This is a genomic window from Aeromonas sp. 604176, assembly GCF_049170755.1.
In the GTDB taxonomy this organism is placed as follows: Bacteria; Pseudomonadota; Gammaproteobacteria; order Enterobacterales; family Aeromonadaceae; genus Aeromonas; species Aeromonas veronii_A.
This window is the reverse complement of the sequence record NZ_JAAKNE010000017.1, coordinates 1-52,728: the sequence shown is the minus strand read 5'-3', so window position 1 is coordinate 52,728 and position 52,728 is coordinate 1. Positions and strand designations below refer to the sequence as shown.

Genomic DNA, 52,728 nt, shown 5'->3' with positions numbered 1-52,728 from the left:
TTCTCCGACGTTTTTTCTGCCTTGACGGCAAAACCTACAGTGATTTCAAAAACTTGTTCCGCGCAGACATCGATGCAGCGGCCACAGTTGGTACACTCCTGAGCCGCAATTAAGGGCCCGTGACCGCGCTTGGCACCGTGAACAGGCCCGCGCAGGATGGGACGCTCCGGGCAAACCGCATAACAATCCATGCAGTTGTTGCACCGCTCGCGCCCCTTGGCAGAAATCTTGATAAATCCGACCCGGTTGACCAGGGCATAGAAGGCCCCCACCGGACAGAGATGACCGCACCAACCCCGCTCAACCACGAAGAGATCGAACAGGAATAGCGCTGCAAGCAGGGCCCAGCCAGCCCCCATGCCAAACAGCAGGCCGCGCATGGCGAGTGACACCGGATTGACCAGCTCCCACACCATCACGCCGACCACAGCAGGCACCACCAGCACCATGGCCAACAGCCAGTAGCGGGTCGCACGGCTGAACTGGCCATTGCCCTTGAGGCCAAGGCGCACCCTGAGCCAGGCTGCAGCATCCGTGATGAGGTTGACCGGACAGACCCAGGAGCAGAACACCCTCCCCCCGACCAGCCAGTAACCGGCCAGCACAATGGCAGCCCCCAGCCAGAGAGTGGTGATGGGCCAGTGACCCGCCGCCAGCGACTGCAACAGCGTGAGGGGATCGGTCAGCGGCACCGTCTCCAGCAACAGCGAGCTGGAGAGGTTGCCCTTGAGGATCCAGATGCCCGCCAGCGGCCCCAGCAAAAACAGCCCGAGCACGCTGAACTGACTCAGCCGACGCAGCAGCAGGAAGCGGTGGGAACGCCACCACCCCAGCTTGATGCTAGCCTCTTCCCCCGGATAACGACTCATAACCCCTCCGGTTTGCGGGTGGGCAGGGTGAGTCTGTCGCCGATGAGCGACTTGTTCCCCGCCTTGGCCTTCTCTTCCCAGCCGAGCCGGTAGTGATGACCCAGCTCACCTTTGGCGAGCTGGCGTGGCACCACCTTGATGGCCGCTTCCTCCAGCACGCAGGCATGCTCGCACTTGCCACAGCCGGTACAGACATCGCTGTGTACCGTGGGCAGGAACATGGCGTGTTTGCCGGTACGCTGGTTATGCTGCAGCTCAAGAGTGATCGCCTTGTCAATCAGCGGGCAGACCCGATAACAGACATCGCAGCGCAGCCCCAGATAGTTGAGGCAGGTCTCGTGATCGATGAGCACTGCCACCCCCATCCGGGCCTGATCGATGTCGGTCATCTGCTGATCCAGCGCCCCGCTCGGACAGGCCACCACACAAGGGATGTCATCACACATCTCGCAGGGCACGGCACGCGCCTTGAAATAGGGGGTGCCGGTGGTCACAGGGTCAAACAGCCGGGCGAGCTTGAGGGTGTCGTAGGGGCAGGCCTCGACGCAGAGCCCGCAACGCACGCAGGCGCCGAGAAACTCTGTTTCATCGAGGGCGGCGGGCGGGCGCAGCGCCTGGGCAGGCACAGCTTGCGCCTGCTGGCGGGCCACGCCACCGAGCCCCACGCCAAGCAGGCCCACACCGCAGGCCCCCTTGGCCATGTCGGCCAGAAACTGGCGACGACTACGACTCATCTCGCACTCCCCCGCCTTAAGCCTTCATCACCTTGACGGCGCACTTCTTGTAATCGGTCTCTTTCGAGAGCGGATCGGTGGCATCCAGGGTCAGCTTGTTGACCAGCTGGCTCGCATCAAAGAAGGGCATGAAGACCAGTCCTTTCGGCGGACGGTTGCGACCACGGGTCTCGACACGGGTCTTCACCTCGCCACGGCGGGAAGAGACGATCACCTCTTCACCACGACGCACGCCACGGGCTTTGGCATCGTCCGGGTGCATGAAGAGCACAGCATCCGGGAAGGCGCGATAAAGCTCGGGCACCCGACGGGTCATGGTGCCGGTGTGCCAGTGTTCCAGCACGCGGCCGGTGGAGAGCCACAGGTCGTACTCTTTATCCGGCGACTCGGCGGCGGGCTCGAACGGCAGGGCGAAGATGACCGCCTTGCCATCGGGTTTGCCATAGAAGCGCACCCCCTCGCCCGTTTTCACGTACGGGTCAAACCCTTCGCGATAGCGCCACAGAGTCTCTTTGCCATCCACTACCGGCCAGCGCAGACCGCGCGCTTCGTGGTACTGATCGAACGGTGCCAGATCGTGACCGTGGCCACGACCGAAGGTGGCATACTCCTCGAACAAGCCCTTCTGGACGTAGAAACCGAAGTGCTCGGCTTCGTCGTTCAGCAGCCCCTTGCTCTGCTCTTTCGGGAACTGGTTGACCTGACCGTTGGCATAGAGCACGTCGAACAGGGTTTTGCCCTTCACTTCCGGCATCTTGGCAATCAGCTCAGCCGGCCACACTTCCTCGACTTTGAAGCGCTTGGAGAACTCCATCAGCTGCCACAAGTCGGACTTGGCCCCTTCCGGCGCTTTCACCTGCTGGTGCCAGAACTGGGTGCGGCGCTCGGCGTTGCCGTAGGCCCCCTCTTTCTCCACCCACATGGCGGTGGGGAGGATGAGATCAGCGGCCTGGGCAGTGACGGTCGGGTACGGGTCGGAGACCACGATGAAGTTGCGCGGATCGCGATAGCCAGGCAGGCGATCGGTATTCATGTTGGGGCCGGCCTGCATGTTGTTGTTACACATCACCCAGTAGGCGTTGAGCTTGCCATCTTTGAGCATGCGATCCTGCAGCACGGCGTGGAAACCCACCTTGTCGGGAATGGTCCCTTCTGGCAGTTTCCAGATCTTCTCGGCAATGGCACGGTGTTTGGGCTCGGTCACCACCATGTCGGCGGGCAGACGGTGGGCAAAGGTACCCACTTCACGCGCGGTGCCACAGGCAGAGGGCTGGCCGGTCAGTGAGAAAGGACCATTACCCGGCTCGGAGATCTTGCCGGTCAGCAGGTGGATGTTGTAGCAGAGGTTGTTGGCCCAGACGCCACGGGTATGTTGGTTGAAGCCCATGGTCCAGTAAGAGACCACCTTCTTGCCCGGATCGGCATAGAGCTTGGCCAGCTTTTCCAGCTTCTCTTTGGAGACGCCGGAGAGCTTGGAGACCGACTCCACATCGTAATCCGCCACGAACTTGGCAAACTCCTCGAAGGTCATCGGAGTGGCATCGCCGCTGTCCGGGTTCTTCGCTTTCTGCTGCAGCGGATCGGTCGGGCGCAGGCCGTAACCGATGTCGGTGGCCCCCTTCTTGAACACGGTGTGCTTGTTGACGAAGTCCCAGTTCACCTTGTCGTTCTGGATGATGTAGTTGGCGACATAGTTGAGGATCGCCAGGTCGGTCTGCGGGGTAAACACCATGCCGTTGTCCGCCAGCTCGAAGCTGCGGTGCTCGAAGGTCGAGAGCACGTGCACCTGCACATCCGGGTTGGAGAGACGGCGATCGGACATCCGCGACCAGAGGATGGGGTGCATCTCGGCCATGTTGGAGCCCCACAGCACGAACGCATCGGCCTGCTCGATATCGTCGTAGCAGCCCATCGGTTCGTCCATGCCGAAGGTACGCATGAAGCCGACGACCGCAGAGGCCATGCAGTGACGAGCATTGGGGTCAATGTTGTTGGAGCGGAAACCGGCCTTCATCAGCTTGGCGGCAGCGTAGCCTTCCCAGACGGTCCACTGGCCGGAGCCGAACATGCCGACGGCGGTCGGCCCCTTCTCTTTCAGGGTCGCCTTGAACTTCTCGGCCATGATGTCGAACGCCTGATCCCAGCTGATGGGGGCGAAGTCGCCATCCTTGTCGAACTGGCCGTTCTTCATCCGCAGCATCGGCTGGGTGAGGCGATCCTGGCCGTACATGATCTTGGAGAGGAAGTAGCCCTTGATGCAGTTGAGGCCACGGTTGACCGGCGCATCGGGGTCGCCCTGAGTCGCCACGACCCGACCATCCTGAGAGCCCACCAGCACGGAGCAGCCGGTACCGCAGAAGCGGCAGGGAGCCTTATCCCAATGGATGGCCGTCTTGTCGGTACTGGTGATGAGATTGGCTGCCAGCGTGGGGGCACTGACACCGGCCACGGCAGCGGCAGCTGCCACCGCGTTGGCCTTCATAAAGTCGCGTCGACTCAGCTTCATGGCATATCCTCACATTGCTTATCGCGTAATAGTTGTCGAATCTGTCGAACGGGAGCCAGCCATCAGCGGCAGAGGGCACGCCCGGCATCCCATCACTCTTTTCAGTGACCGCCCAGTTCATCGAACTGGTGGTAAATCAGGGCGGCAGATAGCACACCCGGCATCGCCTGTATCGCATCAATGGCCGCCATGATCGGCCGCTGGCTCGGACCTTCCAGGGTCACGACCAGCTTGCCCTCGTCACTGACGGCGTGGATCTCGGCCCCTTCAAGGGCGCCAATCTGCTCGGCGAGCTGATGGCGCAAGGGGGGCTGGGTCAGCACCACCAGACTCGATACATGGAACTCCTGATCCATTGTGGCTTCTGTGTCACACGGCTTCTGACTCATTCTGACTCCTGCTTGAGGGTGGACTGGCTCGTAACACCGGATGGGGCGGCTCGCCCATCGACCTTGATGCTGCCAACCGGACAATCCTGCACGCAGGCGCCGCAGCCATTACAGCGATCCGGCTCGACCGTCGGGGTGGGCACACGCCCCAGCACCGGAATAAAGCGAATGGCATTGGGCTCGCAGCTGTCCTGACAGCGCTGGCAAAACACCTGACCATTGGCCAGACAGTTGGCCTCGATATGGGCCTTGTAGTGCCAGGGGGACTCGCTGGTCGGGCGAAACAGCGGCACCTTGCAGACCGTGACGCACTCGGTGCAGAAGGTGCATTCGCCACGCTGGAAATCGACCACCGGAAAACCGCCCTCGCCATTCACCAGGATCTGCTCCGGACAGGCGGCCAGACAGTCCCCGCAGCGGGTACAGTCGGCGACAAATGCCGACCAGTTGACTGACCAGGGCAACTGCACCGGCGGTTCGGCGGTTCTCAGCCGCCCCCGGAACAGGCCGCGGCGGGCAAGATCGATCTCATCCGGCATGTTGACTCCTGTTCTGGTGAAAAAGGGGACAGTGCGAGTCCATGATTGGCATTCTTGATACCAATTATAAGAGTGGGTGTATATTGCGGCCCTGACAAGGTAAGGGATATACCACCAGGGAGATAAACAGGGGGGATTCTTGCGCCAGATCAAAGCCTTGCAGCGCAATAAAAAAGGAGGTGTCGGTTAAAATACCTCCATGTGAGGATTGCTATTTAATCGTTGGCGATTTTTGCGGTTATCCGCCGATCGAGGCGAGATGAGGGGTGATACCAGCATTGCCCTCATGGAGACGATGGGTGGCACTCTTGCCCGCCAGTGCCGCGCGAATACGCTGTTGCAGCTCATCAGATTGCCCATCTGCGCCGAGCAGATCCCGCAAGTCGATGCCGTTGTCGCCAAACAGGCACAGATGCAGCTTACCCAGCGAGGAGACCCGCAGCCGGTTGCAACCGGCACAGAAATCCTTGCTGTAGGGCATGATAAGCCCCACCCCGCCCTGCGAATCGGGGTGCATAAAGACCTGCGCCGGACCGTCATCCGTGCCCCGCAACTGCTGCACCCAGCCACTCTCCAGCAAGCGCTGTTTGATCTGCTCCCCGCTGACATGGTGGTCACGAAACAGGGTATCCATCTCGCCGGTCTGCATCAGCTCGATAAAGCGCAGCTCGATGGGCTTGTGCCTGATCCAGCCCAGAAAGGCATCGAGCTGGTAGTCGTTGAGCCCCTTGAGCAGCACAGCATTGATCTTCACCGATTTGAAACCGGCGGCCAGTGCTGCTTCGATCCCCTCCATCACCTCGGCCAGCTTGTTCTCACCGGTGATCTGGTGAAACTGGCGCGGGTCGAGACTGTCGACACTGACATTCAGCGCGTTGAGTCCGGCATCAAACCACTCCTGAGCCCGCTCCTTGAGGCGATAGCCGTTGGTAGTCATGGCGACCTTCTCGATACCCGGGGTGGTGGCAATCACCTTGACGATCTCGGTGAAATCGCGGCGCAGGGAGGGCTCGCCCCCCGTGATGCGCACCTTGCGAGTACCCATGGCGGCAAAACCGCTGACCACGCGGCGGATCTCGTCAATCGAGAGAAAGGGTTGACGCCCCGCTTTGTGACCTTCCGGGGGACGATAACCGTCAGGCAGGCAATAGGTGCAACGGAAATTGCACACATCGGTCACTGACAGACGCAAATAGTAAAAACGACGGGAAAAACCATCTTCAAGTGGCAACATAAACACCTTTCCAAATACGGGAGGCCAGGGCATTTCTTTCCTGACCCTTACAGCTCGAACGTCGGCTGACGGCTGGTTTTCCCCTATCGCTAGGACTTAGGCAAAACCGCTCGGAGTTCATCTAGTTTTTCGATGCTAACACAAGTTGGAGTACACTCCCACGCATCTTGCGGGGTCCTTATCACTATTCAGAGGTGCGCATCAGTATGGGAAAACGGTTCAGGGTCCATTCGGTCAGCAGTGCCATTGGCCGCGCCATGGTGTTGATCCTCTTCATGGCCAGCCTGATCGCGCTGGTCGCCATGGTCACCCTCTTCTACTCGGTACCCGATGCCAAGGCGATCAACCTCTCCGGTTCGCTGCGGATGCAGGCCTACCGGATGGCCTACGAAATCGAGCGGGGCGACAGCGTGCTGGGGCGCCTCTCCCAGTTTGAAGAGACCCTGCACGCCGAAGAGCTGCAGGAGACCCAGCGCTGGATCACTCCTGCCTCCCTGCGTCGCACCTATGGCGAGGTGCTCGGCCAGTGGCAGGTGATGCGCCAGCACATCGAGGATCGTACCCCCAGACGGTACACCGATAACACCGAGCAGTTTGTGGCGGCCATCGACAATTTCGTCAATCAGATGCAGTACCACGTGGAATTCAAGGTGCGGATGCTGGCGCTTGCGGAGGGGCTCGGCCTGCTGGCCATCATCACCATCGCCTGGTTCACGGTGCGCTTCACCCGTCAGCAGGTGGTCGCCCCCCTCAACCAGCTGGTCTACTGTGCCCGCCAGATCCAGCGGCAGGATTTCGATCTTAAGCTGCCCGCCCACGGCGAAAACGAACTGGGGGAGCTATCGCGCGCCTTCGTCACCATGGCCGATGAGCTGGGCAAACTCTATCGGGAGCTGGAAAACAAGGTGGAAGAGAAAACCGCCAAGCTGCAACAGGCCAACGACACCCTCTCGTTTCTCTACTCGACCGCCCAGAAGCTGCACGCCGCCCCGCTCAGTACCCGTACCCTCATCAAACTGCTGGACCGCGCCGCCGCCCACCAGCATATCGACCATATCCGGCTGACCCGCTTCGAACACAACGCCATGCCGGTCTACATCTCGGGACGCACCGGCTGGCCCGGCGATCTCGATGCGGTCGCCAGCTTTTATCTGCAGATGGATGAGCAGGAGTTCGGCCGCCTCGACATCATCAGCCAGCACCCCATCGATGAGCGGTTGATTAAAAACTTCACCATGCTGCTGGCTCAGGTGCTGCACAAAGACCAGACCCTGCTGCAACAGCAGCGACTGCTGCTGATGGAGGAGCGGGCGGTGATCGCCCGCGAGCTGCACGACTCGCTGGCGCAAGCCCTCTCCTATCTCAAGATCCAGTCCACCCTGCTCAAGCGCTCTTACGCCAAGGGGCAGCATGACAAGGCGCAGGAGGCGATGCAGCAGATCGACGAGGGGCTTAGCAATGCCTATACCCAGTTGCGCGAACTGCTCGGTACCTTCCGTCTCACCATTGGCGATGCCAATCTGGGGGAAGCGATCCGCGTCATGCTTGATCAACTGCAGCCTCAGACCCAGGCCGAAATCCGGTTCCATTACGGACTGGCCGACAACGACTTGGAGGCGGGCCAGCATATCCACATTTTGCAGTTGATCCGTGAGGCAGTGCTCAATGCCATCAAACATGCCAACGCGCAAGTGATTGATGTTAGCTGTGAGACCCTCGCCAGTGGTAACATTGAGGTTCAGATTTCAGATGACGGTGTCGGGATCGGACTCGCCAGCTCGGCGATCAACCATTACGGGTTGAGCATCATGAACGAGCGCGCCAGCAAACTGCACGGTCTGCTGACCATCAACGAGCAGCAACCACAAGGCACCTGCGTGCATCTGACCTTTCCCACCAGTCTAACGAGAGACGCCTGATGGACGAGATGAAATACACAGTTCTGGTCGTAGATGACCATCCCCTCATGCGCAAAGGGATTGTGCAGCTGCTGGCTCTGGAAGAGAACATGGAGGTGACCGGTGAAGCCTCCAACGGCACAGATGCCGTGGCGCTGGCCAAAGAGTCCGAGCCGGATCTGATCCTGCTCGATCTCAACATGAAGGGGCTCTCCGGCCTCGATACCCTCAAGGCGCTGCGCGCCGAGGAGATCACCTCCCGGGTAGTGATCCTCACCGTCTCCGATGCCCGTCAGGATGTGGTGGCTTTGCTCAAGGCCGGTGCCGACGGCTACCTGCTCAAGGATACCGAGCCTGATCTGCTGCTGGCCCAGCTGGCCGACGTGATGACCGGCAAGCAGATCCTGAGCGAACCGCTGCGCCCCTATCTCGAAAACATCTACGAGCTGGATCACCTGCAGCAGAAGCTGGAAAGCTTAACGCGTCGCGAAATGCAAATCCTGCGCGAAATTGCAAAAGGCCTCTCCAACAAACAGGTCGCCTCGGTACTCCATATCTCCGAGGGAACGGTCAAGGTTCACGTGAAGAGCCTGCTGAAGAAACTCGAGGCGCAAAGCCGCGTGGAAGCGGCTGTCATGTATCTGGAGCAGCGCAACTAAGCGCTCTCAACCGCCCGAAAAGCCACCCTCCGGTGGCTTTTTTCATTCTCTGGCACAGTCGCTGCATTGTCATATTCAGCAACTACTCAATGGAGGATGGAACATGAAACTACAACCTTTGGCACTGTTCCCCTTGCCTTCCCACATACTGCCGGGCGGCAAGCTTCCTCTGCGTCTGTTCGAGCCACGCCACCTGCAGATGCTCAAGGAGTCATTCATCAACGATCAGGGCTTTGGCATCGTGATGGAAGAGTCGACCACCTCGGGACAATCCGGCCGCATTCTGCCGGTGGGCACCCGGGTCAAGGTGACCGACTTCTATACCCTCAATGATGGCCTGCTGGGTGTGACGGTGTTGGGACTGGAGCGCTTCTGTATCCACGAGATGGAAACAGACGAGATGGGCCTGCGCCGGGCCAAGGTGGAGATGCTGCCCAACTGGCCGAGCACCCACTCCGATTTCAACGACAAGCTGCTGGTCAATCGCCTGCGGGAAGTATTCGAGCAGTATCCGGAGCTTGATGAGCTCTATCCGGACAAGCGCTTTGAAGATGCCGCCTGGCTCTGCCAACGCTGGCTCGAGATATTGCCGATGCCGATTTATGAAAAGCAGATGCTGATTGCCAAACAAAACAGCGAAGCGGCCCGTAAATTTCTGCATCGCCTGATTTCACAATGACAAAAACAGCATTGCAAAATGCAATTATTCCAACAATGAAAATGTGAAATTCGCATTTTGCGAGTGAGTAGGAACGCAAAACGCCATAACAAGAGAGAGCCGCTGCGCTAAACGGCCAAGATTGAACACAAAAGAGTCCCAAAAAAGTTGGCACAGATTTTTCATATAGATTGATACAACCCGATTTATCCCGTGCTCTCTTCAGTATTTGCTGAAGAACTGGTCAACCCACAAAGTTGACCATTTTTTTTATCCGCGCGTCGGCAACCGCTGACCAAAGTGACGCTGCAAACACTCTCTCAACCGTGACAAGGTGATGGGCTTGGCGAGAAAGTCATCCATCCCCTGCGCCAGACAGCAGGCCTTGTCCTCCGCCATCGCATTGGCCGTCAGGGCAACGATTGGCATAGTGCATCCCAACTCACGCAAGCGCCGGGTGGCTTCCAGTCCGTCCATCAGGGGCATCCGCATATCCATCAGGATCAGATCCGGGAGCTGCTCATCCACCTGCGCCAGAGCCTCCAGACCATTGGCTGCCAGCCGTACCTTGCCCACCAGTTTTTGCAGCATCAGCGACACCACCAACTGGTTCACCGGGCTGTCCTCCACCACCAGCACATCCAGTGGCAGCAGTGCCGAAGCCCCCTCCTCCCGCTGCGGCTGGCTATGGCAGGGTAGCGCCATGCCGGGCAGTTCGAACCAGAAACAGCTTCCCTTGCCCGGCTCGCTCTTCAGGTGGATCTCTCCCCCCATAAGCGTCACCAGACGCTTGCTGATGGCAAGACCGAGGCCGGTACCGGAAAAACGCCGGGTGGCCGAGTTGTCGACCTGGGAGAAGGGTTCAAACAGCAGCGCCTGATCAGCATCGGCGATCCCGATCCCGGTGTCGGAGACCGAGATCAGCAGCTTCTCATCCTGCCAACCCAGGTGCAGTGTCACCTGCCCCTGCTCGGTAAATTTGAGGGCGTTGTCCAGCAAATTGCCCATCACCTGTGACAAACGCATCGGATCCCCCTGCAACTCCCGGGGCACAGACTCATCGACCCGATAAACCAGCGCGATCCCCTTGGCGGTGGCACGGGTTTGCAGCGGCTCGACCAGGGATTGGCAAAGCTGGACGGGTTGCAGGGTCTCGCAGTGAAACACCAGGGTTTGCGACTCGATTTTCGAAAAATCGAGCACGTCGTCGATGATGGTTTGCAGCAACCTGGCCGAATGGGTGGCATGGTGCAGCAGGCTCTGTTGCTCCGGCGCCAGCTCGGCATGCTGCACCAGATCGAGCATCCCCAACACCGCATTCATGGGCGAGCGGATCTCGTGGGTCATCATGGCGAGAAACTGGGACTTGGCACGGTTGGCCGCTTCGGCCTCATCCCGTGCCCTCGCCAGCTCCTCTTCCCGGCGGATCTGGTTGCTGATATCCCGGGCAGTGCCGCGATAACCGATAAACAGGCCATCATGGTCAAAGCAGGGCTCAGCGCTCACCTCCATCCAGCAGGGGCCGTGTTGCAGCGCAACCTGCATCCGCACCCCTCGCACCGGCTGGCGCAGCGCCAAAAGCTGCAGGTATTTCTGGGCATCGCAGCTCTGCTTGTTGCAGACGTAGTCATAGAGGGTCGGCCGGGTCGCCTGCGGGGTCATCTCATCCAGATAACCCGGCTCTGAGGCGTAACTAAGGCGATGCTCGGCATCTGTCTCCCAGAACCAGTCTGAAGCCATGGCGGCGAAGCTGCGAAAACGGCGTTCACTGGCCTGCAGGGCCTGAGTTTTTAAATCGACCTGCTCCTGCAAGCGGGCCCGATAGGCAATGTTGACCAGCGCTTGTGAAATCAACGGACGGCAGCGCTGCATGGCCGCCTTGCTGGTCAGATCGAAGGAGCCGGCCAGCGAGTGCCGACAGAGGATAACGGCGGTAAAGCCGGGGGCCTGCAGCCCGGTCAGCATCAGGCTGGCCCAGCCCGGCTCGCTCGCCAGCGGTGCCAGCTCAGGCAACTGGAACGGGTCATAGATCACCAACGTCTCTCCGGCAATGGCACGAGCAAAGGCCGGGGTCATCAACCAGCTGCGACCGCACTGTTCCGGCTCGGTACTGAGGTGGGTGATGCCCTGTTCCCCACTCCAGGCCACCACATCCGCATGTTCAAATCCAATAAAGGGCTTGAGCACTTGAATGAGGCTCTCCAGCACCTGCTCCAGCGTTTTGGCATCAGCCAGTGTAGCCACCCCTTTCAGCAGGGTATGGGATTCATGACGATACTTGGCCTCGCGCTCACGACAGCGCATAAGATCGACCAGGGTCGCCTGCAGTTTGTCGCCAAGGGCTTCCAATTCACTGTTGCCAATCATCTTGTATCCTGCTCTGCTCAAGCGGTCAGAAAGATCACACTCGATACCATCAGGTTGCCGTGGGCCAGCTCGCCATTGGGCAGCCGCCCCTGCTCGCCGAAGGTAAAGGGGGTGATAAAAGGGATCTTGCCGAGGCGAGCCTGGCTCTGCTCGACAAATTGGCACAACATATCACCTAGCGCCAAACGACAACCAGCACAAAAGATGATGAGCGCGCCGATAGGCTGCAATTCCACGTCGACCCCATACCCTGGCTCGATACGCATGGCATTGAGGCTGCGCTGCAACAACCCTTCCTGACTGCTGTACATCAACAGCAGACGCTCCCCTTGCACCACATCGGTAAAGAGCCGCAGCCCGCCCTGTTCGGTCACAGCCTCGGGGTGGGAGAGTTTGTAGTAAGGAATGCCATCCAGCGCTCCCACCTGACGGGCCAGCGGGGTGAGCGTGGTCTCCCGCAAAATCGCCCCCACCGGCCAGGGCTGCTCGCGACCGCACCAGCGGGCATAGACCTCGGCAGCAGGCTGGTGATCGATGGTGAGTACCTCCCGCCCGTTGCAGCTGGTGATCTCACCACTGAATTCGGCAGGCACATAACCGGAGTGAAACTGAAAAGCCAGCTGGCAATCGGGATAGAGCACCGCTAGACCGATGCCATCCTGAGCCACCGCCTCATCCCAGCAGAGCTGCCAGTCACCGCTGACGCTGCTATCAGCCGCGGATCCACCGACCACCGGCACCGAGGCACCGAGTTCTGCCTCGATTCCGGCCAGCAGCCCCTCCTCCTTGCCGGGACTGGCATGAAACAGGATCAACTGGGGCAGCTCGCCCGGTCGACCACAGTCGCTCATGGCTCGGCGCAGCAACTGCCGCACATCCACCCCGTCACCGCTGGCACCGGCTACCCCGAATGCCCCTTTCTCATCGTACAGAGCAGCAACCGCCAGCCCATATCCGTCTCGGGCGTGGTGTCCCATCTCGGTCATGACACCACCGCAAGAGCTGCACCCAAGCAGGCGGGTCGTCGGGAACTGGCATTTGAGCGCGTCGCGCAGTATCGCCCCCTCATGGGCTTGGGTAAAATAGAGCAACAGCAGGGAGGGGGCCTGATCGGCATGGTGGCGCAGCTGCGCGCAGATATCTTGGGCCGCCAGCGATGAATTCTGGGCGAGGGAGTGAACGGTCAGAAATTTCAACACCATCTCCTTGTTTTATCGAATGGCAGCCTCAAGCAAAAATCATACCTTTATCAAACAATTATCTCGCTTCGCTTGCTAACATAGCGGTCAACTGAGACCAATGACAGGACGCCCATATGTGGCAAAAAAACATCAATGACTTCGATCGGGTCGTTGCCATCGGTGGTGGCCATGGCATGGGACGAGTGCTTTCGTCCCTCTCGTTTCTCGGTCAACGGCTCACCGGCATCGTCACCACCACAGATGATGGCGGCTCGACCGGACGCCTGCGCAAGAGTCAGGAGTGCATCGCCTGGGGCGATCTGCGCAACTGCCTGAACCAGCTGGTCACCGATCCCAGCATCGGCAGCCTGTTGTTCGAATACCGCTTTGCCGGCAAAGGCGAGCTGGCGGGCCACAACCTTGGCAACCTGATGCTGCTGGCGCTCGATAATCTCTGTGTCCGTCCTCTTGATGCTATCAAGCTGATCAGTGACATGCTCAAAATAGAGTCACAATTGCTACCCATGTCTGAATTTCCCACCGATCTCTGCGCCCATATGGAGTGTGGCACCCAGATCCTGGGAGAGGTATCCATCGATCAACTGGCAACACCACCCCTCTCCCTCGGCCTGATGCCGGAGGTGCAAGCGACCCGCGAAGCGGTGCTGGCATTGCAGCAGGCGGACATGATCATTCTGGGGCCGGGCAGTTTCCTCACCTCCATCATGCCGCCATTGCTGCTGGCCGAGATCGCCCAGGCCATCAACGAGAGCAGCGCCATGCTGGTTTTCGTCTGTAATCTGGTGGCGGAAAACGGCCCTGCCAGCCAGCTGGATCTGATGAGTCAGTGTCGCTGGCTGGAATCCCGGGTCGGTCAGGGTCGGCTGGATGCCATCCTGGCCCCACAGGGCTCGAGTGATGCGGGGGACTGGCAAGGGCGTGTGATCGAAGCCGAGCTGGGCGAGCTTGAGCTGCCCCATCGGCACGATCGATTGAAGCTTAAACTGGCGCTGGACCGGATCATCCAGCAACTGCTCAACCAGCGTTAGGCAACGGTCACTGCGCCCCGGCACCCCTGCATGGCGCCGTTACTGATAATCGGCAAGAAACGCGAGCACCTGGGGCAAGGAGGCCTCCAGCAGTTGCAACTGGCGCTCTGCCTCTGCCACATCGGCCTGCTTGCTGGCCATCTCAAGTGCCATCACCTGCTGATAACTCGGCATGGCGCCATAGCTGCCACAGGATGATTTCATGCTGTGCGCCACCCGAGCCAGCGCCTCCCACTCTCCCTGTTCATAGAGGGGTCTGAGCTGACTCAGCTGCTCGCCCACCTCTTCAATAAAGACTGCGATGACCACGGGCAGCATATCCGGACCGATATCCTCTGCCAGCTGCTGCAACACCTTGCGATCCACCCACTCCATGCGAGGCTCCTCCAGAACGGTATTCAAACAGACCATACTATAGATAGTTTTCGATGTCGTGGCTCACGACCAGGCAGTGATGAAGCACCCGATTGGATGGCTCAGGGAATAAAGTGGCAAAAAATGTGATCAGTATCGAAATAGCGATGCTCAAACGCCCGTCAAGACAACAACTTGATTGCCACAAATTAACAATTGATCAACACTCAATGCCGTCAGAGTGATGATGCTCAGCAACACCTCTCATCCCTTTTGCCTTTTATGGCTGCTGCGAAGAACCAGGGTAGGTATCTACCCTGGTATTTTTTTATCTTGCCCAAGCGCAACCCGATTGGTCGCCACCCGCTCCCCAAGCCGGAACAGATTGAATTCGCCGGGGGCCATCTTGATCCAGTTCTCATTGCCGGTCAGCGGCCGCGTCGTGACCAGCGTCACCACATCGTTGGGTGTGGTCTCGCTCTGGAAATCGATCACCACCTCTTCATCCAGCAAACTCGCCTCGCCAAAAGGCGCGCAGCGAGTCAGCCAGTGCAGGTTGTTGCTGCAGTAGCTCATCACATACTCCCCGTCCGAGAGCAGCATGTTGAACACCCCGAATGCTCTGAGCTCATCACACAAGGTGGCCATATAGCGAAACATGGCGGGAAAGTTTGCAGGACGCTTGGGGTACTTCTGCTCCAACCGGTCGAGCAGCCAGCAGAAGGCGTGTTCGCTGTCGGTATCCCCTACCGGACGGTGGCGACCGGTTGGCAGCTTCTTGTAACCGGTCAGCTGACCGTTGTGAGCGAAGGTCCAGTAACGGCCCCACAGCTCACGGGTAAAGGGGTGGGTATTTTCCAGCGACACGCAGCCACGGTTGGCCTGCCGAATGTGGCTGACCACGGCGCAGCTCTTGATGGGCAGCGCCTGTACCAGTCTGGCGATGGGAGATTGGGCGCTGGGCTCGGGATCCTTGAAGGTACGAAAGCCCTTCCCCTCGTAGAAGGTGATCCCCCAGCCATCCTTGTGGGGCCCGGTCTTGCCGCCGCGCAGCATCAACCCGGTAAAGCTGAAGCAGATATCGGTCGGCACATTGGCACTCATGCCGAGCAGTTCGCACATATCCGGCAGACTCCTTTCATGATTTGGCTTGTGTCATGTTCGACCAGCACGCTGGTTCGACAGACAACAGGAGAAGGCGCAATCCCTTCCCCTGTGACTGGCAACAACCGGCAGATGGCGAACCATGCTACCGGCGTTGCCCTTGTCTGGTGACGATGGCCTGATTACTTGGCCATCTCTTTTTCGACCAGCTGGATCAGGATGTGGATCACCTTGATGTGCACTTCCTGAATACGGTCGGCATAGCCAAAGTGCGGCACGCGGATCTCGACATCCGCCAGGCCTGCCATCTTGCCGCCATCCTTGCCGGTCAGGGCGATCACTTTCATCCCCTTGGCGCGGGCCGCCTCGATGGCTTTCAGGATATTGCCGGAGTTACCGCTGGTGGAGATGCCAAGCAGCACGTCGCCACGGCGGCCGACCGCTTCTACGTAGCGGGAGAAGACATAGTCATAGCCAAAGTCGTTGGAGACGCAGGAGAGGTGGCTCGGATCGGAGATGGCGATACCGGCATAACCCGGGCGGTTCTCGCGGTAACGACCGGTCAGCTCTTCGGCGAAGTGCATGGCGTCACAGTGGGAGCCACCGTTGCCACAAGAGAGCACCTTGCCCTCTTCTTTGAAAGAGTCAGCCAGCAGTTTGGCGGCCGCTTCGATGTTTTTCAGGTTCTGCTCATCAGCCAGGAAGGCCTGCAGCACGCTGGCAGCTTCGGTCAGTTCATTGCGGATCAATTCTTGGTACATGATGTCTCTTCCACTGTTTTTAGTGTGCGTGTAGATCGCGGCTATTCTCGCACAAGCGAATCGCACAGTCGCCCCCCTGCGAGCCACAGCGCTGCGGCGCGTGAGCGTTATAGGGATCACAGAGAGAAGGTAATGAAGATGTAAACAGCTTGATAACTTTGTGCGTATGAATTACAACAGGGGCCATATCCAACAGGTCAGACCTCTGGATGAGTTACACCACGTTGGCACATTTATACACGCAAGGAGCAAGCAATGACGACGACCCTCACTCTGCTCGGGGTGATCCTGGTTATCGGAGCCCTGGCCTATCGCCGGGCATCCCTGTTCATCTCCACCCTGGTCACCGGCGCCGCCCTGGTGCTTGGCACCATCTATGGTCATGTGCCCTTGCTGGTATGGGCGCTGTTCGCGGTGATCGCCATCCCGCTCAATCTGGTGGAATTTCGCCGCAATCAAATAACCAAGCCGCTGTTCAAGATCTACAAATCGATCATGCCGGAGATGTCCCGCACCGAGAAAGAGGCTATCGAAGCGGGCACCACCTGGTGGGAAGCCGATCTGTTCGCGGGCAACCCGGACTGGAAAAAGCTGCACGCCATTCCGGTCAGCACCCTCTCTGCCGAAGAGCAGGCCTTTATGGATGGCCCGGTCGAGGAAGTATGCCGCATGGTGAGCGACTGGGAAGTGACCCACGAGCGCGCGGACCTCTCCCCCGAGGTGTGGCAATACCTGAAGGACAACAAGTTCTTCGCCATGATCATCAAGAAGAAATACGGTGGTCTGGAGTTCTCGGCCTACGCCCAGTCCTGCGTCCTGCAAAAACTGTGCGGTGCCAGCGCCGTGCTCGCCTCCACCGTCGGCGTGCCCAACTCACTGGGCCCGGGCGAACTGCTGCAACACTATGGCACTGACGAGCAGAAGGATTACTACCTGCCCCGCCTGGCGGTAGGTAAAGAGATCCCCTGCTTCGCCCTGACCAGCCCGGAAGCGGGTTCTGATGCCGGCTCCATCCCCGACTTCGGTATCGTCTGCAAGGGCGAGTGGGAAGGCAAAGAGGTGCTCGGTATGCGCCTCACCTGGAACAAGCGCTATATCACGCTCGCCCCTATTGCTACCGTGCTGGGTCTCGCCTTCAAACTGCGTGACCCCGAGCACCTGCTGGGTGAAGAGGAAGAGCTCGGCATCACCTGCGCGCTGATCCCCACTCACATCAAGGGGGTCGGCATCGGCCGTCGCCACTTCCCGCTCAACGTGCCGTTCCAGAACGGTCCGACCCAGGGCAAGGATGTGTTCGTCCCGCTCGATTTCATCATTGGTGGCCCGGCCATGGCCGGTCAGGGCTGGCGCATGCTGGTCGAGTGTCTGTCGGTCGGTCGCGGCATCACCTTGCCCTCCAACAGCACAGGTGGCGTCAAGATGCTGGCCCTGGCGAGCGGCGCATATAGCCGCATCCGTCGCCAGTTCAAGCTGCCCATCGGCAAGATGGAAGGGATTGAAGAGCCGCTGGCCCGCATCGGTGGCAATGCCTACATCATGGGCGCTGCAGCCAACCTGACCGTGACCGGTATCGACCTTGGCGAGAAGCCCTCGGTCATCTCCGCCATCGTCAAATACCACCTCACCGACCGTGCCCAGAAGTGCATCATCGATGCCATGGACATCCACGGCGGCAAGGCCATCTGCATGGGCCCCAACAACTATCTGGCCCGTGGCTATCAGGGTGCCCCCATCGCCGTTACGGTGGAAGGAGCCAACATCCTGACCCGCAGCATGATCATCTACGGTCAGGGCGCTATCCGCTGCCACCCGTATGTACTGCCGGAGATGCTGGCCGCCAGCCATCCCGACAAGGAGCAGGCGCTGAAAGATTTCGACAAGGCAGTATTCAGCCACGTCGGCTTTGCCATCAGCAACCTGGTGCGCAGTTTCTGGCTCGGTATCACCGGCGCACGCTTTGCCGCTTCACCGTACAAGGATCAGACCAAGGGCTACTACCAGCAGCTCTCCCGCCTCTCGGCCAACCTGGCGTTCCTGTCAGACATGGCGATGGGCACCCTGGGTGGCGAGCTCAAGCGCAAGGAGCGGGTCTCCGCCCGTCTTGGCGACGTGCTGAGCCAGCTTTATCTGGCTTCCAGCGCCCTCAAGCGCTATCAGGATGAGGGACGCCAGCAGGCCGACCTGCCGCTGCTGCACTGGGCACTGCAAGATGCCATGTTCAAGGCACAAGAGGCGATCGACGAGCTGCTGCGCAACTTCCCGAACCGCTGGATTGGCCTTGCCCTGCGCGCCGTGGTGCTGCCGCTGGGTCGTGACCTGAACCGTCCGTGCGACAAGCTGGACCAACAGGTTGCCCGTCTGCTGCAAACCCCGAGCGAGACCCGCAGCCGCCTGGCCAAGGGCCAATACCTGACGCGCGAAGAGGGCAACCCCTTCGGCCTGCTGGAGCAGGCGCTCGATGACGTGCTGGCCGCCGAGCCGCTGTTCGAGAAAGTCTGCAAGAGCGATGGCATCAAGCGTCCCTTCATGGCGCTGGACAAGGTGGCCGACATCGGCCTGGCCGCTGGTGTGCTGACCCAGAGCGAAGCCGAGCTGCTGCGCCGCGCCGAGGTAAGTCGCCTGCGCACCATCAACGTCGATGATTTTGACCCCATCGATCTGGTGGCCAACAAGAAGCTGTTTGAAGCCTCCGCTTACCATCACGCGGCCTGATAACCAGCTATCGACAACGCCTCCCTTGTGGAGGCGTTTTTTATGGGCGCTCACCACTATTCACGGCCCGAACAGTCACCACTCGCACGCACAGCTCCCCCGACCAGCTGCGGGCCCCGTGTGGTCAGCCGGGAAAAAAGGCACAATAGCTGACAAATCGAATCACCAAGGAAGCCAAGATGACCCTTGAGCACCTGATCCTGTGGCGCCGCGACCTGCACCGCCTGCCGGAAGCCGCCTGGAAAGAGTTTCGCACCACCAGCCTGATTGCCCACCACCTGAGCGAGCTCGGTTATCGCATCGTGCTCGGCGACAAACTGCTGGCCAGCAATCTGATGATGGGCCGTGATGTGGATGTGGCGGCCGAGAAGGCTCGCGCCCGCCGTCAGGGGGCCCATCCCGACTGGCTGGAACGGATCGGCGATGTCACCGGGCTGATGGGGGAGCTGGATACCGGCCGCCCAGGCCCGACCCTGGCCTTTCGCTTCGACATCGATGCGGTGGAGGTGGAAGAGTCCGACGCCGAACAGCACCAGCCGCAGCAAGAGGGTTTTGCCTCCCACAACAAGGGGTGGATGCACGCCTGCGCTCACGATGGCCACACCGCCATCGGCATGGGGCTGGCCAGCCAGTTGATGGCGATGAAAGAGCAGCTGTGTGGTCGCATCAAGCTCTTCTTCCAGCCGGCCGAAGAGGGGTGCCGCGGTGGCAAGGCGCTGGCGGCCGGTGGTGCACTCGATGACGTGGATGCCCTGCTTTCGCTCCATATCGGTATTCACGCTGGCAGCGGCGAGCTGGTGATCAATCCCACCGAATTTCTCTGCTCCACCAAGTTCGACGTCCACTTTATGGGCACCGCCGCCCATGCAGGGCTCGAGCCCAATGCCGGCAGCAATGCGCTGGCCGCCGCCTGCATGGCCACCACCGCCATGCTAGGCATCCCCCGCCACCGCGACGGCATGACCCGCATCAACGTCGGCCAGCTTCACGCTGGCAGCGGCCGCAACGTCATCCCCGATCATGCCGAGCTACGCGGTGAGACCCGCGGCGCCGACAGCGCGCTCAACGACTACATGTTCAGTCAGGTACAGCGCATCGTCGAAGGTACCGCCCTAGCCCACGGCGTCACCTACCGCATCATCAAGCAGGGTGAGGCCATTGCGCTCGACAACAGCCCAGCGCTGCAGGCCGAGCTGGCGGCGCTGGCCCGCAAGCAAGGGCTCGCCACCATCCAGACTCGCCGCTTTGGCGCCAGCGAAGATGCCGGTTTTCTGATGGAGCGGGTGCAAAAGCAGGGGGGCGAAGCGGCTTACCTCATCCTGGGGGCCGATCTGGCGGCGCCGCACCATCACAACGAATTCGATTTCGATGAGCGGGTGATGCAAAGCGGGGTCGAGCTGCTGGCCGCCTGGGCACGCGCACGGCTGGGTGTGGCAGAAGCAGCCCTCTCTTGATATCCCCTCGGCCAGCTCACCGGCTAACGGGATCAAAAAAAGGCGCCTCGGCGCCTTTTTTCTGCAAGAAAAACCTGAGCGCTACTCGCGGAGTTTGCGATGCACATCGGGGCGACCACCGGTCACGCTATCGGCTCGCCCCTCCTCTTTGGCCTTCTCGGCCCGCTTTTTGCGCATCTCGCGGGGATCGGCGATGAGTGGACGGTAGATCTCGATGCGATCGCCGTCGTGCAGCGGCTCGCTCCCTTTCACCGGGCGGCTGTAGATACCGAACTTGTTGACCGACAAGTCAATCTCGGGGTGCTTTTGCACGATGCCGGACTGCTCGATGGCCGCCAGCACGCAAGTCTCGGGCGCCACCCGCAGAGCAATCACCGTCTGCTGCTGCGGCAAGGCATAGACAACCTCGATATTGAGCTGGTCAGACACCGTAGACCTCCTTCGCCCGGTTGGAGAAGGCGGAGACCATGGAGCTCACCAGATCGCGGAATACTTGACCAAATGCCACCTCGATAAGCTTGGAGGTAAACTCGAAATCGAGATCAAACTCCACCTTGCAGGCGTCGACATCGAGCGGGGTAAAGGTCCACCAGCCCGCCAGCTTGCGGAACGGGCCATCCACCAGCTCCATCCTGATCTGGCGGTTCACATCCAGCTGATTGCGGGTAGTAAAGGTCTTGGCAATCCCCGCCTTGGCCACATCGACCGACGCCATCATGTAGTCATCGCCAGCCTCGTGGACACGGCTGCCAACACAGCCGGGCAAAAACTGCGGATAGGCATCCACATCGTTAACCAACTTGAACATCTGTTCTGCACTGAACATCACCAGGGCACTGCGCGTAATTCGGGGCATGGCTTTTCCTCATCCAATCGGCGCGATTTTATCACCATGTTTGGGGTTGTGGAGGTAAAACCTCAGCCAAACCGCTCAGAAAGCCACCACTTGACCTGCTGCGCGTTTTACAGCCGCCCCTGCCTACGTATAATACGAGCCTCCTAGTCATTGCCGGAAATCGCCCGTCATGAGCAAAAAAAACAGTAAAAACAAAGCCGGGTCCAGCACCATTGCACTCAACAGAACCGCGCGCCACGAATACTTCATCGAAGAGAAGATCGAAGCGGGTCTGTCCCTGCAAGGGTGGGAAGTCAAATCCCTGCGGGCGGGCAAGGCCAACATCAGCGAAGCCTATGTCATCTTCCGCGATGGCGAGGCCTATCTGTTCGGCTCCAGCTTCCTGCCACTGCAAGCGGCCTCCAGCCACGTGGTATGTGACCCGACCCGCACCCGCAAACTGCTGCTGAGCCGTCGTGAACTCGACAAGCTCGAAAGCCTGATTGCCCGTCAGGGCTACACCATAGTTCCCCTCGCCCTCTACTGGAAACAGTGCTGGGTCAAGGTCGAGATCGGCCTGGTGAAGGGCAAGAAAGAGCACGACAAGCGCGAAGATACCAAGGCCCGCGAGTGGGATCGGGAAAAAGCCCGCATCATGAAGAACAAGCATCGCGGCTAACCTGCTACTGGCAGGATCAGGACGTCAGTTCACCTTCCCCCAGCGCAGCTGGCTCTTCAGGTTCAGCTGCGTACAATAAATCGGCAAACAGACTGGCTGCCAGAGGGAATGGGTATCAACGCCTTGCTATGACAGCATTTTTGCGTACAATCGCAATTAACAACTTGGGGCTGATTCTGGATTCGACAAGATTCACGAAACCCAAGGTGCATGCCGAGGTGCGGTAGGCCTCGTTAATAAACCGCAAAAAAATAGTCGCAAACGACGAAAACTACGCACTAGCAGCTTAATAACCTGCATAGAGCCCTTCTACCCTAGCTTGCCTGTGTCCTAGGGAATCGGAAGGTCATCCTTCACAGGATCGTGTGGAAGTCCTGCTCGGGGCGGAAGCATTAAAACCAATCGAGCTAGTCAATTCGTGGCGTGTCTCTCCGCAGCGGGTTGGCGAATGTAAAGAGTGACTAAGCATGTAGTGCCAAGGATGTAGTAATTTTGGACGGGGGTTCAAATCCCCCCAGCTCCACCAAACGTTTGGAAAGGGCCACCTCGCAAGAGGTGGCCCTTTTTTATCGAGTTTATCTAGGGTGAAAGCCTCAACGTCTCACAGAAAGCGCAGAGGAATATTCACACTGGGGGCTGTCACGTCCACAAACAGGTCAATACCACGCCACAACCTGGCATGCTCAAGGAGTGCTTGCTGATAGGCCCAAGTGGCGATGGCAGTAGAACGCTCGGCATCGACGCTCACCAGAGGGGCCAGCTCGTCCGTGAGGTACGCCCCGTGAGTCAGGATATTCTGCTCGTACCAAGCATCCCTGTGCTCGGGAGCGGCAAGAAAATCCCGTTTGCTCCGGTTACAGTGGGCGTGTGCCAGTACGAAGTTGTGGCCCAAATCGATTGGATAACGACGCCAGGGGATGAAATGGTCTACCTCACCACTCCCGTGTATCGCCTTGTTACAGTAAAAACAGGTTCCTCCCTGCAAGTCCCTCAATACCTCTCCTACTCGCCCCAGTGCCTGACGGCTTGAACCAAATAGAAAATTCTCCAACCCCACACTTGGGCCAATCAGTGGCTGATTACCCTTGATGTCGCAGATAAGCTGTAACCAATGCTGTCGGGAGAGGGAGACCACCAGATCGTAAAAGCGGTGGAGACAGTAGAGAATGCCGGGGTTAAGGCAGATATGATCCGCGCCCCTTTGATGAGGATAGAGGTGGCACTCCTCTCGCCCACCTAGGATCTGCAGACGCCACAAGGGTCCCTCAACAAGGATGCGCCGAACTCGGGCAAGAAGAGGCCGCCAGGCGTCGTGACGACGCAGTGCAGTTACCGAGCGGACCCCCTCTGCACGCAGCCGGGACAACTCCGTCAGCATGATGGCCTGACGACCGCTGCTCTGTTTGAGCAAGGTAGCCGTTTCTCCCGTCGCCGAGTAGGGCAGACTGTGCTGCCAATAAAGCTCCACAAACTTGGTGGCCAGTTCGTCCAGCGTAATAGTGCGCGCCGCGGTCAGATCATGGGTCTCGGTACTGCGTTCAATCGCGATATCTGCAATCCCGTGAAGCAAGGCGCACTTGTAAGTGGCCACAAAATCGCCTTCGGTAAAGATGCGTTGCAGATAGGCAATAAAAGCGAGTTGTTGCTCAGGGGAGGCGTGCATGTTCGCTCCCAAGGATCAGACTCTGCCAACTCAAGCCGCTACGCGCCAAGGCATCCTCCTGTGGTTCTGACACATGGAGCAGTGTCATCCCCTCCTCCAATGCAAGCCGCTCCACCTCATCGACAGCTACCGGATACATGGCTCGCTCCCGCATATCCTGCTCCGAGATAACCAAACGAAGACTCAATACCAGATAACCATCTGGTGAGAGCAGCTCATGAAGACGTGCCAGCGCCAAGGGACGAGACTCCGGGGGGAGATGCATCCAGACAGCACTGAGCAAAATCAGATCAAAAGTACCGGTCACGCGAGAGAGAGCCGGCATAGCGTCATTGACCCACGCAACTGCAGCCTCACAGGTATAACATTGACCTTGTAGAGCGAGTGCCTGACAGGGCTCGGCAGCGACCACAGTGTTGCCCTGATGGAGCCCGGCCAAAAACGCGGCATCCCGACCACTGCCAGCCCCTACATCGAGCAACCGGCGCGGCGCCGCCACGAGCCAAGGCTCCAGCAGAGTGAGCCAGTCGCAATGAACAGTGCGCGAAGATACCTGTTGGTAACGGGCCGCCAATTCGGTGGCGTGGCGCTGCTAGTAGTCGAGGGACACAGTGCGTTCCAATCGGAAAATAAAGGGAAATAGTCTCACAAGATCAGTGGGTTGACTATGACAAGGACGACACTTTACAGACATGAACGATTAAGGGGGCAGAGGCATTTACAAAAACGGGATGCCAGCCAAAAGAAGCGCGGCCAGAGGGCTCTGAATGATGCCACCGCTCAACATTTCGGGTAATATTTGTCCAACTCACTGATCTCTTGGCACTTATTATCGCCATGAGAGGTCAACGCCAGATGGAGATGGCTATTAATGAACTCGACTGATGTCGTGGCCCTGTTTGGGGATGACTCGTGCTATCGAAAGGCTGGTTCTCATGGCTCGCCACGATCAACGTAACCCCCATATTCCACTGATCGCCTCCCACTGCTACGTGCAGAGACCTAACGCAACGCAACCCGACCGGACAGACTACGCCGCTTCGCCATGATGGGTATGTCGCAACTGGTGTTGGGCTATGCCGGACGCAGTAGCGAGACTCATCCTATCCACCGCCTGCTCAGTCAGATAAAGGTTGGCGATGCCGTGCGTATCGCTCCCGATAAAAACAACAAGCTTCATGTGTATCACCAGAATCACGAAATAGCTCGCCTCTCCCTGCTCGGCGAAGAGACCTGGAAATTCGACATGAATAGCATCCGTGAAGCCCGAGTGATTGCTCTGGTGGAACGACGTAAAGAACAGGAGAAAGAAGAGTATCAACCCCAGATATGCATCGAGCGCTGGGAGATCCCAATCATTGAGTTGGAGTTGTAACATCAGGTCTCAGTACAGCAAAACGGTGACCAGCGGCAATTTTCATCAGATGGCCCATCCAGAGCCATATCTGTATTCATTTTGCCGATCGCAAGGTGCAGCCAGTTCGGCTATTTCCAATGTCGCTTGCCCTGCGCCACAAACCGAAACAAAAGTTGCATATTTTAGGATATCCCTCATCGTGCCATCATGAGTAATCTCCATATCACATACAGCTTACGGTTGCTTTAATGGCCATAAAAGTGCAGGAAATGCGATGTTTTAACTCAACATAGGTAGTCAAAGTCCAGAGCGTCCTCCACGGATATCACCACCATTAAAATCGTTTTCTTTTTAGGCAAAGAACCTGAGTTAAATCAAATAAAGTTGAATGCCGTCTTTGGTATGGTGAGAAGATACCAAGCGCTCCTCCCTGTCGCTTCCCCTGCTGGCTCCGCCAGATGCAGCATTTTCTGCGCCTTGAAAGCGAGTTTATGACGCCATGATCACCATCACCCTCGATGGGGCTCAGTTGACGGTTGACCCGACCAGAACCCTGCTCCAGATAGCCAAACAGCACCAGACTGATATCCCCTCCCTGTGCGGTGACAACACCAGCGGCCCCAAGACCCCCTGCGATCTCTGCGTGGTAGAGATTGCCGGTCTCGGCATCCGGCGCGCCTGCGAGACGCGCCCCAAGGCCGGGATGATGGTCACGACCCAAAGCGATGCCCTGCGCGCACACCGCCAGCAGGCGCTCGGCCGCATCCTTTCGGATCACTACGCCGATTGCGAAGCCCCCTGCCAGCGCGCCTGTCCGGCCGGGGTGGACATTCAATCCTATTTGCACCACATCGCCATGGGGGAGCACGAGGCGGCCATGGCCGTCATCAAGCAGACCCTGCCGATGCCCCTTTCCATTGGCCGGGTCTGCCCCGCTTTTTGTGAAGCGGAGTGCCGCCGCGCGCTGGTGGATGAGCCGCTGGCCATTCGTCAGCTCAAGCGCCATGCCGCCGATCTCGATCTGGCCGAGGTTGCTCCCTATCAACCGGCAAAGAAGCCCGCCAAGGGCAAGCGGGTGGCCATTATCGGCAGCGGCCCGGGCGGCCTCACCTGCGGTTACTATCTGGGTTACGAGGGGTTCGAGGTCGACCTGTTCGAGGCGATGCCCGAAGCGGGTGGCTGGCTGCGCTACGGGATCCCCGAATACCGGCTGCCCAAGGCGATCCTCGATCAGGAGATCGACCTGATGTGCCAAAGCGGCATGCGGGTCCACACCAGGCAACGACTGGGCCACCAGATCACCCTCTCGGCGCTGTGCCGCGACTATGATGCGGTCTGTCTGGCGGTTGGCGCTTCCAAGGCGGTGCCGATGGATTACCCGGGCAGCCCCCTGGCCGGCTGTTATCTCGGGGTCGATTACCTCAAGGATCGGATGCTGGCCAAGCGGCTCACCACCGGCAAGAAGGTTGCGGTGATCGGCGGCGGCAACACGGCCATCGACTGCGCCCGTACGGCTGTCAGGCTGGGAGCAGAAACCACCCTTATCTATCGCCGCACCCGCGCCGAGATGCCCGCCGAAGCCTACGAGATCGACGAGGCGGAGCACGAAGGGGTGCGCTTCATGATGCTCACCAATCCGGTGGAGAATCTGGCCGATGAGGGTGGTCGCGTCTGTCAGGTGCGTCTCGAGAAGATGGCCCTCGGCGAGCCGGACGCCTCCGGTCGCCGCCGCCCCGAGCCCACCGGCGAATTCCTCATCGAAGAGTTCGATACCGTGATTGCGGCAGTGTCGCAGCAGCCGGATCTGAGCTTTATGGAAGGGGAGCCCCTCACCCTCCCCTTCACTCGCTGGCAGACGCTGGAGTCCCACCCCGAGACCATGCACAGCGGCCACGGCAACCTGTTCGCCATCGGCGATCTGCGCCGCGGGCCCGCCACCGCCATCGAGGCGGTCGCCGATGGCCGCAAGGCGGCGCTGGCCATCGATCAGTTCCTCCACGGTGACATGATCGACCCGGTGCGGCCCTTCAACGCCTGCAAGGCTCCCACACTCAAGCAGGTCGATCCCGCCCAGTTTGCTCACCTGAAAAAAGTAGCCCGCACCATCATGCCCCATCTGGCAGAGAAGGATCGCGAGGGCAGCTTTGCCGAGGTGGAGCGCGGCCTCAGTGACCAGCATGCCCGCAGCGAGGCCAGCCGCTGCCTCGAGTGTGGCTGTCAGGCCAACACCAAGTGTGCACTGCGCGACTACGCCACCGAATACAAGGTCGATCAGAGCGCTCTCGATACCAGTCAATGCCAGAAGTTTGCAGTGGATAACAGCAGCGAATTTATCGTCTTTGATGCCAACCGCTGCATCGGCTGCGGCCAGTGCGTGCAGACCTGTGGTGAGCAGGCGGTACAGGGTGTGCTGCGCTTTGCCAAGAACAGCGATGGTACCCTCTCGAACCGGCCGCAGTTCGACACGGGACTCTCGATGGGCGACTCCCACTGCGTGCAGTGCGGCGCCTGCGTACAGGTCTGCCCCACCGGCGCCCTGGTGGATGCCCGCGACAAATCACAGGGGCGCACCGAACTGCTCACGCCGGTCAATACCATCTGCACCTACTGCGGGGTCGGCTGCGGCGTCACCCTCTATGTCGATGAGGCGCGCAACCGCATCCGCTATGTGGAGGGAAATCGCAACTCGCCGGTCAACCAGGGGCTGCTCTGCGTCAAGGGACGCTTCGGCTTTGACTTTATCCAGAGCGAGGAGCGCCTCACCACACCGCTTGTCCGCAAGGATGGCAAGCTGGTGCCCGCCAGCTGGCAGGAGGCCATCGCTCTGGTGGCCGAGCGCTTCACAGCCCTGCGCAAACGCTATGGCAGCGATGCACTGGCGGGTTTTTCGTCGGCCAAAACCACCAACGAAGAGAACTACCTGTTCCAGAAGTTCATGCGCCGGGAGCTGGGCACCAACAACGTGGATCACTGCGCGCGGCTCTGCCACGCCTCCACCGTCACCGGGCTGGAGGCGTCACTCGGCAGCGGCGCCATGACCAACGACATCCCGAGCATTGATCACTCGGATCTCATCTTCATCATCGGCTCCGACACCTCGGCGGCCCACCCCATCATCGGCTCCCATATCAAGCGGGCAGTCACCACGGGCAAGGCGCGGCTAGTGGTGGCCGATCCCAAGCGGATCGAGATGGCGGACCATGCCAGCCTCTATCTGGCTCACCGACCCGGCACCGACGTGATGCTGCTCAACGGCCTGATGCAGCAGATCATCCAGCACGACTGGCACGACAAGGCCTATATCGCCGCACGAGTAGAAGGGTTCGAAGCGCTGCAAGCGGAGGTGCTCTCCCCCGCCTATGCACCGGACAAGGTCGCCCTCGTCACCGGCGTACCGGCCGAGCAGGTGATCGAGCTCGCGCGCCTTATCGGCACCGCCGAACGCACCGCCATCTACTACTCTATGGGGATCACCCAGCACACTACCGGCCACGACAACGTGCGGGCCATCGCCAACCTGCAACTGCTGTGCGGCAACATCGGCATCGAAGGGGGTGGCATCAACCCGCTGCGGGGCCAATCCAACGTGCAGGGCGCCTGTGACATGGGGGCGCTGCCCAACTGCCTGCCCGGCTATCAGAAGGTGGCCAGCCCCGAGGTGCATGCCCGCTTCGTGGCAGCCTGGCAGCAGCCAGACTTGCCGCGCACGCCCGGCCTTACCCTCACCGAGACCATCGATGCCGCCTGCGCGGGCAGCATCAAGGGGCTCTATGTGATGGGTGAAAACCCGGTGCTGAGCGATCCGGATCAGCATCACGTCATCGAGGGGCTCAAGCAGCTGGAGTTTCTGGTGGTGCAGGATATCTTCCTCTCGGAAACTGCCCAGCTAGCCGATGTGGTGCTCCCCTCCTGCTCCTTTGCCGAGAAGAGCGGCCACTTCACCAATACCGAGCGGCGGGTACAGCGCATCTCCCCCGCCCTCAAGGCGCCGGGGGAAGCACGGGAGGATTGGTGGATCATCCAGCAGATTGCCAATGCAATGGGCGGCGACTGGCGCTATCAACACCCGCAGGAGATCACCGCCGAGATCTGCCAAGTCACCCCGCAATACGCCGGCATCCAGTGGGACAAGGTGGGAGCACAAGGGCTACAGTGGCCCTGCAACGACGCGGCGCCCGAAGGCACTCGCCTGCTCCACGGCAAGCAGTTCACCCGTGGCAAGGGGGAGATGGTCGCGACCCCGTTCCGCTATGCCGCCGAACTGCCCGATGAGACCTATCCCATCGTGCTCACCACCGGCCGCCTGCTGGAGCAGTTCCACACCGGCACCATGACCCGCAAGACCAAGGGGCTCGACAAGCTGGCTGGGCCACGGGTGATGATGAGCGTGGTGGATGCGCAGCGGTTGGGGATCAGCAACAGCGAGCGGGTGAAGGTCGCCAGCCGCCGCGGCCATATCGAACTGCCCGCCTTCGTCACCAAGCGGATGCAACCGGGCGTGGTCTTTATCCCGTTCCACTTTGCCGAAGCCCCGGCCAACCGGCTCACCATCAATGCCACCGACCCCCACGCCAAAATCCCCGAGTTCAAGGTCGCAGCGGTGCGCATCGACAAGGTAAAGTGCCACCTGTCCTCAGCAGACAAACATGAGATGGAGACCATCTGACCGGAATAAACTACGCAATCAGCTGGATAAATCACAATAAAAAGAGCCACCCAAAGGGTGGCTCTCTACATAAATCAAGATCCATTTACACTCACATAACTAATTGTTCCTAGTGCATACTCCATAATCCAAATATGCCAAGGAACTACTTGGTGAGAGCATCGACGGTTGCACCACCACTCTTATCATCACTTCGATAGCTGTCAATATAGGTACTATTATCACGCTCAAGTGCAAAATGGTAAGTGCTTCCGCTTAACGACTCAAGATTAACAGTCACAGTATCACCTTTAACACTAATTCGTCCTTCCGGATCAACTTTAACATTAAAGTTAGCATCTGTGATTAATTCAACTTGTGTTAATGTTCTTGTTGGATCACTAAGGCTTAGTGTCAATGTATCAAAGTCTTTATTTAATATAATAGATACTGGAGATGATATTTTAATACCTCCAACAGAAACCTCATCATTACCCCACAAATTGGCTAATATGTTTTCCCGATTGGTATCCTCTACAATATGTGCTTTATTATCTGAGCGAGTCACTCTAATATCTGGATTATTGGCATACTCATTTAACTCATGGCTATTGACTCCATTTAAAATAACATACTGGTAGCCAGACACATGCTCGTCCTGTGGAATAAATGACGCTAACGTATACCCATTGACCGCTTTTTTTGTTGTACCTATATCCGACCAATTAGCAGAGACGCGTTTTTTCTCCATTACAATGTCTGTCCCTTTCGGGAACCAATAACCTACATTAGCCCCATGAACATTCCCTTCAACAAGAAATGAAGTTACATTGTTATACTCTTCCTTTACATCAGGCGAAATAGAAACACCATTTACCTCTACTTTATTAGTTCCATTTGCATTTAATTTCCTACTGTCAATTATCGTTCCCATCTCGACATTCTCATTGCTGCGAATATCTGAGCCAACAGCTATAATTTTGTTATTAAGAACAAACCAAGACTTCAATGCACTGATACTATCATTATGATTATGGAAGTCAGCACCAATAGCAGCTAATGTTTTGTATGCAGCACCACCAACTCTCTGCATATTAACCTGCTTGTTTTTACCAACTCTCGATGCGACTTTATTATTATTTGTGCAATCACCCAACGATTCGGTTAAATCAATGGTAGTACCAGAAACCCGGTATGGGTTAATCAAAGGCCAATAGTCAGTATATTGCAGAAGATCTGCATTATATAGATAGGTCGCACCATCACCAGTAAACCAACCTTTTCTATTCTCATTATTCATACACTCAAAATTTCCGACTCTGGCAGAATGCAATGCCAGGGCAAAAGTATAACCGTTTCCTTGATAAACAAATCGGTCCATGTCTGGAAAATAAGATGCCTGAGGAGATTGAACTACAGGATGTATGCTTGTATCTTCAATTAATTTTTTTGCTTTATTATAAATAACGAAATCTTGCTGCCCTTGCAAAAAACCCTTTGTATTATCTGAAATGATTTGCCCTTTTATAAATTCTGATATTTTATTTCTATCATTTATGGTTGCTGCATCAATGAATCTAAACATAGATGCCAAAACTGCATGACCTTCTACATGATTTTGCCGCTCACCTCTGGCAATAGCTCGACCATTTTGCATATCCAGCATTTGTCCAGAATACATAAAAGGGAAAAAACTTTTATACAGAATATTATACACTCTTAATAGCTTTGGATCGTCTGCAGGCCATTTTGAATTAGCCATTAGATTCATCACCTTACCAACACCTTCAAGTAAAACATTACCATAAGTACCAGTGTATGGAATATCACCATGCTGGATAAAGGATCCATCATGATAAAATCCATCATCCGTTGTTACAGGATCCAGAACTTGAGGTAATACATTTAGTGCGTTTTTAATCTCGTCTTCTCTTTCCGAAATTATTCCACGCACAAGTACAATTTGTACCATATCAGTACGGTTGCCACCTGTAGCTTCACGATTAACAGGATTGCTGGAAGCGCTAGCCCCTTCACTAACACCATTCCGGTCTGGCAATGGCGAAAAATATCTACTGGCCTCTGTATAATTTTTAATTTGTTCAGATGTAAGATCAGGATAAATCAAGGTCAATATATCATTTGTCGTTTTTGGTATACCAATCTCCCAATCCCACCAGTTGCCATATTCCAACGCTCCAACTTTATAGTGTTCCTTAACCAAATAATCCAAGGAACTGATAATGCTTGATAGCAAAATACTATTTCCTTGTAATTCACCTGGGAAGTGATATGCCTTTGCCATAGTGAGCAATCTGAGCATTGATGCTCTAATATTCGGGCCAACAACCTTGCCACCATTAGCATAATCGAATGGAAGATCGCTCCAAAGCGAATTCCTAGTATCAGTTACAATCAAGGAATTGAGGTACTTTACCGCATCCTGATTAATTTTATTGATCATGCCAAGTTGATAGCTATCATACTCTTGACCTGACACACCAATAATGGCCTCAGTCCATTTATCAGCCAAAACCTTATAATCCGGTGCCAACTCATGAGCTGCGGTTAGATTACTCATAAAAAATGTAAGCAGTGCAATTTTTTTTATAGAACCCATCATCTTACTCCTTTCAATTAAAAATAAAGCTGAAGAAATTAACCACCAGCTTTATTTATGCATATTAATCACCTTACCATGTATATTTTATACCAATACGATAGCGAGTTTGCCGGTTATCTGAATAACGATCTTCTCTAAGATTGCCAACCTCAAAAAATGGTTTCCAATTTTTATCTATTGCATAACTAACTTTAATATTATGCTGAGTATCATACTCCTTCCCATTAAATTCTGGCATTGCACCACTCGCCATTTGCTTAAACAAATCGAGCTGATATTCAAAGTCAAAATCATTATATTTATAACCAACCCATGCATCAAATTCTTGTATTTTAGAACGATACCCATAATTTGTGACTGGATTTATCGTTTCATAATCCCAAAACTTCCATTTATAACGACCTTGAACTCTAAAACCATTATCGAAGCTATAATTCAACCTTACAAATGGAATATGAACAGCACCATTTGATGATACATCGAATGAAGAGCCAACCAAGCCCGTCAAATTTTTATTTAAGGCTTTATAATAAAATGCACATAACTCAGAGCCGTCAAGATATGTAGAATCAAAAACTTGGGATGGATTACTGTTACCATATCGAGCATCAAGCTCAAATCCTATATTTTTCCCCGTATCAACATAAACCTTAAACCTATCGTCATGTTTTTTCGAGCCATCAGCATAACCATGACGATATTCCACCGTTGTCTTATAATCATTTGCCCATGCCTGACTAATCGAAAGAGAAAGCAAAGCAATAGGTAAAAATTTGACATAGCCTTTCATTTAAATAACTCCTGTTTCCAATTATTATTTTTACAATATGTTATGAATATGCTTTCAATACGCCAACAGGCACCTCTGTTGGACGCCATGGATCACCAGTATGCTCTAACCATGGGATTAGTTCGTTTTCTGTTAATTGATTAATCAAATCCATGTTATTACTAGCAATATTATGCAATTGATAAGGATCGTTATGATTATCATGCAAAATATATGTCAACGACTTACCTATCTTCCGATCGATAACCATCGTATAGCGTTCAGTTCTAATTCCACGTCGGCCATATGATTGCGCACCATATGGCATGAAAGTATAAAACTGTGATGTCGGCACAACATCACCAGCTTCCCCCCTCAGGGTTTTAACATAATTATTCCCTTCTACCGTATCGGGTATTAATGCTTCAAAATCGAGTAACCCGAATATTGTTGGATATATGTCAGGAGCAGAAAAAAGTAAGTCATCTTGTTTTGGTTTTAGTTTCCCTGGCAACCTAAAAATCATTGGAATCCTCATCGATTCCTCATAATGAACATTTTTTGTCGGTTCACCATTTGAACCCATACAACTACCGTGATCTGAAAAAAATACAACTAATGTATCATTTTTCAACCCTAGGCTATCCAACTCATCCAATATTCTTCCGAATTGTTCATCAACACCATGAACCATAGCCATGTATTCTTTGAAATACTGGGGACCATATCCTTCTAGATACTCTTTATTCCATTGAACATTTGGCCTACTATTCAATTCTTTCGATGTCTTCCCATCAAACTTATCTAGATATTTTTTGGGTATCTCATCGTATGGGGAGTGGGGGGGATTCATTGATACTACAAGTGCAAATGGCTTATCTTTATCGCGATAAGACCCATTTTCATTACGGAGATATTTTATCGCAATATCGGCCTCATGTTCAGGACTCCACTGATTTACTTTTATCGGATTATCACGAGGAGTATTATTGGCCCAATACATAGGTGACATATGCTTATCATACGTACCATATGAATACCAAAAATCAAAACCATGTCGACGATCCGGTGCCGTCCAATCATTCCAATAACGCCCCTCCATTGGGTTATTATAACTTGGAATAAAAGGCGCACTGGGGGCATCGAGGTGCCATTTACCAATATACCCCATTGAGTAGCCTTGCTGGCTCAGAATATCTGACCAAGTCACCGAGCCTTTTTTCAACTCAATACCAAAGTCTTTTCCGCCAAACTGGCCAGGCATACCAGTATGGCTGTTACCTTGTATACCATTACGATATGGATATTGCCCCGTCATCAACATACCACGAAATGGGGTACAAAGCGGAAAATTGGATACAGCTTGCCGAAGAACAACACTCTCTTTCGCAAATCTATTTATATTAGGGGTATATGATGGGTCTTGCCCCATAAATCCAAGAGCATGAGCTCTCATCTCATCTGGAAATACAACTAATAGATTTGTTTTTCCATTGATACGCCCAGTGGATGCGCCTCCACTTAGTGATGTTTGACACCCTGAAATTGATGAAGTCATAGCGACCGCGCCGGTTGCCGCTAGTCCCTTCAGCAAATCACGCCGAGAGATGGACATGTTTCACTCCAGAAATGATAGAAAATTTCGATACCTTTGCTTTCAACTCTTGCCAACAGTTGAATGATAACCAAAAGAAAGGAAAGACATAGTGCCCAAGATCACACAAACAAAATGAAAGCGCGGGTGTGTGCTTTTTATTTCAAAAAAAGACAGTGGCAGATCAGGTGAAGTGAAGTGAAGTGAAGTGAAGTGAAGTGAAGTGAAGTGAAGTGAAGTGAGAATAGATGTAAAAAATCATCCCCGAAGAGATGACTTTTACATTCCCAATAAACCATCAGCACCTTGCCAAAACTAACCATTATCCAATTCAGACAGCGGCCAATGTTCAAAATAGATATGTTGTGCTTGCCAATCTACCTTAGCTTGATTGTCACTTAATAAGTGATGGGCAACAGTAAATGCAAATTCAAAACTGACACCGAGGCCCTTGCCTGTGATGAACTGCCCATCCACAACAACTTTTTTATCAACATATGCACCATCAGAAAACTTCTTCTCCAATCCGCTGCCACAGGTATATTGATGATGTTGTAACAAGTTATGTGCAGCAAGAACCTTTGCACCTGAAGAACAAAGCGCACAAATTAATTTATTGTTAGCAATATGATTTGTAATGAACTTGTGAACATATAAAGAACCAAAAAGATTGTCGGTTCCTTTGGGGCCACCAGGCATCATAATGGCGTCATACAGAAAATCTACCCTTTCATCCAGAAGAGCATCAGCCTCAATTCTGGTACCGAAATATGTTGATATTTTTGTTATTGCCATGCATGAGAGTACATCTACTTTAATATCCAGCCTTCGCATTATATCGATAAATACGACCGCTTCAGCCTCTTCGAATCCATCAGCCAATAGCACCGCCACATGTTTAAAACCATTCATACGGAACCCTTAGAAATCAAACTGATAGTATTTTTCACATTAAGACCAATAGAGTCCCAATCATGACCATTAATAGCTGACGGAGTGGCAATCCAAGTACCACCGCAGGCTAATACTTGCGGCAATGCCAGATAGCTCAGCAAATTACTCAAGTTAATTCCTCCGGTAGGCATAAATCTAACTTGGGGATATGGTCCTGCCAGCGACTTCAGCATAGCTACACCACCAGAGGCTTCTGCGGGAAAGAATTTCAATAGTTGAAGTCCCAGCTCCAACCCCTGTTCTATTTGGCTAGGATTATTTACACCTGGAATAATCCCGATCTCTGCATCCTGACAGTATTTAACAATATTTGGATTCAATCCGGGACTGATCACAAAGTCAGCACCGGCACTAATAGCTTGATCCGCTTGCTCCCGTGTCAATACTGTTCCAGCGCAAAGAATAATATCAGGGATTGTTGCCTTTATTTGACGAATAGCTTCTGCTGCTGCTGGAGTGCGAAAGGTGATCTCGGCAGCAGGCAAACCATTTTCAACCAAAGTTGAACCCAACATGGCTGCATCCATGGCATTGTCGATCTGAATCACTGGGACTACTTTTAATTTCCCCAACCGCTCTTGCCACCTGCTCATCATGATTTCAACTCCTTCGTTAACGTCTCAATATAGTGGCGGCCAATGATGGCGCCTCGATGCTGTATAACTTCTGCAGCGACCTTGTTACCCCATCGGCAACACTCCGCTACCGATAGCTTATGATGTCGAGCAGCCAAAAACCCCGCGTTAAACGAATCACCAGCAGCTGTCGTATCGATCACATTCTGGACCAGTTCACCTCGACTCAATCCACAGCCAACATTCAGTACGGACCACATAGCACCTTCTTTACCCAATTTGATAATAACTTGGCTAACACCAAGATGGTGCAAACGCTCAATAATCATCTCTGAACTCTGAGGTTCATCCAGCAGCAAACTTTCATCATCTGCAGTTACCAACGCAATATCACACAGTTGATATAACCGATTAATCCACATTGCCGCATGAGCATGATTATTCCAGAGACGAGGACGATAATTTGAGTCAAATACAATCGTGACACCAGCGGCTTTAAGTGACTGTAAAGCCAAAATCAATATCTCCTTATCCTCTTCAGGTAAAATAGCGATACTGATCCCAGAGAGGTAAAGCAACTCTAAACTATGTAGTTTATCCATACATGATGTAAATTTCTCATGCTGACAGAGAAAACGTGCTGCGGATTCATTACGCCAATAATGGAAACAACGCTCCCCCTGCTTATCTATCTCGATGGCATACAGGCCAGGAAGCCGCTTCTGATCTCGCAATATCATAGAGCAATCTATCTGCTCTTCTTTCCAACGTTCCAACATACCATTGCTGTAATGATCATGGCCCAGTACAGTAACATAACGAGGAAATAGATCTGGTAATAATCTAGAGAGATAAATAGCGGTATTCAGGGTATCGCCCCCAAACGCTTGCTGCTGAATGCCGAATGCAGGTCCGCTCAATTCAACCATGCACTCACCGAGAAGCGCGATACCATCAGGTTGTTTATCCATTTGAGTTATTCACCTTAATCGTAAGGTACATATGAGTCACCATTCACTATCAGTGAAAGAGTTGACGCATTCCCGCATACCCAGTTCATAAGTTTGCAACGAGCAAACACGTTCCATGTTGCAAGTATCTTACTGGCACTGGAACACATCATGCCCCAATAGTTTCGATTTAAACTACAATGGAAGAATAACGAAATGAAATGACAATCACAAAGATCTTGATCACATAAAATAAAAAAGAATCGTAAGTTACACTAGAAAAAATGAAACATTTTTGAGGTGTAACAGGTAACTCCCTTTCGAAGCAGATTGTTTTTCGGTCTTTCTGCCCTTCCTATGACCCATTCTTTACAACGATTCCACCAGCGTTGCTGCTCCAAACGTCGCGTCAAAGGACTCTGCTGCGCGGTATAATCAAAACGAAACAGCGCAACCACTTCATTTGTTTCCCTTACACCCTGCAGCTGGAGTCCAATAGCAGGTATCGCAAGAGTAAAATCACCTTGCTCGACCGGTAGTGGTAATGGTTTCGCCTCCCAGAGACCACTTCGATCCCCGCAATAGAGAGCCATATTCAAGGCCCGCAAAGACCAGAGGCTACTTGCTGGGCCACTGTAGTTATCTATTAACCTATCATCACACCCAAATACTCCTTGGGTTGGAAGGCCTGCTTCCAATGCCCCATTCGAAATAAAATAAGAAAGCGAAGAACTAAAAGCATGCTTCACTTCACCTGGTGGCAAGATGCCGTGATCTGCAGCTGCAATCAGAGGGGCTGCTGCAGCTAGTCGATAGCAAGCACTACGGCCAAAAAAGGGTAATCCCTGCGTAGTGAAAAAATAACGATAGGAAGCAACAAATTCAGCTAGAGTGCCACGAATAAACTCAGGGTCAAAATCAGGAAGGATTTGGTCTAGCCAATAAAATGAGTAATGAAAACCCCACGCATTATAATAGTCATAGTTACCTAATGCACCATCGCGAAACCACCCAGCGCCAACATGAAACTCTTTAATTCTTTCGTATTTATCATGGTCTACATGATCCACACCAGCTAACGATTTCAGGACAAACTGAACGGTCAGTGGAAATAAATGCCAATTATTATCAACAGTAATTAATGTATTTACCTGACTAAACCAAGCTACTATTCTAGCTTGTTCATCATGATTAAATCTTATCCAAACATGTTCCCTGCTCAACCATAGAGTCAATGCTAAATCCGCACTTTCACAGATACGTTGATCGCAGTCATGCATCACTCCCCAAAAGCCTGGGTGATTGGGGTCTGTTCCAGCAAGAAAAGCTGCATGAATGATATCTGCCGGCGATAACTGCCGACCATCAGCCAAGGCTAAATTGCTTTCATTTGGCCCCTTTGAATATAACCAGGCAGCCAAAGTAGGTAACAACCGACTAGCCCCCTCCATGGCATCAGTTCGAGCACTCTGCTGGCTTGGTCGTCCGGGATAATAAGCATGGGTATAATCCCAAACAGCATAATGATCAAACGCCTCAGCCACATATTTTACTAACTCATTACACTGATATTTTAATCCAGCCTGAGGTATCGAGAAAACCTTTGCTATATGATTATCATTGTGTGTATATGAACGTTTTTTGTGAAAAAATCTTAGTAAGTTTTCTTGAAAAAGATGAAAATACATGGCCCAGTCCGGATTTTCATACGGGACAATTGGTCGTTTAGTTATTTTAATGTCAGTCATTTAAACCTTCTCATATTCAAATAATTACATGGCTATCTAACAGATAAAATATTATGTATACTCATATTATCAATGCTGAGATAAAGCAATGCTTTAATTATGTCTCTAGCATTACCCAAGCCTATGCATAACATTCGCTGCAATTCCACCATTTTGTATCTCCTCAGCCATCATCTGCATTTTGGGAGCAGTATGATCAAATATTTGGCGATATGATGTGCAGAGATAATTATGACGATACCGCTCTCCGGATATCGATAACACTCGATGTTTTGGACATCCACCATAACAAAGTGAATAGACCTCACATCGCTTGCATTGCTCGGTCAATTTCTGTGACTTTGCGGTACCAAATCTTTTTTGCATCTTGCCCGTAGCCATACTGACAAGTGAATGTAGATGGATATTGCCCAGTTTGTTGGCCGGATATACATAATGATCACAAGAATAAAGATCACCATTGGCCTCAATGACGATTGCCTGCCCACACTCTTTTGAGTGAATGCATAGAGAAGCGGGATATCCCATCCATACAGCTAATATACTGTCAAATATGCGAATAAAAACTTTACCAATATCAGCCCTACACCACTCATCAAATACATCATTCATAAAGCGACCATATCCATGTGCAGGCACAGAGAAATCCATTAATTTTGGATTTGGCATAGGTGTATAATGGCCATTATTATCAGCCTGACTAGCAGGTGACAACTCAACCAAAGGAATAAATTGCATGAAATTTGCCCCCAGTTTTTTCAGCGCAAGATAGGTGTCACGCCCCTTATCCCAATTTTTATCATTAATTACAGTCAGGGTGTTAAACTCTACGCCAAACTCCGTCAGTAATTCTATCGCATGCTGTACCCGCTCAAATGTTGGGTTACCATTCACTGAAACACGATATGCGTCGTGCACACTTTGTAGTCCATCTACTGACACACCAACCAAGAAATTATGCTTGGCAAAAAAATCGGCCCATTGGCGATTAATCCCGATCGCATTGGTTTGAAAGCTGTTGGTAATATGCTTTCCATCCGCATATTGCTGTTGATACGCAACCACATTGCGATAAAAATCCAAGCCTGCGAGAGTCGGTTCTCCCCCCTGCCATGAGAAGTCTATCTGCTGGCTATGTTGAGAGCGGATATATTCCCGGATGTAACGCTTCAGGGTCGCATCTGACATAGTCTGTGATGCAGTGGGACTATCCTGATGAATGGTGTGTTCTTTCTCCAGATAAAAACAGTACTCACACTTGAGATTACAGCGATAGCCTGTTGGCTTCGCCATCATATGAAATGCTGTTTGACTCTTTTGAATAATGCTCATTGATACCGATACTTTAAAAATTGAAGCTGTAACCGTAGTATACGAAACCATATGAAAGTATTTGTTGTGTCGACTCACAATTAACACAACGGGCAAAAAGAAAATGAAAACACATAAAAGAAAAAACCCAGCCAACTGAACTGGGTTTTCATATCATTGCGACTTATGTACGCCACGACACTATACGAGTTGCATCACCTCTGTGGCAGCAAGCAAAAATACGCCGGCACCATAGTCAATATTATGGTCTCGCTGAACATCACGGGGATTAAATGCAGGCAACTGCACCCAACCCATCATGCCATTTTCATGAATGCAACCGAGTAATGCTTGCCAGGATGAAAGTACAGATGGGAGGTACTCATCACGAGCCAGAATCCCCTGATTGATCCCCCAGGCCAAACCATAACAAAACAATGACGTTGCACTGCTTTCTGGAGCGGGGAAATGCTCCGGATCAAGCAAACTGGTACGCCAAAATCCATCCGGCTGTTGATAACGACATATTGTCTTGGCCAAGCCGCAAAACAGTGTCAAGTAACGTTCCCGTGAGGGATGGTCATCAGGCATTCGTGCTAGCAAGCGAGGGATACTGGCCAGTACCCAACCCACCCCTCGACTCCAGAAAACCAGCTCTCCATTTGCTTCACGCAACTCCCCCCCTTTTCCATCAGGGATATAGCGATGATCACGAAAGAAAAGGCCGGTTTGTGGATCAAATAAATGATCCACCGCATCCCAAAATGCAGGCTCCATATAATCCAGATACTTGTGATCACCTGTCAGTTGGGAGAGCCCAGCAAACACGGGGGGGGCCATAAATAAAGAGTCACACCACCACCAATCCTGACGGCCAGGAGCAGGTGACTCCAGCATCAAATCGAGGGCCTTGATGGTCGGCTCCAGCGCTTCAATCTGGTTGACCAATGGATAGACATCCAGGTAGGCCTGGCAGCACACGTGATCATCAGCAAATCGTGGGTTGGGGCCGGCCCGAAAGCCGGTATGCAGGGTGTAGTTCATCACCCCGTCCAGGTACTCCGTGTCATCCGTTGCTTGCCATGCATTCGCAACACAAGACCAAAATACCCCCCGCTCCCAATCTGTATCTTTAATAAATCGAACCTTGCCACTACGACGAATCACACTACGGGTCTGATGGGCCGCTTGATAGCGATATACACGCTTCATCGCTGCCAGCACCTCAGCTCTAGCTACTGATGACATAGTCAGCTCTCCTTATCAACGAGCCAGCCAGCCGCCATCAACGGCCAATGTGTAGCCGTTCACATAGTCACTGGCAGCAGATGCCAAGAATACCGCAGGGCCAGCCAGATCAGATGGTGCACCCCAACGATTCGCTGGGATCCGTTCCAATATTGCGTTGTTACGAGCCTCGTCTGCACGTAAAGCAGCTGTGTTATCTGTTGCCATATAGCCTGGCGCAATGGCATTAACATTAATGCCGTGATGAGCAAGTTCAGTGGCCAGAGCTCTCGTCAGACCCATTACCGCAGACTTACTGGCTGTATAGGAAGGAACTCTCACACCGCCCTGGAACGAGAGCATTGAGGCAATATTGATGATCTTGCCACCCCGACCTTGTTTAACAAATTGCTTGGCTACCGCCTGTGACAAGAAAAATACCGTCTTTTGGTTGATATTAATCACGTCATCCCAATCCTTATTTGTAAACTCGAGAATATCCTGACGGCGAATAATACCAGCATTATTCACTAGAATATCTACACCACCCATTACTTCGACAGCTTCTGAGACAATTGCACCCAGCAAGTCCTGTTGCATCAAATTTGCTGTGATGTAGTGAAATTTCCGGCCCATTGCTTCAATGGCTGCCTGTGTCTCAGCAGCAGGTTCGTAACCGACACCAACGATATCAGCCCCAGCCTGCGCAAGACCCAATGCCATGCCCTGTCCAAGACCGGTATTACAGCCGGTCACCATAGCGACTTTACCCATGAGATCAAACATGTTCATATTTCTTCCTGCGACAAGGCGGATTGGCTTGCGTCAAGCAACCCGCATAAATTAATTGGTAGGGTTTACTTCAAATCACTCATGGCAACATGATCCATATCGTGGAAAGTCTGGTTTTCACCGACCATGCCCCAAATGAAGGTGTAAGCCGAAGTACCGACACCAGAGTGGATAGACCAACTCGGACTGATTACCGCCTGTTCATTACGTACCACCAGATGCCGAGTCTCCTGAGGTTCCCCCATGTAGTGGAAAACTAGGTTGTTCTCACTCATATCAAAATAGAGATAAACCTCCATGCGGCGTTCGTGGGTATGACAAGGCATGGTATTCCACAGATTGCCTGGAGCGAGTTCTGTCATTCCCATCAGCAACTGGCAAGTCGGCAGTACCGAAGGATGCAAGTATTTATAGATGGTGCGAACGTTACAATTTCCCTGACTTCCCAAAGATTCCGGAGCAGCCTCTTCACGAGAAATTTTGCGTGTCGGATAAGCATGATGAGCCGGAGCACAATTAAGATAAAAACGTGCAGGATGCTCCGGTTTTACGCTAGAAAATACAATTTCACGCGCCCCCATGCCAACATAGAGAGCCTCACGAGCACCAATCTCAAAAGTCTTACCATCAACAGTCACCAAACCTGGCTCACCGATGTTGATCACACCCAACTCACGACGTTGTAGAAAGAACTCAACCCCGATCTCCTTCCCACCTTCCAGGGAAAGAGGCTCACCAAGCGGTACAGCGGCACCAACGATGATACGGTCTATGTGACTATAGGTAAGATTGATTTTATTCTGCTGGAACATCTCTTCGATCAGAAAATGGCGACGCAGGCCACTTGTATCTAAGTGTTTCGCATGTTCACTGTGTATGGGTTGACGAATTTCCATTTTAAAACCTCAAGTTATAACCACAGCCACTGACATCGATGAAAATAACTAGCCATCAGTGCATTACTGACTGTTCATTCATGACAAAGAAGTCGTGAAAACTAATTCCTTATAATGCAGGGGCAAACACCTTATAAGACTCCCACGTAATAATGAATGAAGAGCATTATTAAAGACCCTCTTCCTCACTAATGCACTCCTCAACAATGGCAGCCTCCAGTGCCTTTCTCATATCCTGAATTGTACTTTTACCAATATCTTGAAGAATATCGACCAGCTCATGCAATGATGCACCGTCACGTTCAAATGCGGCATTTGCAATCATTGGTAAGTTAACCCCAGACAATACCTCTACCTGATCAGAATCCATTAAAATGACGGATGCTCGATTTGCTGGTGAACCGCCAGGAATATCTGTTAAAAACAGTACGCCATCGTCAGAGTTAACTTCCTGAGCTGCATTTCTCAGAGCAGTCTCCAAATCATCCGTCGACATGGACTCGACAAAGTCTACGAAGCGCATCTGCTCCGGCTCCCCCACAATCGCTTTCATTGCAGACTGCATTCCGGATGCAAAGTTGATATGTCCAGACACTACAATACCGATCATGTAATTTATCCCTCTTAAATAGGTGGGGGATATCCCACCCCATTAGTATTTATCAGCGTATTTAAATAATCCCAAGGTAATGCCCGACTACCCCAGCGGCCAAGGTTGAGAAAATAAGCACTGGTGGCTTCGCCCAGAACCCGGTCCCCTTAACCATCTTGAACATAAAAAATACCAATGCTAACGGCAATAGATTAGGCATGATTTTGTCAAACAACGAAGCTTGAAGCTCTACCGTTTTACCACCGAGCTCTAAGGATGCTGTCGTCTGTAACTTGATAAATGTTGCCGATAGTGCGCCGATTACGAAAATACCCATGATATTGGCAGCTTTTGCCAACTTTTCTGTTGCATCACTCATGTTTACCATCGCTGCAGTACCAGCACGGTATCCCATGAACATCAAACCAAAATAAACAAAAAAGTGCACAATCTGATACAGCAGGAAGAAAACAAACGGACCAGCAATCGATCCTTCAATGGCAATCGACGCCCCCAGTGCTAATGTCAATGGCATCAACGTCATGTGGTCGATCGCATCGCCAATACCACCGGTAGGGCCCATACCAGCCACTTTCATTACGTTGACAGTAGACGGTTTTTCTTTATTCTCTTCCATTGCGATAGCTGTACCTAGCAGGAAGGTAAATAATTTCGGACTTGCATTGAAGAACTGCAGATGATTTTTCAATGCTTTGGCTAGATCATTTCTATTATTACCATGAATCTTTTTTAAAGCAGGAATAATGGAGTACGCAAAACCACCACCCTGCATTCGTTCAAAGTTGAAGTTGCCCTCCATAAACAAGCCACGTAAAGAACAGATCCACAAATCTTTCTTGGTGATGACTTTACGTACAGCGGTATCTTCATAAGCATCGATATTATCTACCAATGAATGATTTTTTACTTGAGATGCCTCGACATTGTTCCTCAGTGGAGACATTGTAATATCAGATGCCATCTTCAAATTCCTCTGCTTGCTTGTTTGAGTTGGTATTTCCACTAAAGAAGTAATAAAGTGCTGCGGCAGATGCGCCCAAGATTGCAACAGCCATGATTGGCAACTTCAAGTAGGTTGTCATTACAAAACCGATAAAAAACACCCCTGCAACTTCTTTGGACCACATGATTTTTAGCAGCATGGCGAAACCAATCGCCGGCACCATTTTGGCACCGATGCCCAACCCTTCAAGTAATACTGTTGGTGCATTTTCATCTATCCAGGCGGCACCGTGCTCCCCAAAATAGACTGTCATAAATGCAATGACAGCGTAGAGCATGGAGCGTAGTGAGATTGTCGCTATCAATAATCGATCGATACCAGATGCATCAGCCTGTTCAGCGTAACGATCCACCTTGCCCATAGTGAAAGAAGTCAATGCAAAGAAACCAATCACTAGCATCTGCATCAGGACTGCGATGGGCATCCCGACACCCATAGCCACTTCTGCGGATTGACCAGTCATCACAGCAAATGCGACTGCTGCGATGGTGCCCATTGTGACATCAGGTGGCTGAGCACCTGCGTTAGGTACCAATCCTAACCAAGCTAACTCCAGAGTAGCCCCCGCAACCAAGCCAATTTGCATATCCCCCATAATCAATCCAACTACCGGACCGGTTATAATCGGGCGGTGGATATTTAGTGCGACATCATATTTATCGATACCACAAAAAAATGCCCATATTGCGACAAGCATAGCTTCGAAAAACATGCTTAATTCCTTTTTGAAAGTAAATGTAAATATATCTTATTTTTTAATGTCAGGCGGCGCCGTTAACCAGTTCAAAGATATCCAATGCGTTTTGATCAGGTGTATTTTGAACCGTGCAACATACCCCCTTTTGGGTCATACTCTCAAATGCTTTAATATCATTATCATCAACAGACACTGTTTTTGCGATTTGCTTCTTGCCTTCATGATAATGCATATTCCCGATATTGCAGTGGGTGATCGGAACCCCTCCCTCTACCAAACGAGCAACATCTGTCGGGTTATTACAAAGAATAAATATTCGCTGTTTATCTGATGCATTATGAATCACATCAATTGTCTTTTTAATAGTAAAAAATCTAACTGCATATTCTCCACCTGCGGAAGCTTTCATACCAGCTTGCATAAAGGCAGCATTGGGGCCTTCTGCTGCATCATCATTAGCAACAAGAATCAGATTCGCCTCTGTGTGTTTACCCCATGTGATACGAATTTGTCCGTGTAACAAACGTTCATCAATCCTAGTCCATACAATATTTGGAGTTGTCATATATTTCATTCCTATGTTATAGGCATACCGGCATATATGCAGGCAACACACTAAGCCATCTGATTAAATTAACTAGCAACATCATTATGCTTGCAGGCACATACCTGATGTCGTTATTCGTCCCCGCCGCACTAACTGTGTTTTACTTAGCTTAACGCCAGTCCAGACATTAATAAATTGAAAGAAAACGAAAATGAGATCGCTTTCACGAAGTTAATAAAAAGACATCGAAAGAAGGAGGCCTCCCCAATGCTTTTTCTAACTGGTTAATTTCTTCTATAAGAATGCATCTCACTTGCGGCTAGTAAACAGATGAATCCAGCTCATTGCAGTACGTTAATAGACGTCAACAAACGGATATACATCGCAGGCAATAGATAACCTATCCAAATCAAATACGGTTCTCACTCATACACATACGGATTTTCGCCTCGACTACTTCCTCCATGGCGGCCATGGCGGGCACCAGATACTGGCGCGGGTCGCTGGCATCCGGATGGGAGCCAAGGAAGGCTTTCATCGCATCGGCGAAGGCGATCTTCAGTTCGGTCGCAACGTTGACCTTGCAGATCCCGAGTTCGATGCAGCGGCGCACATCGGCCTCCGGTACGCCGGAGGCGCCGTGCAGCACCAGCGGAATATCTACCTGCTCGCGAATGGCGGCGAGGCGTGCAAAGTCCAGACGGGGCTCCTCCTTGTAGAGGCCGTGTGCGGTACCGATGGCCACGGCCAGCGAGTCGATACCGGTACGGCGGACAAACTCGGCCGCCTTCAGCGGATCGGTAAATTTGGCATTTGCGGCATCGACAATGAGGTCATCTTCCTGACCACCCAGCTGGCCCAGTTCCGCTTCAACGCTGGCGCCCATGCGATGGCAGAAAGTGACCACACTGCGTACTTTCTCGATGTTCTCTTCAAACGGAAAGTGCGAGGCATCGATCATGGCCGAGCGAATGCCCGCTTCGACCTTGTTGTGGATGTCCTGCTCGTCTTCGTGGTGATCCAGATGCAGCACCAGCGGGATGCGGTACTCATGAGCAGCTGCCTGACAGATGGAGACCAGATATTCGACCCCGGCATGGCGATAGGTGCCCGGGGTGCCAGCCAAGATCACCGGAGAGCGCATGCGAGCGGCGGTGCGAGCCACCACCTGCACGGTTTCCAGGTTGTGGATGTTGAAAGCCGGTACGGCGTAGCCACGGCGCTGGGCATCTTTGAGCATTTCATGGGAAGAGATCAGATACATAGTGACTCCTGAGCGTCCTGATTGACGCGAGATCCTGAGAAAAGGGAGGAAAGGTTGGTCGGATTTATCTCCCGGCCAGCCACCCAGATGTGTTGTTGATTGAGTTCAGTGGTGAGGGCGAGCAGGTTGGCCTGTTTGCCAACTGCCAGTGAACCGAGACGATCGGCAATGCCGAGCATCTTTGCTGGTGCCAGCGAGGCCATTGCGATGGCTTCATCGAGCGGCACATCCGCCAGCTGCACCATGTTGCGTACGGCGCCAAGCAGGGTGAGGGTGCTGCCCGCCAGACCGCCGGTTTCAGTGCGTACCACGCCGTTTTTCATCTCGACCCGATAGTTGCCAAGCAGATAGTGACCGTCGGGCATACCGGCAGCGCGCATCGCATCGGTGACCAAGAGCAGGCGCTGGCCAGCGCAGCAGTGACAGAGCTTGAGCACGCTCGGGTGTAGATGATGGCCATCGGCGATCAGCTCCAGCCAGGCTGCGGGATGGACAAGGCCCGCACCGACCATGCCGGGTTCGCGGTGGTGCAGGCCGCGCATGCCGTTAAAGCAGTGCACCAGCCCGGAGGCGCCTGCCGCCAGTGCCGCCATGGTGGTGTCGTGATCCGCCGCCGAGTGACCCAGCATTACCCGCACGCCGTTTGCGGCAAGATGGTGAATGGCCGCGATGGCGTTGGGCTTTTCCGGTGCCAGCGCGACCACCTTCAGGCTGCCGCGCGCCAGCTGTTGCAGGTGGGTCAGTTCGGCAATATCCAGCTCCCGAAACAGCGCCTGATCGTGGGCGCCCTTGTTGTCCGGAGTGAAGTAGGGCCCTTCGAGATAGCAGCCGAGCAGCTCGGCGCCCGGCATGCCGCGGGCAACGCTATCGGCAATGCGAGCAAGGGCTTGCTCTATCTCGGGGAGTGGGGCGGTGACCGTGGTGGCAAGAAAAGCACCGACTCCTTCTGCCGCCTTGGCCATCGACAAGGTAGCCAAGGCATTGCCATCGCTATCCATGACATCGACGCCAGCTCCGCCGTGGACATGACCGTCGATCAGCGCAGGCACCAGCAGCTCGACATCAAACCCCATATTTTCTTGAGAGAGAGAGCCTATCGCCGTTATCCAGCCATTCTCATGCTCTAGCCAGCAGGCCTCTCGCCAACCTGTTTCGGTTAACAGATGGCGCGCCCTGATCCGCTCGACCATTAAAGATCCTCCCCTGTCGGGTAATTAATGCCATCATTCCTGACACCGCCTGAATAAAGCTTTCCCAACTCTGAACGCATAGAGTGGGTCCATGCTCCTGTGAATTGGAACCAGTTCACAGATGGATAACTTTGCTTCAGTAAACTGTTGCACATGACGGTTTACTCAAGTTCTGCTCGGGATACGGATAGATTGTGACCCCCTGCACGACTCGATTAACACGACCGCTCGGACATGGATTATCCGGATTGATACCAAGCATCATGGATGTATGGAATGCGTAGAACTGGGCATAAAGCAGGTAACAAAATGCCAGCTCTGCATCATCGCCGCGCTGAGTCTGTGGAAGGTAAATATATTCACCAGCCTCAATCCGATTGTCAGGAATATCGGCCAGGGCAACAACTCGTGCAGCAACACCATCACGACGCAGCTCATTTAACAAATCAAGGTCATATTGTCGTGTATAGGGATCATTGGAGATCATCTGCACGATTAAAGTATTGCTATCGACCACTGATTTTGGTCCGTGACGAAATCCGGTAGGAGAATCGAACATGGCAATCAACCGCCCACTGGTCAGCTCCAGCAACTTAAGCGCTGCTTCTTGTGCAACACCCTGCAGACTGCCACTACCAAGATAGATAACTCGTTGTGGGAGTGGTTCATTCCATGCAGGCACCGTTTGAACGACCTGTTTCAGGATGGCCTCACTGACGCCTGCCAGTGAAGTGCAAGCATGCTGGTTGAACCGTTTCGGCAAAAATACAGTCAAGCAGGTCAACATCATGCTGGTGAGACTACTTGTCATGGCAAAACTACGATCATTGGTCTGAGGCGGCATCAACAGTGCCAGTGATCGACCCTCCTTCTGACAACGCTGATATAGTTTCCCTTCAGCATTGCAAGTGAGAACCAAGTGGTAACATTTGCTTACCAAACTGCTAGCCAAATCAACAGCTGCCACACTTTCAGGACTGTTTCCCGAACGGGCAAACGAAACAAGTAACGTCGGGGTATCTTGGTCCAGATACTCTTTTGGATCAGTAACAATATCTGTGCTGGGGATCGACTCCACTCTACCGTTAAGACGTGCCGATAAATAAGGGGCCAACGCACGCCCCGCAAAAGCAGATGTCCCTGCGCCGGTCAGAATAATTCGCAGATTACCTTGCATTAGTAAGGGAGTAATAAACTGATCTATGGCGTTTCTTTCCTTATCGACCATGCCTAATGTTTCTAACCATGTCGCAGGCTGTTGTTGAATTTCACTCGCAGTAGCAATTCCTTTGGCTGCGATTAATGTTTCTTTTTCATAACCAAGAATCATGACTGTAATACCTCACATAGCCATTTCAGGCTGGGGACAGCAAGCCCGAGAATAGTGCCGCAGCACTTCCTGAACCTGATCAAGAATCAGACTGTGGGGATCTGCAGAAAGCAGCCCCTCACGCACTTTTTGATATTGGATTGGTAGATACTGACTCAGCAGTGGCAATGGAATTTGCTCTTGTTCAAGATTGGCCAACAGACAGGCATACGCTTCATCTACCCGCTGCTCAGGCCAGTAGTAACGAATCCGATCCGAATAGCTGTAACCTCGAGCCAGACGTCTGTCATTAGGACTCCCCTGATAGTGGCTTTGCCAATATCCAGGCTGCTCCAACATGGTCTGCTCGAGCACATCACGTAGTCTTGAACAAGCACTAGCAGTCACTAATTCCGATTCAATAGCAGCCAATGAGAACAACGCTTCACGCAAAGCAAACGTGAGTGCAGGCCCGACCTTGAGAATTGCAAAGTGATCACGTACTAACTGCTGGTAAGCCTGAGGTGTTTGATAATCCGTCGAGTGGGCTTCAAACACCATGTGGGGGTATTCCTTGATCATCAGACTCAAGCCAATAGCCTTGCCACTTTGATAATCAACCACTCTCGTATGATCAAATTCAACGCCCGGCTGCACGACTAACGCAATGACCCGTGACCATACATCCCCCAAACCTTGACGAGTAAAGGCCGCTCGATGTGCTTCCAATGTATAACGCGCAGCCTGAGGTGTTGTTACCGCAAGTACTGAAAGATCTTCATGCGCCCCACCAGGAACGGGGACTTCGGTGCCAATTACATAAATCAGGTCGCAGCGCCCAAACTTCTCGTAACAAGTACGCTCAGCGACTACCGCAAGCCTAGCTGCACGTTCGGCAACCACTTCATCACTGAGTGATAAAGGGTCATCGGAACAAGCCATACTGCAGTCAAGATGGATTTTTTTGAAACCTGCCGCCACATATGTGGCAATAAGCGTTTCTGCATGTGCCATGGCTTCGGAAGCAGAAAGTCCCTGCCATCGATTTGGACCCAAGTGATCGCCACCAAGGATCACCATCTCACGCTCAACACCACAGCGATCTGCCAACTGGTATAAACGTTCGCGAAAATCTGCAGGTGTCATACCGGTATAGCCACCAAATTGATCCACTTGATTAGAGGTGGCCTCTACCAGCAGAACGTTTCCTTCTATCTTAGCCAGCGTTAATGCAGCTTCCAGCACTAACGGGTGAGCAGAACATACCGAGGTGATGCCAACTGCTTCCCCATTCTTGTTTCTTTCTATTAACTGAGCGATACCTTTCACTTCTCCTCCAAGGCCATCGAAAAACTAGCAGTGACATTTCATTTCTTTTCTAAAAAGATAAACCTGACGAAAACGAAATGAAATGAAATGACATGTTTTTTATGAGCCAGATCACGAAAAACAAAAGGAAAAGAAAGGGCTTTGACTGAAGTGATTTTTTTGTCACAAAGCGCAAGGCCAAGACTTGATTTGGATTGTCCACTAAGCGTTAATACGCAAAATGCAATAAAGTGAAAGTCCATGTGCAGACAGGACAACTAATACGGACAGAGCGGAATAATGCAAATTACCGAGAAAAGTACTATCGGCACCAGTGAACGCCGTGAGCGTATCATCCAGCAACTACGTAGCCATGGCAGCGTACAAGTCAATGACTTATCAGCACAGTTTCAGGTATCTACCGTCACCATTCGCAACGATCTGGCATTCTTGGAAAAACAAGGGATTGCTGTACGCGCCTACGGGGGCGCTCTGTTGTGTGAACCCAATCAGGCCGTCCCCGAGCGAACCATTGCCGACAAAAGTGTGCTCAACACGCCGGTCAAACAGCGGATCGGCGCGCTGGCAGCCACACTGGTACAACCCGGGAGTCGACTTATCCTCGACTCGGGCACCACGACGCTGGAGGTGGCTCGTCATCTGCGCGAACATCAGGAGATCCTGGTGATGACCAACGGCATGAACGTAGCCAATGCACTGCTGGAGGCAGAGGGGGTCGAGCTGCTGATGACCGGCGGTCAACTGCGCCGCAAATCACTCTCGTTCTATGGGGCACAGGCCGAGCAATCCCTGCAAAACTACCATTTTGACCAGCTGTTTCTCGGGGTGGATGGCATCGACCTCGAGCGCGGCATCAGTACCCATCACGAGGATGAAGCGCGCCTTAACCGCTGCATGTGTCAGGTTGCCAAGCAAATCATTGTGATCACCGACTCCAGCAAGTTTCGTCGCTCCAGCCTGCATAGGATCATTGATACTCAGCGCATCCATACGCTGATCACCGATGACGCCCTGCCTGCTGAACTACTAAAAGGTTTACATGATATCGGGATCGAGGTCCTGCTGGTACCGGCGGATCCCCACTGATCAAAGCAGCATTACTTTAGCCTCCAAACACCACGGTCAGGGTCATACCGATACTCATACGGTCACCTCTGGCGAGTAACCGTAAACCGGGATAGCCGGCTAGGTGATGGCCATTTGCGACTTGGCTCTGGGGCTTCAGACAGACGAAGCAACTCCCCTCATCGGGCTGGTAAAGCATCAGGATGTAGTGGTCAACTAAATCCGGACACTTGGTTAGGCCATTCTTCGGCTTTTGCTGGCGGTATCCCGTCATTGTGGTGATGTGGACGCCGCCAGTTGTAGTAATCCATCAGGTAATAACTGATATCTCGTTTCGCCTCTCGCAAGCTCATATATCCCATAGCCGGGAGCCACTCTGACTTCAGGCTTCTGAACAGTCGCTCCATCGGGGCGTTATCCCAGCAGTTTCCACGACGACTCATGCTCTGGGTTATGCGATAACGCCACAGTCGTTGCCGAAATGCCCGGCTGCCATATTGGCTGCCCTGGTCGGAGTGAAATAGCACACCGGATGGGCAACCCCGCTACTGATAGGCCATCTCCAGTGCTTTGATTGCCAATTCTGCATCAGGTTTATCAGACATCGCCCAGCCCACGACCCGCC

The 52,728-nt window shown here is 53.4% G+C and carries 44 protein-coding genes, 1 other RNA gene, 1 pseudogene and 1 riboswitch; of the genes and pseudogenes, 11 read left to right on the top strand and 35 right to left on the bottom strand.

Annotated features, from left to right (window positions below; genetic code table 11):
• The 6 genes from napH to moaA all read right to left on the bottom strand — a co-directional run.
• A partial coding sequence (gene napH / locus G5358_RS05105) for a quinol dehydrogenase ferredoxin subunit NapH (protein WP_421323739.1) occupies nt 1-869 on the bottom strand: 869 nt, incomplete at its 3' end.
• Nucleotides 866-1,603: a ferredoxin-type protein NapG gene (napG, locus tag G5358_RS05100; RefSeq protein WP_005353463.1), complete on the bottom strand. Its 738-nt coding sequence runs from the start codon at nt 1,601-1,603 to the stop codon at nt 866-868. The genes napG and napH, both read right to left, overlap by 4 nt.
• Nucleotides 1,604-1,619: 16 nt before the next feature.
• Entirely contained in the window at nt 1,620-4,109 is a 2,490-nt protein-coding gene (napA, locus tag G5358_RS05095; RefSeq protein WP_267511572.1) for a nitrate reductase catalytic subunit NapA, read from the bottom strand.
• Nucleotides 4,110-4,210: 101 nt separating this feature from the next.
• Nucleotides 4,211-4,465 (bottom strand): chaperone NapD, encoded by a 255-nt coding sequence (locus G5358_RS05090; protein ID WP_031227438.1) that lies wholly within the window; start codon nt 4,463-4,465, stop codon nt 4,211-4,213.
• A gap of 29 nt (nt 4,466-4,494) precedes the next feature.
• On the bottom strand, nt 4,495-5,037 hold the full coding sequence (gene napF, locus G5358_RS05085; protein WP_139410607.1) for a ferredoxin-type protein NapF: 543 nt from the start codon (nt 5,035-5,037) through the stop codon (nt 4,495-4,497).
• 238 nt (nt 5,038-5,275) lie between these two features.
• Nucleotides 5,276-6,271: a GTP 3',8-cyclase MoaA gene (gene moaA / locus G5358_RS05080; RefSeq protein WP_041202199.1), complete on the bottom strand. Its 996-nt coding sequence runs from the start codon at nt 6,269-6,271 to the stop codon at nt 5,276-5,278.
• A riboswitch (molybdenum cofactor riboswitch) is annotated at nt 6,259-6,399 on the bottom strand. It overlaps the preceding gene by 13 nt.
• Before the next feature lie 78 nt (nt 6,400-6,477).
• Between moaA and narQ the strand changes: the two genes are divergently transcribed.
• The 3 genes from narQ to G5358_RS05065 all read left to right on the top strand — a co-directional run bounded on the left by narQ (nt 6,478) and on the right by G5358_RS05065 (nt 9,507).
• The gene (gene narQ / locus G5358_RS05075; RefSeq protein ID WP_201937096.1) at nt 6,478-8,190 is read left to right on the top strand and encodes a nitrate/nitrite two-component system sensor histidine kinase NarQ; all 1,713 of its coding nucleotides are present in this window, start codon (nt 6,478-6,480) and stop codon (nt 8,188-8,190) included.
• Nucleotides 8,190-8,828 (top strand): two-component system response regulator NarL, encoded by a 639-nt coding sequence (gene narL, locus G5358_RS05070; protein WP_005334471.1) that lies wholly within the window; start codon nt 8,190-8,192, stop codon nt 8,826-8,828. The genes narQ and narL overlap by 1 nt, the downstream gene beginning before the upstream one ends.
• A gap of 103 nt (nt 8,829-8,931) precedes the next feature.
• A complete protein-coding gene (locus tag G5358_RS05065) occupies nt 8,932-9,507 on the top strand; it encodes an LON peptidase substrate-binding domain-containing protein (protein WP_005334473.1) in 576 nt (191 codons plus the stop codon).
• A gap of 249 nt (nt 9,508-9,756) precedes the next feature.
• Here G5358_RS05065 and G5358_RS05060 read toward each other — a convergent pair whose 3' ends face one another.
• Entirely contained in the window at nt 9,757-11,853 is a 2,097-nt protein-coding gene (locus tag G5358_RS05060; RefSeq protein WP_421323738.1) for an ATP-binding protein, read from the bottom strand.
• 17 nt (nt 11,854-11,870) lie between these two features.
• The gene (locus tag G5358_RS05055; RefSeq protein ID WP_421323737.1) at nt 11,871-13,055 is read right to left on the bottom strand and encodes an FIST signal transduction protein; all 1,185 of its coding nucleotides are present in this window, start codon (nt 13,053-13,055) and stop codon (nt 11,871-11,873) included.
• A 113-nt stretch (nt 13,056-13,168) separates the two neighbouring features.
• Between G5358_RS05055 and G5358_RS05050 the strand changes: the two genes are divergently transcribed.
• A complete protein-coding gene (locus G5358_RS05050; RefSeq protein WP_421323736.1) occupies nt 13,169-14,083 on the top strand; it encodes a gluconeogenesis factor YvcK family protein in 915 nt (304 codons plus the stop codon).
• Between the two features lie 39 nt (nt 14,084-14,122).
• On the opposite strand, the gene G5358_RS05045 is transcribed toward G5358_RS05050, so the two are convergent.
• The 3 genes from G5358_RS05045 to lpcA all read right to left on the bottom strand — a co-directional run bounded on the left by G5358_RS05045 (nt 14,123) and on the right by lpcA (nt 16,302).
• The gene (locus G5358_RS05045; RefSeq protein WP_005353511.1) at nt 14,123-14,458 is read right to left on the bottom strand and encodes an Hpt domain-containing protein; all 336 of its coding nucleotides are present in this window, start codon (nt 14,456-14,458) and stop codon (nt 14,123-14,125) included.
• A 291-nt stretch (nt 14,459-14,749) separates the two neighbouring features.
• Nucleotides 14,750-15,559 carry a class II glutamine amidotransferase gene (locus G5358_RS05040; RefSeq protein WP_421172031.1) on the bottom strand — a complete coding sequence of 270 codons (810 nt, stop codon included), beginning with the start codon at nt 15,557-15,559 and terminating at the stop codon, nt 14,750-14,752.
• A 164-nt stretch (nt 15,560-15,723) separates the two neighbouring features.
• The gene (gene lpcA / locus G5358_RS05035) at nt 15,724-16,302 is read right to left on the bottom strand and encodes a D-sedoheptulose 7-phosphate isomerase (protein ID WP_005334485.1); all 579 of its coding nucleotides are present in this window, start codon (nt 16,300-16,302) and stop codon (nt 15,724-15,726) included.
• A gap of 255 nt (nt 16,303-16,557) precedes the next feature.
• Between lpcA and fadE the strand changes: the two genes are divergently transcribed.
• Nucleotides 16,558-19,014, top strand: a complete 2,457-nt coding sequence (gene fadE / locus G5358_RS05030; protein WP_100653333.1) for an acyl-CoA dehydrogenase FadE — start codon at nt 16,558-16,560, stop codon at nt 19,012-19,014.
• A gap of 179 nt (nt 19,015-19,193) precedes the next feature.
• Nucleotides 19,194-20,468: an amidohydrolase gene (locus G5358_RS05025; protein ID WP_139442465.1), complete on the top strand. Its 1,275-nt coding sequence runs from the start codon at nt 19,194-19,196 to the stop codon at nt 20,466-20,468.
• Between the two features lie 81 nt (nt 20,469-20,549).
• Here the strand turns inward: G5358_RS05025 and G5358_RS05020 are convergent, their stop codons facing one another.
• Nucleotides 20,550-20,897, bottom strand: a complete 348-nt coding sequence (locus G5358_RS05020; protein ID WP_058059898.1) for an RnfH family protein — start codon at nt 20,895-20,897, stop codon at nt 20,550-20,552.
• Nucleotides 20,890-21,324: an SRPBCC family protein gene (locus G5358_RS05015; RefSeq protein ID WP_005334496.1), complete on the bottom strand. Its 435-nt coding sequence runs from the start codon at nt 21,322-21,324 to the stop codon at nt 20,890-20,892. The genes G5358_RS05020 and G5358_RS05015 overlap by 8 nt, the downstream gene beginning before the upstream one ends.
• Before the next feature lie 169 nt (nt 21,325-21,493).
• On the opposite strand from G5358_RS05015, the gene smpB reads away from it, so the two are divergent.
• Complete coding sequence (gene smpB / locus G5358_RS05010; RefSeq protein ID WP_005334498.1) at nt 21,494-21,982, top strand: SsrA-binding protein SmpB; 489 nt, start codon at nt 21,494-21,496, stop codon at nt 21,980-21,982.
• A 166-nt stretch (nt 21,983-22,148) separates the two neighbouring features.
• Nucleotides 22,149-22,508: a transfer-messenger RNA gene (ssrA, locus tag G5358_RS05005) on the top strand.
• A gap of 75 nt (nt 22,509-22,583) precedes the next feature.
• Here ssrA and G5358_RS05000 read toward each other — a convergent pair.
• Nucleotides 22,584-23,645, bottom strand: a complete 1,062-nt coding sequence (locus G5358_RS05000) for an HNH endonuclease (RefSeq protein WP_421323735.1) — start codon at nt 23,643-23,645, stop codon at nt 22,584-22,586.
• Nucleotides 23,629-24,219 carry a class I SAM-dependent methyltransferase gene (locus tag G5358_RS04995; protein ID WP_421323734.1) on the bottom strand — a complete coding sequence of 197 codons (591 nt, stop codon included), beginning with the start codon at nt 24,217-24,219 and terminating at the stop codon, nt 23,629-23,631. Before G5358_RS04995 ends, G5358_RS05000 begins: the two co-directional genes overlap by 17 nt.
• A gap of 480 nt (nt 24,220-24,699) precedes the next feature.
• Between G5358_RS04995 and G5358_RS04990 the strand changes: the two genes are divergently transcribed.
• Both G5358_RS04990 and fdhF read left to right on the top strand, forming a co-directional pair.
• On the top strand, nt 24,700-25,020 hold the full coding sequence (locus tag G5358_RS04990; protein ID WP_421323733.1) for a hypothetical protein: 321 nt from the start codon (nt 24,700-24,702) through the stop codon (nt 25,018-25,020).
• 481 nt (nt 25,021-25,501) lie between these two features.
• Nucleotides 25,502-29,668, top strand: a complete 4,167-nt coding sequence (fdhF, locus tag G5358_RS04985; protein ID WP_421323732.1) for a formate dehydrogenase subunit alpha — start codon at nt 25,502-25,504, stop codon at nt 29,666-29,668.
• Between the two features lie 145 nt (nt 29,669-29,813).
• Here fdhF and G5358_RS04980 read toward each other — a convergent pair whose 3' ends face one another.
• The 19 genes from G5358_RS04980 to kbaZ all read right to left on the bottom strand — a co-directional run bounded on the left by G5358_RS04980 (nt 29,814) and on the right by kbaZ (nt 51,038).
• On the bottom strand, nt 29,814-32,270 hold the full coding sequence (locus tag G5358_RS04980; protein ID WP_421249117.1) for a polysaccharide lyase 8 family protein: 2,457 nt from the start codon (nt 32,268-32,270) through the stop codon (nt 29,814-29,816).
• Between the two features lie 70 nt (nt 32,271-32,340).
• Nucleotides 32,341-33,060, bottom strand: coding sequence for an oligogalacturonate-specific porin KdgM family protein (locus G5358_RS04975; RefSeq protein WP_101150273.1), 720 nt, complete (start codon nt 33,058-33,060; stop codon nt 32,341-32,343).
• A gap of 40 nt (nt 33,061-33,100) precedes the next feature.
• Nucleotides 33,101-34,654 (bottom strand): sulfatase-like hydrolase/transferase, encoded by a 1,554-nt coding sequence (locus G5358_RS04970; RefSeq protein ID WP_421249116.1) that lies wholly within the window; start codon nt 34,652-34,654, stop codon nt 33,101-33,103.
• 294 nt (nt 34,655-34,948) lie between these two features.
• Complete coding sequence (locus tag G5358_RS04965; protein ID WP_216951756.1) at nt 34,949-35,545, bottom strand: DJ-1/PfpI family protein; 597 nt, start codon at nt 35,543-35,545, stop codon at nt 34,949-34,951.
• Nucleotides 35,542-36,183 (bottom strand): bifunctional 4-hydroxy-2-oxoglutarate aldolase/2-dehydro-3-deoxy-phosphogluconate aldolase, encoded by a 642-nt coding sequence (locus G5358_RS04960; protein ID WP_421249115.1) that lies wholly within the window; start codon nt 36,181-36,183, stop codon nt 35,542-35,544. The genes G5358_RS04965 and G5358_RS04960 overlap by 4 nt, the downstream gene beginning before the upstream one ends.
• Nucleotides 36,180-37,133 (bottom strand): sugar kinase, encoded by a 954-nt coding sequence (locus tag G5358_RS04955; RefSeq protein WP_421323731.1) that lies wholly within the window; start codon nt 37,131-37,133, stop codon nt 36,180-36,182. Before G5358_RS04955 ends, G5358_RS04960 begins: the two co-directional genes overlap by 4 nt.
• 254 nt (nt 37,134-37,387) lie before the next feature.
• A complete protein-coding gene (locus tag G5358_RS04950; protein WP_216951758.1) occupies nt 37,388-38,860 on the bottom strand; it encodes a DUF2264 domain-containing protein in 1,473 nt (490 codons plus the stop codon).
• A 111-nt stretch (nt 38,861-38,971) separates the two neighbouring features.
• Nucleotides 38,972-40,192 carry an anaerobic sulfatase maturase gene (locus G5358_RS04945; protein WP_421323730.1) on the bottom strand — a complete coding sequence of 407 codons (1,221 nt, stop codon included), beginning with the start codon at nt 40,190-40,192 and terminating at the stop codon, nt 38,972-38,974.
• A 180-nt stretch (nt 40,193-40,372) separates the two neighbouring features.
• Nucleotides 40,373-41,419: a glycoside hydrolase family 88/105 protein gene (locus tag G5358_RS04940; protein ID WP_216951760.1), complete on the bottom strand. Its 1,047-nt coding sequence runs from the start codon at nt 41,417-41,419 to the stop codon at nt 40,373-40,375.
• Between the two features lie 15 nt (nt 41,420-41,434).
• Entirely contained in the window at nt 41,435-42,190 is a 756-nt protein-coding gene (gene kduD, locus G5358_RS04935) for a 2-dehydro-3-deoxy-D-gluconate 5-dehydrogenase KduD (RefSeq protein WP_213393752.1), read from the bottom strand.
• A 65-nt stretch (nt 42,191-42,255) separates the two neighbouring features.
• Nucleotides 42,256-43,086 carry a 5-dehydro-4-deoxy-D-glucuronate isomerase gene (gene kduI / locus G5358_RS04930; protein WP_421230732.1) on the bottom strand — a complete coding sequence of 277 codons (831 nt, stop codon included), beginning with the start codon at nt 43,084-43,086 and terminating at the stop codon, nt 42,256-42,258.
• Nucleotides 43,087-43,255: 169 nt separating this feature from the next.
• Nucleotides 43,256-43,696, bottom strand: coding sequence for a PTS galactosamine/N-acetylgalactosamine transporter subunit IIA (gene agaF / locus G5358_RS04925; protein ID WP_167566946.1), 441 nt, complete (start codon nt 43,694-43,696; stop codon nt 43,256-43,258).
• A 61-nt stretch (nt 43,697-43,757) separates the two neighbouring features.
• Entirely contained in the window at nt 43,758-44,660 is a 903-nt protein-coding gene (locus G5358_RS04920) for a PTS system mannose/fructose/sorbose family transporter subunit IID (protein ID WP_216951762.1), read from the bottom strand.
• Nucleotides 44,650-45,414, bottom strand: coding sequence for a PTS N-acetylgalactosamine transporter subunit IIC (gene agaW / locus G5358_RS04915; protein ID WP_216951763.1), 765 nt, complete (start codon nt 45,412-45,414; stop codon nt 44,650-44,652). Before agaW ends, G5358_RS04920 begins: the two co-directional genes overlap by 11 nt.
• Before the next feature lie 49 nt (nt 45,415-45,463).
• Nucleotides 45,464-45,964, bottom strand: coding sequence for a PTS N-acetylgalactosamine transporter subunit IIB (gene agaV / locus G5358_RS04910; RefSeq protein ID WP_216951764.1), 501 nt, complete (start codon nt 45,962-45,964; stop codon nt 45,464-45,466).
• A 391-nt stretch (nt 45,965-46,355) separates the two neighbouring features.
• Entirely contained in the window at nt 46,356-47,210 is an 855-nt protein-coding gene (locus tag G5358_RS04905; RefSeq protein WP_216951765.1) for a tagatose bisphosphate family class II aldolase, read from the bottom strand.
• Complete coding sequence (gene nagA / locus G5358_RS04900; RefSeq protein ID WP_421249113.1) at nt 47,201-48,400, bottom strand: N-acetylglucosamine-6-phosphate deacetylase; 1,200 nt, start codon at nt 48,398-48,400, stop codon at nt 47,201-47,203. The genes G5358_RS04905 and nagA overlap by 10 nt, the downstream gene beginning before the upstream one ends.
• Before the next feature lie 136 nt (nt 48,401-48,536).
• Complete coding sequence (locus G5358_RS04895; protein WP_216951767.1) at nt 48,537-49,730, bottom strand: SIS domain-containing protein; 1,194 nt, start codon at nt 49,728-49,730, stop codon at nt 48,537-48,539.
• A 12-nt stretch (nt 49,731-49,742) separates the two neighbouring features.
• Nucleotides 49,743-51,038: a tagatose-bisphosphate aldolase subunit KbaZ gene (gene kbaZ, locus G5358_RS04890; protein ID WP_421323729.1), complete on the bottom strand. Its 1,296-nt coding sequence runs from the start codon at nt 51,036-51,038 to the stop codon at nt 49,743-49,745.
• A gap of 279 nt (nt 51,039-51,317) precedes the next feature.
• On the opposite strand from kbaZ, the gene G5358_RS04885 reads away from it, so the two are divergent.
• Nucleotides 51,318-52,124 (top strand): DeoR family transcriptional regulator, encoded by an 807-nt coding sequence (locus G5358_RS04885; protein WP_323912670.1) that lies wholly within the window; start codon nt 51,318-51,320, stop codon nt 52,122-52,124.
• A 191-nt stretch (nt 52,125-52,315) separates the two neighbouring features.
• Here G5358_RS04885 and G5358_RS04880 read toward each other — a convergent pair.
• Nucleotides 52,316-52,728: pseudogene (locus G5358_RS04880) on the bottom strand (DDE-type integrase/transposase/recombinase); the annotation flags it as partial.

Bases quoted from the DNA above. Each gene is read 5' to 3' on its own strand.
- napG (WP_005353463.1), bottom strand. From the start codon at position 1,603: ATGAGTCGTAGTCGTCGCCAGTTTCTGGCCGACATGGCCAAGGGGGCC.
- agaV (WP_216951764.1), bottom strand. From the start codon at position 45,964: ATGACAACTCCAAATATTGTATGGACTAGGATTGATGAACGTTTGTTA.
- G5358_RS04895 (WP_216951767.1), bottom strand. From the start codon at position 49,730: ATGATTCTTGGTTATGAAAAAGAAACATTAATCGCAGCCAAAGGAATT.
- G5358_RS05055 (WP_421323737.1), bottom strand. From the start codon at position 13,055: ATGGTGTTGAAATTTCTGACCGTTCACTCCCTCGCCCAGAATTCATCG.
- G5358_RS04920 (WP_216951762.1), bottom strand. From the start codon at position 44,660: ATGGCATCTGATATTACAATGTCTCCACTGAGGAACAATGTCGAGGCA.
- fadE (WP_100653333.1), top strand. From the start codon at position 16,558: ATGACGACGACCCTCACTCTGCTCGGGGTGATCCTGGTTATCGGAGCC.
- fdhF (WP_421323732.1), top strand. From the start codon at position 25,502: ATGATCACCATCACCCTCGATGGGGCTCAGTTGACGGTTGACCCGACC.
- G5358_RS04975 (WP_101150273.1), bottom strand. From the start codon at position 33,060: ATGAAAGGCTATGTCAAATTTTTACCTATTGCTTTGCTTTCTCTTTCG.
- G5358_RS05000 (WP_421323735.1), bottom strand. From the start codon at position 23,645: ATGCACGCCTCCCCTGAGCAACAACTCGCTTTTATTGCCTATCTGCAA.
- G5358_RS04940 (WP_216951760.1), bottom strand. From the start codon at position 41,419: ATGTCATCAGTAGCTAGAGCTGAGGTGCTGGCAGCGATGAAGCGTGTA.
- G5358_RS04945 (WP_421323730.1), bottom strand. From the start codon at position 40,192: ATGAGCATTATTCAAAAGAGTCAAACAGCATTTCATATGATGGCGAAG.
- kduD (WP_213393752.1), bottom strand. From the start codon at position 42,190: ATGAACATGTTTGATCTCATGGGTAAAGTCGCTATGGTGACCGGCTGT.
- napA (WP_267511572.1), bottom strand. From the start codon at position 4,109: ATGAAGCTGAGTCGACGCGACTTTATGAAGGCCAACGCGGTGGCAGCT.
- G5358_RS04960 (WP_421249115.1), bottom strand. From the start codon at position 36,183: ATGATGAGCAGGTGGCAAGAGCGGTTGGGGAAATTAAAAGTAGTCCCA.
- napF (WP_139410607.1), bottom strand. From the start codon at position 5,037: ATGCCGGATGAGATCGATCTTGCCCGCCGCGGCCTGTTCCGGGGGCGG.
- G5358_RS04990 (WP_421323733.1), top strand. From the start codon at position 24,700: ATGTCGCAACTGGTGTTGGGCTATGCCGGACGCAGTAGCGAGACTCAT.
- G5358_RS04965 (WP_216951756.1), bottom strand. From the start codon at position 35,545: ATGAATGGTTTTAAACATGTGGCGGTGCTATTGGCTGATGGATTCGAA.
- agaF (WP_167566946.1), bottom strand. From the start codon at position 43,696: ATGATCGGTATTGTAGTGTCTGGACATATCAACTTTGCATCCGGAATG.
- G5358_RS04955 (WP_421323731.1), bottom strand. From the start codon at position 37,133: ATGGATAAACAACCTGATGGTATCGCGCTTCTCGGTGAGTGCATGGTT.
- G5358_RS04905 (WP_216951765.1), bottom strand. From the start codon at position 47,210: ATGTATCTGATCTCTTCCCATGAAATGCTCAAAGATGCCCAGCGCCGT.
- moaA (WP_041202199.1), bottom strand. From the start codon at position 6,271: ATGTTGCCACTTGAAGATGGTTTTTCCCGTCGTTTTTACTATTTGCGT.
- G5358_RS05060 (WP_421323738.1), bottom strand. From the start codon at position 11,853: ATGATTGGCAACAGTGAATTGGAAGCCCTTGGCGACAAACTGCAGGCG.
- smpB (WP_005334498.1), top strand. From the start codon at position 21,494: ATGAGCAAAAAAAACAGTAAAAACAAAGCCGGGTCCAGCACCATTGCA.
- G5358_RS04970 (WP_421249116.1), bottom strand. From the start codon at position 34,654: ATGTCCATCTCTCGGCGTGATTTGCTGAAGGGACTAGCGGCAACCGGC.
- lpcA (WP_005334485.1), bottom strand. From the start codon at position 16,302: ATGTACCAAGAATTGATCCGCAATGAACTGACCGAAGCTGCCAGCGTG.
- G5358_RS05045 (WP_005353511.1), bottom strand. From the start codon at position 14,458: ATGGAGTGGGTGGATCGCAAGGTGTTGCAGCAGCTGGCAGAGGATATC.
- G5358_RS05065 (WP_005334473.1), top strand. From the start codon at position 8,932: ATGAAACTACAACCTTTGGCACTGTTCCCCTTGCCTTCCCACATACTG.
- nagA (WP_421249113.1), bottom strand. From the start codon at position 48,400: ATGGTCGAGCGGATCAGGGCGCGCCATCTGTTAACCGAAACAGGTTGG.
- G5358_RS05040 (WP_421172031.1), bottom strand. From the start codon at position 15,559: ATGTGCGAACTGCTCGGCATGAGTGCCAATGTGCCGACCGATATCTGC.
- G5358_RS04885 (WP_323912670.1), top strand. From the start codon at position 51,318: ATGCAAATTACCGAGAAAAGTACTATCGGCACCAGTGAACGCCGTGAG.
- G5358_RS05050 (WP_421323736.1), top strand. From the start codon at position 13,169: ATGTGGCAAAAAAACATCAATGACTTCGATCGGGTCGTTGCCATCGGT.
- G5358_RS04950 (WP_216951758.1), bottom strand. From the start codon at position 38,860: ATGACTGACATTAAAATAACTAAACGACCAATTGTCCCGTATGAAAAT.
- G5358_RS05015 (WP_005334496.1), bottom strand. From the start codon at position 21,324: ATGCCCCGAATTACGCGCAGTGCCCTGGTGATGTTCAGTGCAGAACAG.
- G5358_RS05090 (WP_031227438.1), bottom strand. From the start codon at position 4,465: ATGGATCAGGAGTTCCATGTATCGAGTCTGGTGGTGCTGACCCAGCCC.
- agaW (WP_216951763.1), bottom strand. From the start codon at position 45,414: ATGTTTTTCGAAGCTATGCTTGTCGCAATATGGGCATTTTTTTGTGGT.
- G5358_RS05025 (WP_139442465.1), top strand. From the start codon at position 19,194: ATGACCCTTGAGCACCTGATCCTGTGGCGCCGCGACCTGCACCGCCTG.
- kduI (WP_421230732.1), bottom strand. From the start codon at position 43,086: ATGGAAATTCGTCAACCCATACACAGTGAACATGCGAAACACTTAGAT.
- G5358_RS04980 (WP_421249117.1), bottom strand. From the start codon at position 32,270: ATGATGGGTTCTATAAAAAAAATTGCACTGCTTACATTTTTTATGAGT.
- narQ (WP_201937096.1), top strand. From the start codon at position 6,478: ATGGGAAAACGGTTCAGGGTCCATTCGGTCAGCAGTGCCATTGGCCGC.
- narL (WP_005334471.1), top strand. From the start codon at position 8,190: ATGGACGAGATGAAATACACAGTTCTGGTCGTAGATGACCATCCCCTC.